Origin of the sequence: Paenibacillus foliorum (genome assembly GCF_013141765.1) — a bacterium.
GTDB lineage: Bacteria > Bacillota > Bacilli > Paenibacillales > NBRC-103111 > Paenibacillus_S > Paenibacillus_S foliorum.
The window spans coordinates 1-57,671 of sequence record NZ_WHOD01000109.1 but is presented as its reverse complement, the minus strand read 5'-3'; the positions used below and the strand labels follow the sequence as shown (position 1 = coordinate 57,671).

The 57,671-nt window shown below is 45.5% G+C and carries 40 protein-coding genes and 1 riboswitch (1 of these 41 running past the window's edge); of the genes, 29 read left to right on the top strand and 11 right to left on the bottom strand.

The window, feature by feature from the left end:
- The 9 genes from GC093_RS29120 to GC093_RS29080 form a co-directional block, all read left to right on the top strand.
- Window positions 1-3,820 carry the 3' portion of an S-layer homology domain-containing protein gene (locus GC093_RS29120; protein ID WP_246315674.1) on the top strand. 3,791 nt of this gene lie to the left of the window's left edge, so 3,820 of the gene's 7,611 nt are visible here — the last part of the coding sequence; its start codon lies beyond the left edge, outside the window; it ends in the stop codon at window positions 3,818-3,820.
- Between the two features lie 86 nt (window positions 3,821-3,906).
- A complete protein-coding gene (locus tag GC093_RS29115) occupies window positions 3,907-13,197 on the top strand; it encodes a chitobiase/beta-hexosaminidase C-terminal domain-containing protein (protein WP_171655450.1) in 9,291 nt (3,096 codons plus the stop codon).
- 31 nt (window positions 13,198-13,228) lie between these two features.
- Complete coding sequence (locus GC093_RS29110; RefSeq protein ID WP_171655449.1) at window positions 13,229-13,936, top strand: S1 family peptidase; 708 nt, start codon at window positions 13,229-13,231, stop codon at window positions 13,934-13,936.
- Between the two features lie 121 nt (window positions 13,937-14,057).
- Window positions 14,058-17,096, top strand: a complete 3,039-nt coding sequence (locus GC093_RS29105) for a hybrid sensor histidine kinase/response regulator (RefSeq protein ID WP_171655448.1) — start codon at window positions 14,058-14,060, stop codon at window positions 17,094-17,096.
- Entirely contained in the window at window positions 17,089-18,201 is a 1,113-nt protein-coding gene (locus GC093_RS29100) for a response regulator (protein WP_171655447.1), read from the top strand. The genes GC093_RS29105 and GC093_RS29100 overlap by 8 nt, the downstream gene beginning before the upstream one ends.
- Window positions 18,202-18,346: 145 nt before the next feature.
- Window positions 18,347-18,439, top strand: a riboswitch (cyclic di-GMP riboswitch).
- A 304-nt stretch (window positions 18,440-18,743) separates the two neighbouring features.
- Entirely contained in the window at window positions 18,744-20,111 is a 1,368-nt protein-coding gene (locus tag GC093_RS29095) for a UDPGP type 1 family protein (RefSeq protein ID WP_312886629.1), read from the top strand.
- The gene (locus GC093_RS29090) at window positions 20,108-20,254 is read left to right on the top strand and encodes a hypothetical protein (protein ID WP_171655445.1); all 147 of its coding nucleotides are present in this window, start codon (window positions 20,108-20,110) and stop codon (window positions 20,252-20,254) included. The genes GC093_RS29095 and GC093_RS29090 overlap by 4 nt, the downstream gene beginning before the upstream one ends.
- Window positions 20,255-20,278: 24 nt before the next feature.
- Complete coding sequence (locus GC093_RS29085; protein WP_171655444.1) at window positions 20,279-21,244, top strand: bile acid:sodium symporter family protein; 966 nt, start codon at window positions 20,279-20,281, stop codon at window positions 21,242-21,244.
- 365 nt (window positions 21,245-21,609) lie between these two features.
- Window positions 21,610-22,857 (top strand): DUF445 domain-containing protein, encoded by a 1,248-nt coding sequence (locus tag GC093_RS29080; RefSeq protein ID WP_171655443.1) that lies wholly within the window; start codon window positions 21,610-21,612, stop codon window positions 22,855-22,857.
- A 69-nt stretch (window positions 22,858-22,926) separates the two neighbouring features.
- Here the strand turns inward: GC093_RS29080 and GC093_RS29075 are convergent, their stop codons facing one another.
- Window positions 22,927-24,126, bottom strand: coding sequence for an ROK family transcriptional regulator (locus GC093_RS29075; RefSeq protein ID WP_171655626.1), 1,200 nt, complete (start codon window positions 24,124-24,126; stop codon window positions 22,927-22,929).
- 294 nt (window positions 24,127-24,420) lie between these two features.
- Between GC093_RS29075 and GC093_RS29070 the strand changes: the two genes are divergently transcribed.
- The 8 genes from GC093_RS29070 to GC093_RS29035 all read left to right on the top strand — a co-directional run bounded on the left by GC093_RS29070 (window position 24,421) and on the right by GC093_RS29035 (window position 32,923).
- Window positions 24,421-25,359 (top strand): sugar phosphate isomerase/epimerase family protein, encoded by a 939-nt coding sequence (locus GC093_RS29070; protein ID WP_171655442.1) that lies wholly within the window; start codon window positions 24,421-24,423, stop codon window positions 25,357-25,359.
- Between the two features lie 61 nt (window positions 25,360-25,420).
- On the top strand, window positions 25,421-26,218 hold the full coding sequence (locus GC093_RS29065) for a sugar phosphate isomerase/epimerase family protein (RefSeq protein WP_171655441.1): 798 nt from the start codon (window positions 25,421-25,423) through the stop codon (window positions 26,216-26,218).
- A gap of 48 nt (window positions 26,219-26,266) precedes the next feature.
- Window positions 26,267-27,232 (top strand): ABC transporter permease, encoded by a 966-nt coding sequence (locus GC093_RS29060; RefSeq protein WP_171655440.1) that lies wholly within the window; start codon window positions 26,267-26,269, stop codon window positions 27,230-27,232.
- 30 nt (window positions 27,233-27,262) lie between these two features.
- On the top strand, window positions 27,263-28,144 hold the full coding sequence (locus tag GC093_RS29055) for a carbohydrate ABC transporter permease (RefSeq protein WP_171655439.1): 882 nt from the start codon (window positions 27,263-27,265) through the stop codon (window positions 28,142-28,144).
- 30 nt (window positions 28,145-28,174) lie between these two features.
- A complete protein-coding gene (locus tag GC093_RS29050; protein ID WP_246315611.1) occupies window positions 28,175-29,710 on the top strand; it encodes a type 2 periplasmic-binding domain-containing protein in 1,536 nt (511 codons plus the stop codon).
- Window positions 29,711-29,735: 25 nt separating this feature from the next.
- Window positions 29,736-30,770: a Gfo/Idh/MocA family protein gene (locus tag GC093_RS29045; protein WP_171655438.1), complete on the top strand. Its 1,035-nt coding sequence runs from the start codon at window positions 29,736-29,738 to the stop codon at window positions 30,768-30,770.
- A 68-nt stretch (window positions 30,771-30,838) separates the two neighbouring features.
- Entirely contained in the window at window positions 30,839-31,831 is a 993-nt protein-coding gene (locus GC093_RS29040; RefSeq protein WP_171655437.1) for a hydroxyacid dehydrogenase, read from the top strand.
- Window positions 31,832-31,891: 60 nt separating this feature from the next.
- Window positions 31,892-32,923: a zinc-dependent alcohol dehydrogenase gene (locus tag GC093_RS29035; protein ID WP_171655436.1), complete on the top strand. Its 1,032-nt coding sequence runs from the start codon at window positions 31,892-31,894 to the stop codon at window positions 32,921-32,923.
- A gap of 75 nt (window positions 32,924-32,998) precedes the next feature.
- Here the strand turns inward: GC093_RS29035 and GC093_RS29030 are convergent, their stop codons facing one another.
- Window positions 32,999-33,301 carry a 2Fe-2S iron-sulfur cluster binding domain-containing protein gene (locus tag GC093_RS29030; RefSeq protein ID WP_171655435.1) on the bottom strand — a complete coding sequence of 101 codons (303 nt, stop codon included), beginning with the start codon at window positions 33,299-33,301 and terminating at the stop codon, window positions 32,999-33,001.
- Between the two features lie 152 nt (window positions 33,302-33,453).
- On the opposite strand from GC093_RS29030, the gene GC093_RS29025 reads away from it, so the two are divergent.
- The 3 genes from GC093_RS29025 (at window position 33,454) to GC093_RS29015 (ending at window position 35,718) form a co-directional block, all read left to right on the top strand.
- Window positions 33,454-34,353: an aldo/keto reductase gene (locus GC093_RS29025; protein WP_171655434.1), complete on the top strand. Its 900-nt coding sequence runs from the start codon at window positions 33,454-33,456 to the stop codon at window positions 34,351-34,353.
- A gap of 136 nt (window positions 34,354-34,489) precedes the next feature.
- On the top strand, window positions 34,490-35,365 hold the full coding sequence (locus GC093_RS29020; protein WP_171655624.1) for an ROK family protein: 876 nt from the start codon (window positions 34,490-34,492) through the stop codon (window positions 35,363-35,365).
- A 59-nt stretch (window positions 35,366-35,424) separates the two neighbouring features.
- A complete protein-coding gene (locus GC093_RS29015; RefSeq protein ID WP_171655433.1) occupies window positions 35,425-35,718 on the top strand; it encodes a Dabb family protein in 294 nt (97 codons plus the stop codon).
- Window positions 35,719-35,945: 227 nt separating this feature from the next.
- On the opposite strand, the gene GC093_RS29010 is transcribed toward GC093_RS29015, so the two are convergent.
- Complete coding sequence (locus GC093_RS29010) at window positions 35,946-36,104, bottom strand: hypothetical protein (protein ID WP_171655432.1); 159 nt, start codon at window positions 36,102-36,104, stop codon at window positions 35,946-35,948.
- 613 nt (window positions 36,105-36,717) lie between these two features.
- Between GC093_RS29010 and GC093_RS29005 the strand changes: the two genes are divergently transcribed.
- Window positions 36,718-37,791 carry an Ldh family oxidoreductase gene (locus GC093_RS29005; RefSeq protein ID WP_171655431.1) on the top strand — a complete coding sequence of 358 codons (1,074 nt, stop codon included), beginning with the start codon at window positions 36,718-36,720 and terminating at the stop codon, window positions 37,789-37,791.
- A gap of 66 nt (window positions 37,792-37,857) precedes the next feature.
- Entirely contained in the window at window positions 37,858-39,177 is a 1,320-nt protein-coding gene (locus tag GC093_RS29000; RefSeq protein WP_246315602.1) for an aspartate aminotransferase type Ic, read from the top strand.
- 57 nt (window positions 39,178-39,234) lie between these two features.
- Here the strand turns inward: GC093_RS29000 and GC093_RS28995 are convergent, their stop codons facing one another.
- Window positions 39,235-41,226, bottom strand: coding sequence for a heparinase II/III domain-containing protein (locus GC093_RS28995; RefSeq protein WP_171655429.1), 1,992 nt, complete (start codon window positions 41,224-41,226; stop codon window positions 39,235-39,237).
- Between the two features lie 205 nt (window positions 41,227-41,431).
- On the opposite strand from GC093_RS28995, the gene GC093_RS28990 reads away from it, so the two are divergent.
- The 3 genes from GC093_RS28990 to GC093_RS28980 all read left to right on the top strand — a co-directional run bounded on the left by GC093_RS28990 (window position 41,432) and on the right by GC093_RS28980 (window position 43,946).
- The gene (locus GC093_RS28990) at window positions 41,432-41,857 is read left to right on the top strand and encodes a MarR family winged helix-turn-helix transcriptional regulator (protein ID WP_171655428.1); all 426 of its coding nucleotides are present in this window, start codon (window positions 41,432-41,434) and stop codon (window positions 41,855-41,857) included.
- A 65-nt stretch (window positions 41,858-41,922) separates the two neighbouring features.
- Complete coding sequence (locus GC093_RS28985) at window positions 41,923-43,200, top strand: MFS transporter (RefSeq protein WP_171655623.1); 1,278 nt, start codon at window positions 41,923-41,925, stop codon at window positions 43,198-43,200.
- Between the two features lie 113 nt (window positions 43,201-43,313).
- Window positions 43,314-43,946: an SGNH/GDSL hydrolase family protein gene (locus GC093_RS28980; protein ID WP_171655427.1), complete on the top strand. Its 633-nt coding sequence runs from the start codon at window positions 43,314-43,316 to the stop codon at window positions 43,944-43,946.
- An 88-nt stretch (window positions 43,947-44,034) separates the two neighbouring features.
- Here GC093_RS28980 and GC093_RS28975 read toward each other — a convergent pair whose 3' ends face one another.
- Together GC093_RS28975 and GC093_RS28970 are read right to left on the bottom strand one after the other, a co-directional pair.
- Window positions 44,035-44,886, bottom strand: a complete 852-nt coding sequence (locus GC093_RS28975; protein ID WP_171655426.1) for a sugar phosphate isomerase/epimerase family protein — start codon at window positions 44,884-44,886, stop codon at window positions 44,035-44,037.
- 23 nt (window positions 44,887-44,909) lie between these two features.
- A complete protein-coding gene (locus GC093_RS28970; protein WP_171655425.1) occupies window positions 44,910-45,986 on the bottom strand; it encodes a Gfo/Idh/MocA family protein in 1,077 nt (358 codons plus the stop codon).
- A 143-nt stretch (window positions 45,987-46,129) separates the two neighbouring features.
- On the opposite strand from GC093_RS28970, the gene GC093_RS28965 reads away from it, so the two are divergent.
- The gene (locus tag GC093_RS28965; RefSeq protein ID WP_171655424.1) at window positions 46,130-47,047 is read left to right on the top strand and encodes a helix-turn-helix domain-containing protein; all 918 of its coding nucleotides are present in this window, start codon (window positions 46,130-46,132) and stop codon (window positions 47,045-47,047) included.
- 58 nt (window positions 47,048-47,105) lie between these two features.
- Here GC093_RS28965 and GC093_RS28960 read toward each other — a convergent pair whose 3' ends face one another.
- The gene (locus GC093_RS28960) at window positions 47,106-48,710 is read right to left on the bottom strand and encodes an LTA synthase family protein (RefSeq protein WP_171655423.1); all 1,605 of its coding nucleotides are present in this window, start codon (window positions 48,708-48,710) and stop codon (window positions 47,106-47,108) included.
- 84 nt (window positions 48,711-48,794) lie between these two features.
- On the bottom strand, window positions 48,795-49,142 hold the full coding sequence (locus GC093_RS28955; RefSeq protein WP_171655422.1) for a response regulator: 348 nt from the start codon (window positions 49,140-49,142) through the stop codon (window positions 48,795-48,797).
- 492 nt (window positions 49,143-49,634) lie between these two features.
- On the opposite strand from GC093_RS28955, the gene GC093_RS28950 reads away from it, so the two are divergent.
- Together GC093_RS28950 and GC093_RS28945 are read left to right on the top strand one after the other, a co-directional pair.
- Window positions 49,635-51,386, top strand: coding sequence for an ABC transporter ATP-binding protein (locus tag GC093_RS28950; protein ID WP_171655421.1), 1,752 nt, complete (start codon window positions 49,635-49,637; stop codon window positions 51,384-51,386).
- Window positions 51,383-53,341, top strand: a complete 1,959-nt coding sequence (locus GC093_RS28945; protein WP_171655420.1) for an ABC transporter ATP-binding protein — start codon at window positions 51,383-51,385, stop codon at window positions 53,339-53,341. The genes GC093_RS28950 and GC093_RS28945 overlap by 4 nt, the downstream gene beginning before the upstream one ends.
- Before the next feature lie 183 nt (window positions 53,342-53,524).
- On the opposite strand, the gene GC093_RS28940 is transcribed toward GC093_RS28945, so the two are convergent.
- The 3 genes from GC093_RS28940 to GC093_RS28930 all read right to left on the bottom strand — a co-directional run bounded on the left by GC093_RS28940 (window position 53,525) and on the right by GC093_RS28930 (window position 56,750).
- Window positions 53,525-55,042: an MDR family MFS transporter gene (locus GC093_RS28940; protein WP_171655419.1), complete on the bottom strand. Its 1,518-nt coding sequence runs from the start codon at window positions 55,040-55,042 to the stop codon at window positions 53,525-53,527.
- A 15-nt stretch (window positions 55,043-55,057) separates the two neighbouring features.
- A complete protein-coding gene (locus GC093_RS28935; RefSeq protein ID WP_171655418.1) occupies window positions 55,058-55,651 on the bottom strand; it encodes a TetR/AcrR family transcriptional regulator in 594 nt (197 codons plus the stop codon).
- Window positions 55,652-55,907: 256 nt separating this feature from the next.
- On the bottom strand, window positions 55,908-56,750 hold the full coding sequence (locus tag GC093_RS28930; protein WP_171655417.1) for a helix-turn-helix transcriptional regulator: 843 nt from the start codon (window positions 56,748-56,750) through the stop codon (window positions 55,908-55,910).
- A gap of 209 nt (window positions 56,751-56,959) precedes the next feature.
- On the opposite strand from GC093_RS28930, the gene GC093_RS28925 reads away from it, so the two are divergent.
- Entirely contained in the window at window positions 56,960-57,331 is a 372-nt protein-coding gene (locus tag GC093_RS28925) for a hypothetical protein (RefSeq protein ID WP_171655416.1), read from the top strand.
- The last annotated feature ends 340 nt before the right edge of the window (window positions 57,332-57,671 follow it).

Below are 57,671 nucleotides of genomic sequence, written 5' to 3'. Positions count from 1 at the left end.
GCCCGAAGGATTTATCCATCTGCTCGTTCAAGATCCGGAACGAGGGCCGAGGCTGCTTGTCATCGGGCAAGGTGTTCAGACCTTGGCCACATCCAGGATAGATACAGAATCAGAAAAGCATGAGATTAACTACCGCAAAATAACAGAAGACATCAGCCATCTGGATACGGATAGCATGAATGCGGGAATCGGCGGCATTACCGTAAAGAATAGTGGACGTGTGCACGAAATCCCTATGAATGGGGTTAGCGGTAACGCCATTATCGAAATGGAATATGTGGAAGAGCAAATGCCTAACTTTACTTTGAAGGATGCTCAAGGAAAGGTGTATCCGATTGTATTTGATAACACAAACACCAATCCTGCTGCAAATGCCTTTACTCAATATATTGCAGCTGGTAACTCTAAGGATGGTGTAGATGTAAGAAAAGCTTATATCATCCTGCCTCAAGATAAATTGAAAAATGGCGGAACCTGGACTTTGACAGCTGAATCAGGTGTTGATACCAGACTGCTTAATGTACCGGTCGCTCCTGGACTTAAAGACATTAAGTTAAATAAAAATAGTGCAGATTCTAACAAGTTTACGGCAGCATGGAGCGTAGAAAACGCGCAACAGGGAGATACAATTAACCTGTATCTGACTAAAGACGCTGTAGATGGCGCGACGACTAAAGTGACGAATAAAAAAGGAGAAATACAAGAGGTATTGCAGCCTGGCGAGCCTGGCCTTCTGATCGCCAAGGATTTGCCGGTCAATAAAAATGGCGGCATTACCGGCTCGACTACTAATGGAAGTGAGATCATAGATGTTACTCAAGTAGGGCTATTGGGTGACAAGGAAGATATCCGCGGCTTGCTGCAGCAAGGGGAATACTACCTGCGTGCCGAGCTGAAGTCTAACGTTGCTTTTGGAACCAAGACATCGGTTGAGAAATTCGAAATTATAGACCCATTGGCACCAACCGAAGTAAGCGAGGTAGCGATAGAGCCTGCGGGCAATGGATACTTCGATCTTTCCTTCAAGCCTGCGCCTGTAAAAAATGGACAACAAGATTATGAGCAAAGCTATAGAATTGAGGCTTTGCAGGAAAGCAACGGGAAGCTGAACAAGTATCTGAGCTTTGCGGAAATGCTGCTTACGAAGGATGAACTGGACAAATATCTGAATAAGGCAACAGGTAAATATGAGGGTATTCCAGTAGGCGGTTGGAAAGCATTGTCTACTTCCGACAAAATTGATGTTACGAAATTAGAGGGAACCGTGATGGATTTGAAGGATGTTCATTATACGGGACTTGAGGTTGGGCAAAAGTATGTAATCGGAGTGTCGGCAGCCAACAAGCCAACCAAGGCTGCAGACAAAAACGAGAATTACCATTTCTCAGGAACAACTAACAGCACCAATGAGCTTCTACCGATTCCGGTCAAACCTATTTTGAAAGCAGAAACGACAAGCAATCAGCTGAAAGCATCTGAGCATTTCATTGAGCTTGTGACTAATCAGACAACGCAAAGCTTCAATTTTGTGACTGACCAGCAGGATATTGAGGTAGAAGCTTTCTACTCCGATAAATCAATCGGCAAAACGACTACCGTAAATAATAGCCAAGGCAGCCGGGGCACTATTACCTTCGATCAGTTTAAGACAGACGGAACATATGCGATTGAGCTGATTGCCAAGAACAAGAAAACGAAAGACGTCTCGGTGACGATGCTTTACTTGACCGTAGATACCAGTGCGCCTGTCTTGTATTTGGATGAGCCGGTTAACGGGGCGAGAGCCAAGAATGGACAAGTAATGGTATCGGGTACAACGTCCAAGGACACGATTCTTACAGTCAATGGTACTCCGCTAGTTGTGCAAACTAACGGAAAGTTTAGTGGGAAGGTGAGTGTGAAAGCTGGTGAGCCTACCGTGGAGCTAGCCATTGTAGCCAGAGATGGTGCAGGCAATGAGAACAAAGCTTCTGTATTTGTTACGAATGATGCTTATAAAGTGCCTGTGGCCCTTATTTTGAAAACAATGCCTACTTTGAAACCAGGCGGAAGCCAAGAAATTGCAGCCTTCGTGCGAGTTCCTGACGGGAAAGATGCATCGGGCAAGCCTAAATTCAGAGAAGAGGAAGTAAAAGGCGAAGACAAGAAACGGTTAAGTTATTCGGTAACGATGGGAGAAGCCGTTAACGTTGAAGAAAATGGGACTGTTTCTGGTTTAACCGTTGGCGCCAGCCTTATAGAAGGTACCTATACCATTTCAGAAGGTGTATCGCTTCAATCTATGGTAGTTGCATCAGTAGCGCTGCCTACGGCAGACGGATTGGAAGCTATTACGGCCTATACGAGCACGATTGAAAAAAATAGCAGCGCGACAAAGGTAACGGTCAACTCTGCGGGTGACTTGGCAGGACAGCAGCTAGTTTACAGGGTTTATCCTAGAACAATGACAATCGTCGAAACCCTGAAATACAAGCAAAACTTGAGCAACTGGAGCATTCTGCCACCAAGTGGAGTTGTTCCCGCAAGTTCAGGCGATATTGTAGTTGTAGCAAAAAGAACTATGGGTGAGAATCTGGCTACGGCCGTGTCCGGCAAACTCCCCGCGAATGTATGGTCTTCCTCAGGCGGATCAGGTGGTGGAGGCGGAGGATTCGGTGGTATCCAGACCAGTCCGTTGACCATTAATAATCTTACGATTAACGCAGAGCGTAAAGACGATCAAGTTGAAGTCTTTATTAAAGCCAAGGATGTTGAATCGGCTAAAGAAATTAGTATTGCTTCCCAGGACAATACCGTTAAAGGATTTACGTTACACCTGGATAGCGGAGCTGTGTTGCAAGCAATCAGCAAGCAGCAAACGATCAATATACAATTGCCGTTGGCTAAGCTGGTTCTGACTCCGAACATGCTGGCCGGTATGGAACAAGAGCTGGTGATCAAGGTTAGTTCAAACGGTGAGGCTTCTATAAGTGGACTATCCAATATTGCTGCAGATGTGAGCGGCAACTTGCTTGGATCAGGACAAGGTGCTGCTATCGAGATGAATATTCCTGAGGCCAACTGGAGCCCCTATGTGAAAACTCGAGTAGCAGTACCTGAAGGGTTACAGGGTGAGTATATTAGCGCAGTTGTATTGCAAGGAACGGATGGGAATTGGACAACCGTCCCTTGGAGGCTGGTTAATGAAAACGGTGCGGCTTATGTCGAGGTTAGCCTGACTGGAAATGGTAACCTGGCCTTTATTCGTAATACAAGAGAATTTAATGACGTGAGTGATAGCTACTGGGGTAAGCAAAGCATCTCTGAAGCAGCATCCAGGCTGTTTGCATTAGGGAAAGATGCGGACCGGTTCGAACCGGATAGCCGAATTTCCAGAGCCGAGTATCCTACTCTGCTGCTTCGCGTAGCTGGGCTGATGAATAAAAATGCGAACAATAGTTTCTCGGATATCGCTAAGGAAGACTGGTATAACCGAAGCGTATCCATTGCCGCGAAGCTCGGAATTGTAAACGGTTTGGAGGATGGAACCTTCGCTCCTCAAGCAACGTTGTCTAGAGTAGAGGCGATGACGATGGCGGGACGATTACTGAACGCGCTCGGACTTGGCGAGGACATTAAGGATGAGGAAGTAAACAGCATACTCAGTACGTTTAAAGACCGGAGCTTGATTCCAGACTGGGCTAAAAAGCCGGTCGCGTTGAGTATCAAGAATGGCATTATTCAGGGTGAGGACGATCGAATTAATCCTCAGGATGCACTGACACGGGCACAAGCAGCAGCAATTGCAGTAAGGCTTGACCGTTGGTTAAGCGGTAAATAATCATCGAGGAGGTACCCACACAATTCTTATGTTTTGTGTGGGTAGATCCCGTTTAAGTGATCTAAATCAATTGAGGCGGTGCAAACATGGCTCCAAAGCAAAAAGCAATCGGCGGAATTGCATTTATTGCATTAATAATTGCAGTGTTTACATTTTCACTAGTTTTCATGGCTAGTGCCAGCAGTGATAAATGGACGGATCACGCGGATACATTATGGTATGACCCGGTATACAATACATTCAAAATCGATACTCCTGCTAAGCTGGCGGGGGTTGCGAAGCTGGTCAATTCAGGCCGTTCAGCCGATGGGACGCAGAAATATGATTTTAGCGGCAAAGTGTTGGAGATTGACCGGAACCTGGATTTGGCAGATTACCAATGGGTGCCTATTGGAACTAGGGCTACACCTTTTAAAGGAACCTTAATTGCGAAGGGTGGACAATCCTTTAAGATTTCTGGAATGAAGGTTTCAGGAAATATGAACTATGCGGGACTTGTAGGGTACATGGATGGCGGTACGGTAGGCGGCTTTGAGTTTACGGATACCGGAAGTATTGATGTGGCTACCGTAAGCAACAGCGTGTACAGTAATGTGTACGGGGACAACGGCGTTTATGCTGGCTCTGCTGTTGGTAAAATGGTCAATAATAGTACGGTATATAATATAACCAATCAACTGAATGTGAAGGTCAGCACTACTATTACTAATGTTTTTGCCGGAGGTGTTGTAGGGTCGGGTGAAGGAACTCTTGCCAATTCCAATAACTATAAACCGGTTACGGCTTCAGGCATGGATGTGCATGCGGGTGGAATTATTGGTTACGGCGACGATGATGGACTTAAAATCAAGAAGGTCTTGAATAATGGTTCTATAGATGCAAGCGGAAGCGGGAAGTTACATGCCGGGGGTATCGCAGGCTTCGCTTTTGGATTCATTAAGATGGATGAAGATGCAACACCGATAAGCAACGCAGCTTCCATTAAGGTAACAGGTGGAAGCAGCGGTTATGCAGGTGGCATAGTGGGTAGAGCCGGTGCGGATATCACTTTCTCCAACAGCACAGCCAATGCTGGCGCAGTAAGCATAGATTCTCAGCAAGCTAACGGCACTTATGCCGGTGGGTTGGTGGGTGCGATTACAGCTGAGCAGACCACACCACTATTCTCCATAGTGTTTACAAATTCGGCAGCTATCACTAATAAAGGCGGAACGAATGTACATACAGGAGGGATTGCAGGGTTTGTAGGCAGCACTTTTAAGTGGGATAAGAGTTTTACTAACAGCGTAAATGTTACAGCAACAGGAACACAACAATTATATAGCGGCGGATTAATAGGAAAGGTTTCCGGCGATATATTTTTTAACAACTCAGCCAAAAATACGGGAGCTATTTCAGTATCCGGCGGAGCTGGACCACAAAAACCGGACGAAGTTTACACAGGCGGAATCATCGGTTTTGCAAGCAAACGTGTATTATTTGAAAGTACTTCTAATCGAGCCTATGAAAATAGCGGAGAAATCAGCGTAAATGGTGGCAACGGCTTATATACGGGTGGTATCATATCCAATCGAGCCTATGCTAGAACATCTGGAGCAGTCAGCAATAATGTGTATAGCTCAGCAAAAATCGGAGTCAATGGACTAGCCAAACTATATACGGGCGGTTTTATCGGAATGGTTCCGGATGAGGGCGTCGATAAACTGATATCAGGTGCCGTGTTTGCCAATGAGATTGTTGTTGCAGGCGCAGCCTCGGATCCTAGTCACACTATTAGTACCGGAGGCATTGTCGGTTATTATGTTGACCGAAGCGGTAGTGGCAGTATAGACCAAACAGGCTTCAAGGGGACGATTTCTGCAACAGGCGGAGCTGATACGTATACCGGAGGTATTGCTGGGTATATGGACGGAGGCACGATCTCACTACCGTGTGCTGGAAGTATAGGAGATAAGCCTGACGCAAGATGCAGCGGAAATATGGAAACCTCATTAACTAAGATCACAGCGGACGGAACGATTGGCGGGGTGGCTGGATATTCAAAGGGATCCATAACGGGGCCACAGGTTAAGTTTATAACACTGACTAACAAGCTGATAGGTGGATTCACTGGCGGAGTAGCAGGTAAAGCTCAAGGTGTAATATCCAACGCAACCGTTGGGGTTGTGAGCTATACGGACGGTTATAGTGTAAAACTGGAATCGACTGCAGACAGCGTTACAGCTGGAGGCATCGTCGGACATAATGAGAATGCGCTGCTTGTCACGGCAAGCACGGTTGCTAATCTTGGTTTGGTCAACGAACAAGGAAGAAATGGATACACGCTGGGTGGTGTAGCGGGATTACTTACAGCCGAAGCGATAATAGGTGAAACAGGAACACCGATTAAAGTGAGCAAGATAGCAATTGATGTTAATTCTGCTAACAGCCAGATTGGTGGAGCTATTGGGGTCAATCATTCACCTAAGGTTTATGTGCAGGCAGAAAACCTGACTATCAATATAGCGGCTGCTCAAGCTAAGGTCGGCGGTATTTCAGGAATTCAGGAAGTAGCCAAAGGAAGCATACCAAGTGATGCTGGTAATAATACTGCGGCGCATCCACTTATTGCAAAGGAAGTTATCATAACGGCACAAGGAAGCGATGCCCGAATCGGCGGCTTGTTTGGTGTGAATCAGGGAGACACGCCAAGAGGCTTCGCCCATAATGTGAGCATCACTACAGAAGGACCTTCGAATCAAATCGGAGGCATAGCGGGTAGAAATATCGGTTCCATTACAAGCAATGAAGCCAGAAATATTATTATTGCCTCCAAGGGGACTGGCGCAGAGGTTGGGGGAATTGCTGGTCGATCCGAAGCAGCAGACAGCACAGTGGCTCCTGCTTTGATCGTTAATTCATCGGTATATGCAGAAGAGGAGCCCCTCATTACTGCGACTGGAGCGAATTCTTTTATCGGCGGTATTGCCGGTTTGGCTAAGAGTACAGAGATTACAAATCCTGTAATTCGCGCTGAAGCACCCGATTATGCCATGCTGGCTGTGAAGGCTGAGCATGTAATAGCTGGAGGTATTGCCGGTCAAATCGAGCAAGGTAAAATTATTGGCGATGCAGCCATGACCAACATCGAGAATTTATTGGTTTCCATATCGACGGATGCTCCTAATGCTTATGTCGGCGGAATTAGCGGATACAATCTCAAATCGAGATTGGAAAAAATCGTCGCTACTAATGTAAATCTGATCATTAATGGCGAGAAAGCTATTGTAGGAGGTATGGCAGCCTACAATCAAAGTACAGCAACAGGCATTCTTGTGAATAATTATATGGCTCAGCTTAATCTTAAAGTGAATGCCACGGCAGCAGCTTCAACTGTAGGCGGGTTCGTTGGTGTTAATGATAAGCAGAGCAGCGATCCAAGTACAGCTCCAGGCATAGCGGTCAGTACAATTCAGAACAGCCGATATGTAGGATCGATTCAAGTACTCTCACCATCAACGGTAACGGGGGGGATGGCTGGTGAGAACAGAAGCTTGATTGCTAACAATAGCATCACGGATAAGATTCCTGTTGCATCCAAAGGGAACGGCAGCACGCTCGGCGGTCTGGTCGGTCTGAATACGGAATCAGGGACGCTTTATTACACATACAGCAATTCGAACCTAACGATTGAAGGAGAGAATACACTAGCTGGAGGGCTCGCCGGTTACAATAAAGGCCAGATCATTACATCCTATGTGGATATTGATCTTACAAGCCATGCCTATGGAACAGACGGAAACTCTGTATTCCTCGGCGGCTTGATTGGAAGAAACAGCGGTATCATCGAGAAGTCTTATTCAGCTTCCAAGGTTACAGCTAGTGGTGCCTATACGAATGTCGGGGGATTGGTTGGCGATCATGTAGACGGATCCATCACCGATTCTTATGCAGCTAAAGAGATTACAGCAAGTGCAGAGGGATCTTATGCTGGAGGACTTCTGGGCAGAATTGCTAACGGTAAAGTAACTACCAGCTATTCGGCAGGTCAGGTTACAGCGGAGAACGGCGCTTATGCCGGTGGTTTTGCTGGACGCTATGACAATCCAAGCAAGGAACTGCTTTACAAGAACTATTATGTAAAAGATGAGAACGAGCAAATTAATACGGATTTGCCGGATTTCGCAGAAGGAGACCATCGTTGGCTACTTGTGCACGTGCGGTTGAGTACGATATTATCTTCCACACTTAAAGAAAGAGATATTTTCCCTGGCTTGTCGGGATGGGATTTTACTCAAGCTTGGAAGTACGGTTCGCTGAATGCCGACTATAAATATCCGGAATTACACCGTAGTGCCAACACGGGTGGAGATGGTGGAAGCGGCAGTGATGTGAATGCCAACATCAACTGGTACATGAGAGATAAAGGTGCCATTAATTTCGATATTAAAACAGAAGCAGAACTTGCAGGACTTGCTGCGATTGTTAATGGAGCAGTCACAGGCGTGGATAAGTTTGCTTTTGAAGGCAGAACGATTCGTGTGCAGAACCCGATTCATATTCAATCCAATCAGTGGGTGCCTATCGGTAATAATGAAACGAGTTCTTTCCTAGGGACGTTCGAAGGAAACAATTATTTAATCGATGGACTCAAGCTGCTGCCGGATCAATCTTATTCAGGCTTGTTCGGAGTTATTGGACAAGGGGCAAAGGTTCAGCATATGCGGTTGGAGCCTTTATCCGTAGCGGGTAATCAATACACTGGGGTCTTAGCAGGATTCAATAAAGGGACGGTTTCTCAAATTGATGTTAAGCTGCTGAATGCCGGGACTATTATTGGTAATACCGTTGGTGGAATTATCGGTAAAAACACCGGTGTTGTGGAAAAGCTTTCTATGACATTGGACGGTAACAGCCGTGTAGAAGCCGTAGGAAATAACGCTGTTGCGGGCGGTATCATTGGTGACAATACGTTTGCTCTTACTCCTCAGATTTTTGATCTGAAAACACCAAGCGGCAGCATCGGCAGCTCAGCGGCCAACGCTACTATCGGTGGTGTCATTGGAAGGCAAACGGGAGATTTTACAGGGTCACGTGCAACGATAACAGCTGCGTACCCCATTTCAGCTACTGGGGCCAACAGTATTGTAGGTGGTTTGATTGGAAATCATGTGTCCGGTAAAGCGAATGATTTGACCGTTACTTTCGCAGATGGAACATTGCAAGCGTTGGGCTTGGGTTCAACTCTGGGTGGGGTAATCGGTCAATCCGATGTAGGAAATCCAATCAGCAATGTCAACGTAACAGCCAGTCAGGCAGGCCAGCATATGACGGGGAATGGCATTATCGGTGGTATTGTGGGGGTTAAAACAGGTAAGGGTACAAATGTTTTTGATATGGAAAATGTAAAAACGGACAAGGTTGTTTTGTCTTCTCTTGATGGCAGTACCAATGCGGTCATTGGAGGTATTGCAGGGAAGCTCTCCCAGACAGCGGTCCACCAGGCAGCTTTCACGGCCTCAATTAGAGGCAAAGGTGACAGAGTCACAGCTGGTGGTATTGTCGGCTACAGCATGGATTCAATTCTTTATCAAGCGGATGTGCTGTCAGACATTTCTTCTAGCTCGAGAGCAAGAGAAAGCGCCGTTGGCGGGATTGCCGGTATTATGCAGTCAAGCAATGTGGATGCCGGTCTTGATTTTGGTAATCTGATTCCTTTTTACAGGGGCATTTATGATGCAGTCGTTCACTCTAAAGCTATCGAAGCTAAAGGAGTGGATAACGTACCTGATCTTTATGTAGGTGGATTGGTCGGCAAAAATTTAGCAGCCTCCATCTATAACTCAAGATCAACCTCCGATCTTTCGGTCAATGGGGCCAAAATTGCTTCTGTCGGAGGCGTAGCGGGCTACAGCGATGGAATCATCGTCAGCTCATCAGCCAGCAGCGATATCAACGCGGATGCAAGCACGATTTATGACGTGGGCGGCGTTGTGGGCTGGACAGCAGGGGGAGCTATCCATTATTCGAATATGAGCTCCCTGGACGGTCAAAAAATTACCGTGGGCAGTGCTATTACGAAGTCGGGTGTCATGCCGGCTACACGTGTCGGAGGGTTTGTAGGCAATGGAGATAATACGAACATCACTCACTCCTTTGCTAATATCCCTGTAATCGTCGTTTGCACGAATCAGGAAAATACCATTTATGCAGGCGGTTTTGCCGGATTGCTTGGTGATTTAAGCTCAGGCAGCGGAATCATTCAACAAGTGTATGCCAAAGGGAGTATAGATGTTAAAGGAATTACAGGCTCTTATGCAGGCGGTTTTGCTGGGTCTATAGACCACTACAGCATTACAGATGCATACGCTACAGGCAATATAACGAACACAGGCTTTGATACAAGCAGCGGCGGCTTCGCGGGAGCTGTGGAGAGACGAGGAATCGTCAAAAATGCTTTTGCAGCTCAGGATAAAGTTGCAACCATTGGGGTTAACCACGCAACACGTTCTTATGGCGGCGGCTTTGCAGGATATAACGACGGTACTTTGGATGGTGTGTTTGCCAATGTAGCTGAGCTATCCATGAGTGTTAGCGGTGCTAATGCTTATAAAGGATCGTTAGTCGGTTATAACTTCAGAGACGGCAAGATTGTTCAATCTTCCTATGTGGGAGATTTGAATGCTGTCGGATATAATCTGGGCGGCAACCCAGGAGTTGTTCAAGCGGATAATTCGAGTTCCTACGCTTTCGGGAATTGGAATTTTGAGACTGATCCATCCTTCTTAAGCGGCAATGGATCTTCGGAAATTATAATTTACAATGCCAAGCAACTGACAGGCGCCATTACACTTTATAATAATACAGGACTTGATTATTACCGTTTGTTTAACAGAACGGCGACGCAAAAACCGGCTATGGAGAAGTTTACACTTGGAGCGGATTTAGACCTAACGGGCAGCCTGTGGACTCCGATTATGAGCTTCAGAGGAGAGTTCGATGGAAAGGACAAGAAAATAAAGGGCCTTAAGCTTGTGGCAGCAGGCTCAGATTTGAATGGGTTTGTGTCAGAAAACTATGGAAAAATCAGAAATTTGATATTTGATGAGGCTGATATCACAGCAGGCTCTAAAACGGGTATTGCAGCTGGGATCAACCATGTGGGAGCTGCTATAAGCGACATCATTATCCGTGGAAAAGTCAAAGGTAATGACTATGTCGGCGGAGCAGTCGGAGACAACAAAGGAACGGTTTCCAACGTGACTGTGGAAGCAGCAGGCGTGGAAGGCGCTAATTATGTCGGCGGCGTGAGTGGAGTCAATAGCGGTTCTATTACAGGTGCTGCTTTCAAAGGAACCATCACAGGTTCAGGCAGCTACATCGGCGGGATTGCAGGCTCTAACGAAGGACAATTGAGCAAGACTTACTCCAGAGGAACCGTTCGTGCAACGACACCGGGTCTTACCCTTGCAGTAGGAGGAATAGCTGGTGAGAACAAGGGCAGTGGATCTATTACTCAGTCCTTCTCCTATTCGGATATCGACGCGGCTTCGAGCCATGTAATGGCTGGCGGTATTGCAGGTAGTAACGAAGGAGCCATCAGCAATAGCTATTCATCCGCCCTTGTTAAAGCGGAAGGTACGGTTGAGGCCGAAGCAGGAGGTATTGTTGGTTATGCTGCCAGTGGTGCCATCGATTATTCTTTGAATTATGGAGAAGTTATTGCTGGGGTTGAAGGAAAAATTATGCCTGGTAAAGCTTACTTCGGAGGAATAGCTGGTCAAAAGGAAGATGCAGCAGTTGTTTCGCATACAGCTTTTAACAAGCAGATGTTGAAAAGCAATACTGCTTATTACGATGCTTCCGGTAAACGAGTCTCTGGAGATGATAAGGAAGCAGCAGGTTTGCTGGCAACTGATCTGACAAAGGGGACTCTGCCAGCAAGCTTCGATCCATCCCTATGGAAGGCAGAGCAGAGCTTCTATCCTCAATTGACTGCATTCAATAGAGCAGCTGGTTCTAAGCTTAGCGCAGCGGCTGTAATTTTAAACAAAAATGATCTTGTTAACTTCATTCGCAACAGTTTTGAATTAACCAAGGATGGAGCTTTACTCTGGACTGCGAATCCGAACGAGGCTTTGATCACCAATGAGTCCGGGTCAGTGAAGGGGACTCTGAAATCGACAGGAAGCGCTGCTTTGACAGCAGCATTCAATGGCGAGAGTAGGGTAATCACGGTCAATGCTCCAGCCTTGAAGTTCAAAGAAACCGCGATAAAGCCTAAGGTTGGATCCGGAATAGTGATGACTTTCTATAATCAGGTTTCGGTTGTTTTAAACACAGATGAGCCGAATGGCAAAATTTATTATACGTTGGATGGCAGTCTGCCGGATTCGAACGCTGTGTTGTATTCTGGCCCTATCGTGCTGAAGAGTACTACGAACCTTAAAGCAGTTACCATCGTTGAAGAGAAGGAGACCAGCGAGGTATTTTCAGGTGTCTGGACTCGAATGACCGAAAGCGGCGGAGGTGGCGGAGGTGGCTTCGCTCAGCCAATCGTGCAGCTGCCGACAATTTCAGCTCAGATCGGCCAATCAACTGTGAATAGTAATAGTGACAGCCCGACCTCAACAACCGTAGCAATTAACAGTAAATTAAAGCTGACGGCACCGGCAGGCCAGATTATTTATTACACGACCGACGGAAGCACTCCTACGACGAGCAGCGCTCAATATATAGGAGAAATTATCATTACAGGCAATATGACAATCAAGATAATTACCGATAAGGATGATCGGGTAGTGACGATGAATTATCAGGCTGAGAATGCCAAATATGATCTGAAAAGCGAAGCAGGTCAGATCAAATATATTTCCGGCTATGAAGACGGACAGTTTAAGCCGGATATAGCTCTGACCCGATATGATCTCATCCACATTCTTTCTCCGCTGCTGAACATGGAGGAAGTGAGCGTACAAAATCGATTTAAAGATGTAAAGTCAGGAATTGAAGATTTGGTGGCATTTTTTACTTCAGCTGGCATTGTGGATGGTTATCCGGATGGAACCTTCAGTGGTGAGAAAGGCTTGACGAGAGCCGAGTTTGTTGTGCTGATGTCCAGAGTATTAAAGCTGGATATAACAAGCAATGGTGAAACAAGTCTGTCGGATGTAAGAGGCCATTGGTCAGAGAAGTATGTCAATGCCTTTACGAAAGCCGGCTATGTACAGGGTTTCCCAGATGGCACCTTCGAGCCGGACAGCCAAATTTCAAGAGCACAGGCGATAGTAGTCATCAACAGAATCACGGGTACACAAAAACAAAATCTTCCATCGAAATTCAGCGATTTAACTCCTGATCACTGGGCTTTCGATGAAATCATGCCGGTTGTTAAGTAAGAAGTAATGGCGTGGAAAGGCGGTTTGGTGCTTGAAGGGAAAACTAATTCATTTATGTGCAATTGCAATGATTTCGTTATTGTCTGGCATACTCTTTTTTGTCAATGTTAGTCTCAATGCCAAAGCGGATGCGCCCGTTGTTCACAATGCGGAGGAAATCTACGAGATATCCAATGACGCGGTATTCTACATCCGGGCACTAAAAAGCGATGGTACTCTAATAGCCACCGGCACAGGCGTGCTGCTGTCCCCTAGCGGGACAGCAGCTTCTGCTTATCATGTGATAAAAGAGGCAGAGCGGATTGAGGCGACATTTAATGACGGACGAGCAGTTGATTCCATTGAGGTGCTTAATTATGACGAACTAACAGATATAGTAATTCTTAAGTTTCCTGATCCACAAACACTAATGGTGAATGGAGGGGGATACCATTTTATACCAATTAAAGAAGCTGCAGTAAAACATGGAGAGAAGATTTTTGCTATTGGCTATCCTCTGAAAAACACTCCAATTATTACAGAGGGAATTATTAATACTCCCAAGGCTGAGATCAACGGAAGAAACCGGATTCTAACATCGGCACAGATTGTAAGCGGGATGTCGGGGGGACCGGTTATAGATCCATCCGGGCAATTGGTGGGGGTCATTTCGGGCTCTATGCGGACCATGAATAATATTCATCTTGTTATTGATACCGGAGATATTCTCAGCGTACTGCAGACACCTCCAGTGAAGTAAGGTTAAGGCTGATGTTGTTGGAAAAGAACATTATATCTGCATAAAAAAGTGAATGAGAGGCTAGCCAAGATCTGCTATGATAAATAAAGCAAATAGAAAATTTTTGTTAGAGGCAGAGACGATGAGCAAACCTGTGGCAACGATGTTAGGTATGATAGGTGTATTTTCTATAATCGTAGGGATCTTTATATATCAGTGGCTTAATCCGTCTGTGAATTATCCGGTAGCACATGATGGAATACTGGATGCACGTGAATGGAATTTTTCGAATGATGCCGTCATTCCGCTAAAAGGCGAATGGGAGTTTTATGAAGGAAAGCTGCTGAATCCCACTGATTTTAAAGAAAGTCCACAGCTTATTGCAAAAAGACAATTATTGAATGTACCTGGAGGGTGGAAGGGTTTACTGGAGACAGACGGGAGAGACGGCTATGGCGTTGGGACCTATCGTCTGCTCGTACAAGTAGACAAGACGGATATTTATAGCCTGAGGTCCAAAAAAATACGGATGTCCAGTCATATCTTTATCAATGGGCATGATCTGGGCGGCAATGGGAAGCCGGCACTGTATGGTAATGATTTTGTAGCCAGCAATTTGCCTTTCTTAGGAACCGATAAGGCGGATGCTGGCTTCATTGAAATTATCATCCAGGTTGCAAGCTTGAACTATCTAGTAGGAGGATTGGTCCAGGCTCCTGAGTTCGGGTCCTATCGAGCGGTTGCTGATCGGATAGATAACTCCCAGCTGGCAGATATGGTTCAAATATCAACGATGATGCTGTTCTTCCTATATTATGGCGGTATGTTCCGGCAGTGGCGTAAAGAGCGGCATCTTATGCATTTCAGTTTATTTTGTCTGGCAACAGGGCTGTTTTTCAGCATTGACAACGAAATATTGTTAGCAAGGTTAATTCCGTCCATTTCCTTCATATGGATACAAAAAATCATTTTTATTTCTACCTATTTTTCCTTTTTATTTTTTGCGTTGTACATATTTAGCTATTTAGGTGAACGTAATAATGTTTTGCTTCGCTGGCTGCTGCGATTTATCTATTTGTATCTCGTAATTATTGTGTTCATTCCCAATGATTATTTGGCGAATACCTTTTTACTGAACATCCTTTTGCAATTGATCACTTTTATTTATATTTTTTATGTGCTGATTCGCAAACGCAGTAAAGGTGTGCCGGGGACCAGCTTTCTGGCTTTGGGTGTATTTTTCCTGATTGCCAGCTGGATTATTGCTCAGCTCCGCTATGAGCTGGCGCTCGACAATCCGTATTATATGATTGTTACACCGCTGCTGCTCGTATTTTCGCAAGCTTTTCTAATGTCTAACCGCATTCAGCAGGCTTTTTATAAGAATGAAAGACTATCCAAGCAACTGCTGGTTTACGATCGACAAAAGGATGAATTTTTGGCAAAAACCTCACATGAGCTGCGTACGCCTTTGCATGGCCTCATTAATTTATCGCAGTCGCTGCTGGATGACCGAAAAACCGAGCTAAGTCCGCAGCACAAGGAAAATATCAGGCTTATGAACTTGGTTGGTCGACGTCTGGCGGGGCTTATTCACGATATTCTGGATATGTCAAGAATTAAGCATGGGCATATGCTCATTCATACAACTGCTGTAGATTTACGGATGAGTGTTAGCTTTGTGCTCGAGACGCTTTCCATCACGCCGATCAATAAGCAGGTTATTATCATCAATGAACTCACAGCTGGGCTGCCTCTCATTTATGCGGATGAAAACCGATTGAAGCAAATTTTATACAACTTATTAGAAAATGGGATGAAGTTTACTGAGCAAGGCTCTATCCGTATAAGTGCTGAAATAAGAGGCAAAGAACTCGCAGTTTCAATCACCGATACAGGCCGAGGGATACCAGCAGGACAGCTCGACCGTATATTTCAGCCGTTTGAGCAGCATACGGAGATAGGGGTCCAGTCGCCAAGCGGGATAGGACTTGGACTCAGCATAACCAAGCAGCTTGTGGAGCTGCAGAACGGAAAGCTGGAGGTGGAATCAGAAGTAGGCAGGGGAACGTGCTTCACCTTTACGCTGCCGATCGCCCCAGGCGAGGTGTCGGAGGACAAGACGACCTATGATACGGATTATGTAGAGAGCTATGCCTTTGCTACGCAATCTCAGACTGGAGAGCCAGCGGAGTTTTCCATTCTCTTAGTGGATGACGAGCCTTCCAATATCAAAATATTGATGGATGCAATCTCATCTCTTCAATATGACTATACAGCCGTATACAGCGGCAAGGAAGCTATTGAGCAGCTGCGTCGTTCTCCTAAGCCTGATTTGGTTCTGCTAGATTTGATGATGCCCGGAGTTTCAGGTGTAGATGTCTGCAAAGAAATCCGCAAAATGCACGGCCTGGCTGAGCTTCCTGTACTTATGCTTACAGCCTCCGGTCAAACGGGGGATATGATTGCAGCCTTCGCAGCAGGAACTAATGATATTTTGCAGAAGCCGTTTGAGTTAGCTGAACTAAAGGCCAGGGTACAATCGCTGTTATCCATGAAACGATCCTCGGAGAACGCGGTGCGCAGGGAGATGGACTTTTTGCAAGCGCAAATTACACCTCATTTCCTGTACAACAGCTTGAATGCCCTGGTTGGGCTTAGCTACAAAAATACGGATAAGCTAAGAGAAACCATTCATCACCTGACGACCTATTTGAGAGCCAAGTTTACCTTCACCTTTCAAAGCCAGCTTGTATCGTTTGAAAGAGAGCTGGAGCTGGTGAAGGCTTACTTAGCGATTGAACAGCTGCGATTTGGCAGCAGGCTTCAGGTTCGTTATTCAATCGAAGAGGGCTTCCACTGCATGCTGCCGCCGTTGACACTTCAGCCCCTCGTAGAAAATGCGGTGCGCCACGGGATTGGACCGAAGCCTTCAGGAGGTACGGTGGAGATTCGGGCCTGCCGTGTACCAGGAGGGGTAGATATTACTGTTGAGGATGACGGAATTGGTATGGATGAAGATATGCTCTTGAAGCTGAGTAAGGATCAGGCAAGTGGAGTCGGTACCGGAAATGTAAACCGCCGTTTGAAGATGCTGTACGCCCAAACCTTGGAGATTCAAAGTGAGCTCCATCAAGGAACACGTATAAAGTTTCATATACCGGAGGAACGTGATGCTTAAAGCCGTATTGATAGATGATGAAGAGATCGCTTTGGATGTGCTGGAAATTGTGCTGCTGGAAGTAGGCAATGTATCCGTTGAGCGTAAATTCCTTCAAGTGGACGAAGCGTTTGCTTATTTGGAGGATTCGGAGGTAGACCTGATCTTTCTGGATATTGAAATGCCGGGTATGAACGGGTTAATCGCAGCGGAGCGATTGTCCTTGAGATACCCCCGCAGTCAGATCATATTTGTAACCGCTTATAATGAGTATGCAGTGGAAGCCTTTGAGGTCAACGCATTTGGGTATCTGTTAAAGCCTGTTTCCAAGGAGCGTCTTGCCAAGACACTAGAGAGATATCAGCTTCGTTACAGCGATTCGGATAATGATCATGGAACGGATGCGATGTATTCTCCTGCTGCTGCGGCGGTAGCGCATAACGAAGGAGCTGCTGAGTCGTTCCTGCATTTGAATGTTCTTGGAAGTATGGAATTGTATGATTCCGACCATGCTCTAGTAACCTGGAGGACGAAGAAAACGAAGGAAATGTTCGCATATTTATGGCATCATGATGGCAATCCTATGCAGCGTCATCGTATATTGGAGGATTTATGGCCCGATCATACGATCGACCGGGGACAGGCATTGTTTCACACGACATTATACCATCTTCGGAATACACTAAAAAACGCAGGGTTTCAGGATGCGGTTATGTTTGGAGATGAGAGGTATTGGATGCGTATTGATAAGATTGTCAGCGATGCGGCGCAGTTGAAGGCGTTAATGCACTTGGAGGAAGGAGTATCCCTGGTAGGGGAATTGGTAAAGCTTTACCGAGGTGATTACTTAGAGACGGAGAATTATGCTTGGGCAGCGGCCAAACAATATGATGTTCGAGCTTCCTATCTGCAGACTCTGGAACAGCTGCTTTCCCAAGTAGGAAGGTTAGACAGGGAGTCAATTTTGCGGAAGCTTATTGCGTTAGAGCCTTATATCGAAGCCCATTACAAGCTGCTGCTGCAAGATTTGAAGGATGCTGGAGAAGGAGCTGCGGCTCGGAAATTGTATGAGCTTATGGTGGACAGATTCAAAAATGAGCTTGGGGTTGAAATTTCGATAGAATAAGCTGTTTTTACCTATATAAAAAGCAGGAGTAGTCAGGCTATCATAGTGCTTTTGACATACTCCTATGCGCAAATATTACTTCGGCAGACCGATGCACGAATTTTAGTATCTGTTAAACTATTTGTATATTACATCACATAAGTCTATACGAAAAAGACAAAATTGCTGCATAGCGATGTCGCAAAGCTAAAGGGGCTTTATTGGTATAATCAAACCAATAGGATAGCCAGCTGCCGAAATATTGTGCCTCCGTCGATTTATGTGATAAGAGGAGGGAGTATAATCAGAAAGTATTGGCATTCATTTTGGTTGAGTTTTAATCAGGTTATACTTGATGATTGTATATGTGAGAATGAGAGAGCAAAGATATACAGCAAGATCAGACATCATCAGCTGAAGCTTAAAGTATAAGACCAAATAAAAAAAGCGCCCTTCGAGGTGCTTTTTTCTTGTTTGATTCGGTTCGGAATAGTCGCATCCGTCCCTATATCGATCAATTTCATCGTATATGGTAAACTGAGATACAATAAATATCTAGGTGAGTGGGCGATTATATGGTATCCAAATGGGAACAAGCGAGAGCATTAGTCGTACAATATGACCAAGAACAGCTGCTTCATTTTTATCCGCAACTAACCGCAGCATCGCAGGCGAAACTGGTTGACAGTATACTAAAATTGGATTTTAACTCAATTAACCATATGTTGAACAACCGGCCTTCGGCGCCAGATCCAGTGGGTGATGTAAGTGCCATACAAGCTTGGGATTGGGATGCTTTTGACCGTCAGGAGCAGGAGGAATTTACGCTAAAGGGCTGGGAGCTGCTTCGACAGGGAAAGGTTGGAGCCTTGGTTGTAGCGGGCGGACAAGGGAGCAGATTGGGTCACCAAGGGCCTAAAGGCACCTTCGATATCGGATTACCTTCACATAAATCCTTGTTTCAGCTGCAAGCGGAACGTCTGATCAACCTGTCTAAAAGGGCAGGGTTTACGATTCCATGGTATGTTATGACAAGTCCGGATAACCATGAGGATACGTTAAGATTCTTTACTGAAAATCATTATTTTGGCTATTCTCAAGCGGATTGCTTCTTTTTTGAACAGGGTGTTATGCCTGCTATAGACGAACGCGGTAAAATATTAATGGCTGCCGAAGATGAGATAAGCTTGGCACCAAGCGGCAATGGAGATTGCTTTGCTGCTATGAAGCGTTCCGGAGCCTTGGATGATTTAAAGAAGCGCGGCGTGGAGTGGTTGTTCTATTATAATGTCGACAATGTATTAATCAAGGTGGCCGATCCGGTATTTATAGGGGTTGCAGCCCATTTTAATAACCCAGTAGCTACTAAAGTCATTGAGAAGGTTGAACCTGAGGAGAAGGTCGGAGTCGTCTGCTTGAAGAATGGACACCCGGCGGTTGTGGAGTACACAGAGCTGCCCGGTTCCCTTATGTTTGAACAAGATGAGCTAGGAAGGCTGAAGTACCGTCTGGCTAACCTATCCATTCAATTATTTCGTGTTGACTTTATTGAGCAGCATGCACAAACCGAAATTCCATATCACATAGCGCACAAAAAAATCCCTTTTATGAACAGCCAGGGAGTTCTAACGGCTCCAGACCAACCGAATGCATATAAATTGGAACGACATCATTTTGATTTTTTTCCTTTGGCTGATGACCTGACCGTACTTTTGATGAAGCGTGATGCGGAGTTTGCTCCTGTGAAAAATAAAGAAGGCGTGGATAGTCCGGCTACCGCAAGGCAAATGCTGTTCGAATTGCATCGCAGCTGGCTTCTTGCAGCAGGTGTTCCCTCTGAGAAGCTAGCAAGCCGGGAGATTGAAATATCTCCGCTAGTTTCTTACGCTGGGGAAGGGTTAGATTCAGATCAAGGTGATTACAATGAATGAATCTTAATGCAGCAATAAATTTTTTTTGCATACCTTATAGAAAAATCGATGGCAAATATGGTTTGCTTTTGCTGGAAATCGCAATATTAGTTCTTTTATGCCAAAACATTTATGCTAGAATAGGTGGAGAACTTCAACTCTAATACGAATAAAGAGGGCCACCATCTATGCTTAACCGACTGAATAAAGTTTTGGAAAAAGTGATGCCGCTGCTTACTCCAATCGGTGTCATTGTAGGCTTATTATGTGCATCATGGCTGTCTTCCTACAGCTTTCTTGCGCCCTGGATTTTCGCAGCGATGACCTTTGCGGGGAGTCTGGGCTCCAACTTCAAGGATTTGGGCAAGGTAATCATGCATCCACTTCCGCTCATTATCATTTTTATTATTTTACATGTGGTGATGCCGCTGATTGGATGGGGAGCAGGTCAATTATTTTTCCCTGGCGATGATCTGACACAGACGGGCTTCATTCTGCTGTTTGTAATTCCAACCGGAGTTATTAGCTTGGTGTGGGTAACGATATACCGGGGTAATATTGCACTTACCTTGGCATTAATATTACTTGATACGATGCTGTCTCCATTTATTGTACCCTATAGCTTGACTTTATTTGTCGGCGCCAAGGTACAAATGAATACATGGGACATTATGCAAGGGCTGCTTTATATGGTTGTTATTCCATCATTAATAGGCATGGCACTGAACCAACTTACTAAAGGGAAAATCAAGACCCAGTGGGGCCCGAATTTAGCGCCATTTTCTAAAATTGGATTATTTATTGTAGTATCGCTTAATAGCTCTGTAATAGCTCCTTATCTTAAGCAAATGAATAAGCAGCTCATAGTTATTATAGTGGTTGCATTTCTGTGTGCTACTTTAGGCTATGTGCTAGGGTGGTTCGTAGCGAAGGTAATGGGTTGGAATCGTGAGCTTACGATTGCTTTAACGTTCAACTCAGGTATGCGGAATTTAAGCGCAGGTGCGGTATTGGCTATCGCCTTCTTTCCGGCACCGGTTGCGCTGCCTGTAATTGCGGGGATGCTGTTCCAACAAATTCTTGCGGCACTGTTCGGTTATAGATTAGGCAAAAGCTTGGGTATGAACGGTCAGACATCAACAAAAGCAGCCTAAACACAGGAAGTATTCATCGGCTTAGTTAGATGCCGTGAATACTTTTTTGTTGACCGCTGTGGTCTTTCTGTCTATTATTAAGTCTGTTTGGTCATTCTAGTAAAGATTGTTCAAAAAGTCCGCATTTGATCGCGAAGTTTCTCAGGAAGCTAATTCGACATCGAATCTTGCATTCAGAATTGAAGCCCGGTGCTCATAAACGGTTATGCCTAAACTCCGTTACTCCTTCTTCAAAGCTTACGAAGCGAGTTTTCTACGAAAACTTGTACTTCTCGGTGCTGAAAAGTTGACTTTTTGAACTCTCATTAGTAGATATATAGGTAGGGATTAAGCTACAGAGATCTTTTGCAGAGGGGACAATTATAATGACGGGGAAATCCAAACATACGGCAACGGTGTCGCTCGGAATCATGGCGGCGGGGTTTGTAGGGACGTTGTTTGTGGACGGACCTTGGGTTCGTTTTTTACAAAGTGGATTTGAAGCAGGGCTCGTGGGAGGGTTGGCGGATTGGTTTGCAGTTACCGCGTTATTCCGGCATCCGCTTGGTATTCCTATACCCCATACGGCTCTTTTACCTAAAAATCGGGATAAAGTTTCTCGAGCATTTATTTCTACGATCCAGGATGACCTTTTGAGCAAGAAGAGCATTATGGACAAGCTGGCTCAGGTTCCCATTATTATAAGACTTTTGCGCGGCGCTCAACAGCAATTGGCTACAGACGGCGCTAAAGCAGGGATAGCGAAAATAAGTGAGTTTGCCATACAGCAAATTCCTTTGGAGAAGCTGGCTGCTTATGGGGAGAAAGAAATAATTCGGCTGTTAGGTACGTTGGATCTGCGCAGCTTGATTGATAAAACGCTCGGACAAGCCTACGCAAGAGGTTATGATGAGAAAGCGTTTGATTTTGTGCTGGATTTGGCGGAGAAGCTGGTCAGCAAGAATGAAATTCGCGACCGAATGGGTATTATGGCTGTGCAAGCATTGGCCCATCTGAAAACAAACGGACTCATGCAGTTTGCCTTGAATGCGTTCGTTGGATTTTTTAATGAAGAAAAGCTTGGCGGCTTAATTCAGCAGTTTATGCTTACAGGGATTGAAGGCTTGAGGTCTAAGGATAATGCTAACCGCAAAGCGGTGATGGAAGCACTAAGAGATTGGTTGAATAAGCCTGAGCATCAGGAGAATATTGCGTTGGAGCTAGAGAAATGGAAGGAGCAGATTGCAACCGAATGGAAGCTTGGGGATAAGCTGCTTGAGCTGCTGCAACGGCTGCAGACGCAAGCTCTTGAGTGGGTACGTGAAGAACAGTTTGCTGAGACCCATGTCATTCCGTTCTTATCACGTATGATCGAGCGGGTTGAAGAGAATGAAGAGCTGTTAAATCGAATGGAACTAGGATTGAGAGAGCAAATTGCCCGATTGATTGAAGCTAATCATCACAAAATAGGGACGTTGATCAAAGAAAACATCGACCGCTTTGACGATGCGACGCTTATTGAGCTGATGGAAGATAAAATTGGCGGAGATTTACAGTGGATTCGTGTGAACGGTGCGATTTGCGGATTTTTGATTGGAATCATATTGGCCGGTGTACATGCGTTAGTTCAGTAACAACTATAAATAGCCCAAGCATCCCTTTTTATGGAGCTTGGGTTATTTTGTTAATAACGCAAATTTTGTTTACTGCACCATATTAAAAGAAAAATGTCTATCCAGTGCAAAGTTGATAGCGCCGAGCGCCCCACCAATTTCCGCTAATGTTGCCGTGTTAACCGTAATTCCTGCTGATAGGGCCATCATGGAGCGCTGCTGCATAACTTTTGTCGCGGTTTGTACATAGGTGCTGCATATACCGGGTATGGCCCCTCCTAATATTATGGCTTCCGGGTTAAGTAAATTGACGAGATTCGCCAATGCAATACCCAGATAGGTTGCAGCATGATTAACGACACGAATTGCTAGCGCATCGCCTTGATCCGCAGCCAGACAAACATCTTTTGCACGCAGAAGCTGGAGGTCAAGCCCAGGCCTTCTTAAAGTGCTTTCTTCCTGACCTGCACGAAGTAGCCTTCGGGCTTCCTGCTCCATTGCGGAAGCCGTTGAATACAGGTGCAGACAGCCATTATTTCCGCACGGGCACACAGGGCCGTCCGGTTCTACCGTAATATGGCCGAGCTCTCCAGCACCGCCGAACGAACCGGATACGAGCTGACGATCGTTAAAAATACCAGCGGCAATCCCTGAGCCTACCCCGACATAAATCATATGATTATAGTCTTTCCCTGAACCGAATCGGCATTCTGCAAGACCCCGTGCACGGTGCCTGTTAATTGCCACAGTTGGCCAACCAAGCCCTTTACTTACCATTTCCTCAATATCCACATTGGACCAGCCCAAGTCTGATGCACTCTTAATAATGCCAAGCCTCGTATCCACAAGTCCGGGCACACCCAGACCAAACATTTGGATAACCTCTTTATCGAATTCTTGAACAAACTTGGAAGTGTGGTCAACCAGCTCTTGAACTGCTTCCTCAGGTCGTGAGGAGCTGACGGGTATTTTGGTCTTGTGAAGCACATTGCCTAGTAAATCGAATACGCCGAGCGTCCATGCCTGATTATCCAAATCGGCACCCATAATAGCATGGGATCCGGGAACCAACTCTAGTGAAATGGCGGGACGCCCTCCTGTGGAAGGAGCTTTTTCCGTTTCTTTCACGAGATTCCACTCAATAAGCTCGGAAATCGTTGATGAAATAGTGGCTCGACTGAGCTCGGTAATTTTGGTCAGTTGAATCCGGGGCATGGAGCCGTGCATGCGCAATGCTTGGATGATGCTGGTTTTACTGCCCTTTTGATCGCTTTTGTTAGGAATTATCATAAGTTTCACCGTCGCATATCATTCTGTAATTAAATCGATTATACCTGAAACTCAAGATGAATGGTAAATATTTCGATTTCTTCAATCAAATAGCAGGCAGCCACTACTCTATATAAGTAATATATCTAATTTAATAAAAAACAAAACAAAGATCAAGTTTAATATACAAATAAAACTGCTTTTTTTACTTAAAACTTTATTTTTTTAAATACTTAATTTATATATTGACATAAGTCCCTGATTTACATTATGATAACCTCATAGAAATGAAAGCGCTATTACGGAGGGGATAGAATGAAAGCAACGATTGTATTAGGTGGAAATATGTATGATGACTCAACAATTGAGCATTTTTTGAAGGATGCAGCCGCTATCGGTTATGAAGGTGTTGAGATTCGTGGTGTTGGAGAATTGAAGGACGGTCACATTCCACAGGAGCGGGTAGAGCAAATTAAAGGCTTGCTTGATGGCTATAAACTTACACCGACTAATCTTTCTTTGTTTGCAGGCGGGTTTGCTTGTAATACTGAGGAGGAGAATGAGGCAGAGCTTCAAAAATGGGAGCGTTATCTGAACTTTGCTTCAACAATTGGATGCGGCATGATGAGACTGAATCCGGGCTTCCAGCATTCTGACGAGGTTTCTAAAGAGGATTTTGCAAGAGCTGTGAAATGGTTTCAAAAATGTGCTGATCTGGCAAATGAACGAAATATTAAGGCTGTTATTGAAATGCACCATGGGACGCTGTGTGACAATGAGGATTCATCCATCGCATTTGTAGAAGCGGTTGGACGCAGCAACGTGGGATTGATACTCGATCCAGTCAACTTATATCAAGTGCCGACAGAGTATGGAATTCAAACGATAAAGCGGTTAAAGCCATACCTCTACAATGTTCATATCAAAGATATCGTGGAATTAAAAGGGGATCAATATCCTTGGGCTTTCGAGTACAGTGATTATGTACCGCACATCGGAAGATACCATCGGGTTATAGCAAAAAAGAACAACAATGAGGAACGCTACTACTGTCACCGTCTCATCAATCAGGGAGGTATTGACTGGTATGAGGTATTCCGGGGGCTAGAACAAATCGAGTATAGTGGACTGCTCACCATTGAAAGTGTAAGCAAGCCGGGCTCCGATCTTCCTGTACACACGGCGTTAGCGCAGCAATGCTACAATGATTTGCAGCACTTACTTAGTACAGTGAAGCCTAATGTCAACGTTTAAGAAAAGCTTCTGATCGAAGCCTTTCGAGGAAGATATAAAAGTTCAATAGGGGAGTGCTGGTATGAAGAACCTGGAAAAGCAAGTTTCTTATTCGCTCTTTGTCAAGCATTGGAAAGACAAGTCAGCTCATGACTTGGCCCGCTTTGTAAGCGGTATCGGATTTGATGGCGTTGAGCTGCCCGTCCGTGCGGGATTTCAGGTTGAGCCTGAAACCGTCGGAAAATCTTTGCCGGAATTCGCCAAGCAGCTAGATGAACATGGGGTCAAAATATACAGCGTTGCCGCTTCAACCGATGAATCAGTATTCGCCGCATGTGCGGAGGCTGGGGTACCGGTGATACGGATCATGGTCAATATAGATCAGGACGGCTATAAAGCTACGGAAGAGCGGACCAAGCGTAAGCTGGAGCAGCTTATCCCACTTTGTGAGAGATACGGCGTGAAGGTTGGCGTTCAGCAGCATTACGGGAACTATATCATTGATTCCAATGGAATTATGAACTTGATGAGTGATCTAAGCCCCGAGCATGTGGGTGTGGTTTGGGACGCAGCACATGATGCTTTTGCCGGACAGCAGCCCGAATACGGATTGGATATCGTATGGTCTCATCTTGCTATGGTCAACTTGAAAAACGGATTTTTTATCCGCAGTAATGGACCTGAGGCTGAAACAGCCGAGTGGAAGCGCCATTTTACTACCGGAAGGCATGGTATGGCGCATTGGCCAAGGATTGCTGGCTATGTGAAAGAAAGAAACTATTCCGGTGTAGTATGCTTGACAGCGGAATACACGGATCTGGATAACAAGGACCGCTACATTGCTGAGGATCTGGCTTACGCGAAGTCGTTATTTAAGTAATAAGCTTACACATTTCAATGGATCTTTTATAAAGGGAGGTGCAGCACCATGGCAGTTCAAAGCGAATTGCAATTGGGCAGTCTCGCAAAAACCGCACCGCAAAGCAGATGGAAGCATGTGATGCACGGACTTAAACGAGACAAATTTCTTTATTTATTGATTGCTCCCGGCCTATTGTTTTTTCTAGTATTCAAATATGTTCCCATGTGGGGAGTCGTCATTGCTTTTCAAGACTACTCGCCGTACATGGGTGTAATGAAAAGTAATTGGGTGGGTTTTGAGCATTTCACGCGTTTTTTTTCAAACCCGGACTTCTTCCTATTATTTAGAAATACGATGGCTATCAGCTTGCTGAGTTTGGTGTTCTTTTTCCCTCTACCGATCGTGCTCTCCCTTTTATTGAACGAATTACGCAATGAAATATACAAAAAGTGGATTCAGTCGATCGTGTATATGCCTCACTTTCTTTCATGGGTTATTATCGCGGGAATTACCTTTTTGCTGCTGTCTCAGTCGTCTGGGATTGTGAATAAGATGCTGGTCAGTCTTGGGTTTGCCAAATATGATTTTTTGACGAATGAGAACAATTTCTGGGCTCTACTTACTATACAGAATGTATGGAAGGAAGCCGGATGGGGAACAATCATTTTCCTTGCAGCCATCGCCGGGGTCGATCCTCAGCAGTATGAAGCGGCAAAAATGGATGGTGCCAATCGCTTACGGCAAGCCTGGCATGTAACGCTGCCCGCGATCCGAAGTGTCATTATCGTATTGCTCATTTTGAAGCTGGGTCATATTATGGATGTTGGGTTTGAGCAGGTGTTCTTGATGATGAATGGAGCCGTGTCCAATGTCGCAGATGTGTTTGAAACCTACGTTTATCGCCTGGGTATTCAGCAGGGGCAATTCAGCTTTAGTACAGCCGTTGGTTTGTTCAAATCAGTAGTCGGATTAATATTGGTTGTTGCAGCCAATAAGCTGTCCAAACGCTTTGGTGAAGAAGGCGTGTATTAATCGCTAAATATCGGTAACGAGGTGAGGATAATGAAACGAAGCATAGGGGACCGAATATTTGATACAGCTAATATAATTGTGCTGGGCATCGTAGCGATCATTACGCTTTATCCACTGTATTATGTATTTGTTGTATCTTTTACGGACCCGGCAGAGTATATCAGGAAGCAAGGATATATCTTATTTCCACAAAAATGGACTTTGGATTCTTACAGATACTTGTTGTCTACATCGGCCTTCCGAAACGCCACCATGATCAGCGGAATTCTAGCTACCCTCGGAACGGCGTTAAGCTTGGTAGTTACAGCTGCACTCGCATACGGCTTGTCTCGTAAGCGATTGCAAGGCAGAAGAATCATCATGCTGCTAATTCTTATTACGCTTTTGTTTAGTCCGGGTTTGATTCCGCCTTACTTGCTGATTCGCGATTTGGGACTGATCAATAGTATCTGGTCATTGATTTTGCCAGTGCTGACAAGCGGCTGGTATGTCATCTTGATGAAGAGTTTCTTTGACAGCATTCCAGTTGAGCTGGAGGAATCCGCTGTTATCGACGGATCAACCGATATCGGAGTGTTCTTCCGAATCGTCCTTCCGTTGTCGCTTCCTGCATTGGCGGCATTCGGATTATTTTATGCAGTCGCTTACTGGAACACTTTCTTTAGTGCGGTATTATACATCAATGATCATGCTAAATGGCCTCTTCAGCTCGTGCTGCGCAATATGCTGATCGACTCCTCGACCCAAGCAGGGGGATCGGCTGCAGCAGAGATGATGGCTGGACAAAATATCCCTACCGAAACTTTAAAAATGGCTGCTGTCGTAATTGCGACGATTCCAATCCTATGTGTTTATCCGTTCCTGCAAAAGCATTTTGCCAAAGGTGTAATGCTCGGTTCGGTGAAAGGATAATCTTTTTAAAAATGAATTAGGAGGGTTAGTATGAAAGAAAAAGAGAAGTTCATTAAACGTAAAGCGGTGCCAGCATCACTCTCATTCATTATGGTAGCATCGATCTTGTCAGCTTGCTCAGGCGGCGCAGCACCAGGAACAGATAAAGGTGCAGCAGGTGCTGTAAAAGATGAAAAACCGACAGAAATCAGTATCTTCACAGAGTTCAGTACTCCCGAGCCCCCGGCGGCTGACAATCCGGTTACGAAGGAATTCGAGAAACGCACGAATACCAAACTGAATATTACCTGGGCATCTCCTAACGCTTGGGAAGAGAAGCAGAATGTTATGTTGGCATCGGGTGACCTTCCTGACCTGATGAAGATCAAGGATATGAAACAAACTCAAGCCATTACTATGATTAAACAAGGCGCTTTCTGGGATTTGACTCCTTATTTGAAGGACTATAAGAACTTAGCGGCTTATCCGAAAGAAATTATGGACAGCGTAAAAGTGGATGGCAAGCAATTCATCCTGCCCTCCGTACGCCCGCTTCATGGAAGCAGCTTTTTCAATATCCGCCAAGATTGGTTGGATAACGTAGGACTGAAGATGCCGCAAACGATGGATGAATTCTATATCGCTATGAAGGCATTTGTTGAAAAAGACCCAGACAAGAACGGCAAGGCTGACACGTACGGATATAACGGCAAGAACTGGGAAAAAGTTATCGATATTTTCAACAATAGTAACGGTAAGTGGAAAGACGTAAGCGGTAAGCTGGTTGACACTGATTTGGAGCAAGGAACAAGAGACGGGCTTATTTATCTGAATAAAATGTACAAGGATAAAATATTGCCTGAAGATTTCACCATTATGAAAACTACAGACTATGAAAATATGGCAAAAGCCGGTAAAGTCGGCGTCCAAATGGATACGACAGAAGGCGTATACCGTGCTACAGAAGGTGCACAGAAGCTTGATCCGAAAGCCGATTTCGTAGCCATGACTTTTCTTCAAAGCCCTGCTGGTAAAATGGTTCACACAGGGAGCGGATTTGCCGGACTTTACTTGATTCCGAAAAAGGTCCCTGAAGCCAAAATGAAGAAAATCCTGGCTCTGATGGATTACGGCGCATCCGAGGAAGGCTTTGAATTGGCCTGCTACGGTCTTAAGGACATCCATTTCAAGGTGGTAGATGGCTTTAAAACAGCGACAGAACAAGCAATCAAAGAGAGTGTATCGCAAAGCTCGTTCGGTAAAATTTTCGAAAGATATGATCCGTACCTGTGGGCATATCGTGTTGGAATGCCGAAGGCAATGTTCGAACGCAACAAGAAAATCGTTGATGAACGTGGCAAATATGGAGTGCCTGATGTATCGATCGGTCTGTTGTCTGATATTGATTTGAAATTAGGACCGGATTTCAAGAAGAAAATGGACGATATGAAAGTTAAAGTCATGATGGGTAAAGAACCGATCGAGTCATGGGATGCTATGGTTAAGTCCTACAAAGCAGATGCCAATTACATGAAGATGATCGATGAATTTAACAAGGCTTATCAGGATAAAAAAAGCATTAAATAAATAGAGAGAAGGAGTCGAGAGGCCCATGCTGCAAAAATTGCGATTGGCCGTTGTCGGATTGGGACGCGTATCAAAGTCTCATCTTCCGGCAGTACGGGAGTTGGCACATAAAGTTGAATTGGTTGCACTGGTAACCCGAGATGAAGATAAGCTGCGGCAAGAGGCTGAACAGTGGGAAGGCGTAAAAACTTACACATCCTATGATGACGCGGTCAACGATCCGGACATCGATGCTTTCCTGCTGCTACTGCCGCATGATATTCACGCGGAATATTCGAATAAGGTACTTCGTGCTGGTAAGCATGTATTGGTAGAAAAGCCTATGGCGATGAATGTTCAGGAAGCTGAAGAAATGGCGTTAGCTTCCGAGGAGAACGGCGCCACATTAATGATCGGCCAGAGCCGTCGTTTCTTTAGCCCTGTAATGGAGTCCATCAAGCGGGTCAGAGCGAATGAAATCGGCGGGCTGATCAATATTAATGCGCTGCTGCTTGCACATATGGATAAGCCTGCGACCGATTGGTGGAAGGACGAATCCAAAATCGGCGGATTTATCATTCCGCTGTGGGGCAGCCATATTTTGGACTATATCGTGTGGGCATACGATAAAATGCCGCTTTCGGTTTATGCGCAAGGACATTCCAACAATCCTAATTGGAGTGGAGAGGATGAGGTCGCCATCTCGCTTAATTTTGGCGAGGGTCAAATGGCTAACGTTCTCATGTCATTCAATGCAGGAGCACGCCCGACTGATGAAGAAGGACTAACAGGCAAACGGATATGGTCAACACAGAACAGTATCTACGAACGTTACCTGATCGGCACGAATGGCATGATGCAATTGAAGGATGAATACGAGCTGTTGATGAATGGCGAAAAACAGGATGAATGCGACAGAACAAACTCTAATTTTACTTGGCAGCTCGAAGAATTTGCGGACGCTATCCGTGAAGGAAGAGAGCCCCTTGCTTCGGGACGAGAAATCATTCGCGTGATGAAGGTTATAGACGCTTGTTTCGAATCCATGCGAACGCATCAGGTTGTGCCCATTCAGTCTTAAAGATAGCTTTAACAAATGCTTACCAAGTCAGTTTCACTAAAACGAAACTCTTAGGAGGAACTATACCCATGAAGAAGAAAGCATTGGTGCTCTCACCGGAATCACGTTTGAAAGAGGTCTGTTCCGACAAATGTCGGACACTCTTGAATGAACATTTCGATGTATCCTGGAATGAAACGGGCAAGGATTACACGAAGGAAGAGCTGGCCGAAATGGTTAGTGACGCCGAAGTGATTATTACGAGCTGGGGTTCTCCTAGTCTTAGCGAAGAAGCATTGGAGAAAGCGGTCAAGCTTCATTCAATAGGCCATGCGGCCGGAACGGTGAAGAATTTAGTTCCTAAGCAAATCTTTTCACGTGGTGTTAGGGTATTCTCTGCGGCTCCCCGTATCGCGTTAAGCGTGGGAGAATACTGCCTTGCGGCACTGCTTGCATCCCTTCGCCATCTGCCTACTCTGGATGCCTCATTGCGGGCAGGCCAATGGAGAGAGCTTGGTCTTAAAGGCAGAGAGCTTACCGGCAGCACAATCGGTATCATTTCCGCTAGCTCCACAGCCCGGGCTTTCATCAAACTGTTAGCGCCGTTTCAAGTCAACGTACTTGTTTACGATCCGTATTTGTCCGAGGAAGCGGCAGCTGCATTGAACGTTACGAGAGCATCCCTAGAGGAAGTTATGAGCTGTCCCATTATTTCGGTACATGCACCTAAGCTTCCCGCTACGGAAAGAATGCTAACCCGTGAATTGTTGGCGCTCATTCCTAATGGCGCTGTTTTTATCAATTCTTCACGCGGTCCTGTTGTGGATGAGCAAGCCTTTATGGACGAGCTTAACAGCGGACGTTTCTTCGCAGCGCTCGACGTGTTCGAGAAAGAGCCGCTTGTAGCGGACAGCCCGATTCGTTCCTTGCCGAATGTACTCATCACCCCGCATGTTGCCGGAGCATCGGTACAAGGCCATCTTTCGTTGATGGAGGAAGTGGTGAAGGACATTATACGGGGCTTAAATGAAGAAAAGACAACCTATGAAGTCAGCGAGAGAATGTGGGAAGTTATGGCATAGAAATTCCGGATACGGATAAATAACGCAGCTTTGGAGCTAAGTGGAAGGAGATTTGAACATATGGTAAGAAAAATGTCAGTACCGCCTATGGAATTGGTGGACTACGAGGGTCCCGGTACGCAGATGTGTGCTGTTATGGATGCAATTGGAGAGATTAGTGTCAGAAGGGCTTTGATTCCTGAGCCCAAGGATGGAGAGGTACGCGTCAAGGTTAAGTGGGTCGGCATTTGCGGCAGTGATGTTGAAGTGTTCCGAGGCGCACGCGAGCCTGAATTTATTTCGTACCCAACCAGACTTGGACATGAAGTAGCCGGAGTCATCGATAAAATCGGACCTAACGTGATTGGTGTCAAGGAAGGCGATCATGTAGCACTGAGGTATGTATGGGGTGCATTTGCAGAATATGTGTGCTGCACTCCCTTCTCACTGAAGGTACTGCCTAAAGACCTTCCATTAATCGAAGGCTCGTTAATTGAGGTGCTTCCCGGAATCATCCATGCAGCCGAATTGGGCGATATATCTCCCAATAAGAATGTATTAATCACAGGGCAGGGCGTCAGCGGTTTAGTGATGACCCAAGTGGTAAATATGTTCAGTCCGAGAAATTTAATTGTTACAGACCTGTTTGATGAAAAGCTGGCACTAGCCCGGAAATATGGAGCTACCCATACTTATAAACTTCCTAATGAGCATGCAAATACAATGGATATTGTCGGAGCCGATTTCCCTGATGGCTTTGACGTAGTTATTCCTTGCTTGCTGGAAGGAGCGGGAATGGTGGATGCCATTAACGCTGCGGCTCAAAACGGGCGTATAGTTATGTACGGCTGCATCGGCACCTGCCACAAACCGGTTGATTTCTTCAAGGTTCATAAAAAAAGGCTGGATATTTTGTCTACGGAGCCTAAACGTGACATCGATAATCGACGTTTCTTCGATGAAGGTCTGCGTCTTGTTCTGGACGGACTAGTCAACACAGAGGAAATGATAACTCATGTTGTTCCTCTAGCAGAGGTTGCACGAGCATTCCAATTGAGGAATGAGCATAAAGGAGATACCATTCACGTTATGATCGACTGCGAAGCGAAATAGTCAGTAACAAAACCGTCCATCAGGGCGGTTTTTGTTGTTGTGCGATTACTATGAAACGAGAGTGTTACACCTAGTCTAAAACTCCAGCTTTTTAAAATAACATAAACAAGCCAAACGGTACCCTAAGGACATCGCTGTACGACCGACAGCTAGAGCTCTTTGCTCATTTTTAGTCGGCTCTGCCAGAAGTTCGGCATTCTCCACAATTTTGATCGTACAGCTGCGGCAAGCTCCCTTAGTGCAAAGAAATGGAATTCCCTCTTTTTTCGGCTCGGTGAATGATTCATTTACTATTTGCAGGACTGTCATTCCCGGCTGGTATACGACAGTGAACATTTTATCGCTGTTATGAACCGCTTGGATCGTTATGGTATTCACTTAGTCATTGTCTCCTATATGTTTGAGATATCTGTATTATAGCAAACTATGGTTATCTGTTTAATGGCTGAATTCTCCAATTACAGGGAAGATGTCTGAAGAAACGGTTATAATAGAGTCAATGCTTTTTAATATGGAAGGAGTGCGGGAATATGGCAATAATCAATAGATATGAGATTGAGCAAATACGAAGTGCGATCTCTAAGCAACCTGTATTACTTGCTGACGGAACTCCATTGCCAAGATTGGGTCAAGGCACTTGGAACATCGGCGATGATCCTTCTAAAAGGGATGAAGAGATCCGTACATTAAGATTAGGTGTGGAGCTTGGGATGAATTTAATCGATACCGCTGAAATGTATGGTGAAGGTAATTCGGAGCAATTGGTCGGAGAAGCAATTAAAGGAATCAGAGATGAAGTATTTATTGTATCCAAGGTATATCCTCATAACGCAGGCTTAACCCGCATTGCCACAAGCTGTGAAGCGAGCTTGAGGCGGTTGCGGACAGATCGTTTGGATCTGTACCTGCTGCATTGGAGAGGAAACGTCCCGCTAAGTGAGACCATCGAAGGAATGGAGAAATTAGTTCAAGAGGGGAAAATTGCAAGATGGGGTGTATCCAACCTCGACACCGCCGATATGAAGGAGCTGCTTAGATATGATAAAGGTGCTCGGTGTGTAACTGATCAAGTGCTATATCATCTTGCCTCACGGGGGATCGAGTATGATTTGCTGCCTTTACTAAGAGAGCATAGAATGCCGATAATGGCTTATTGCCCCCTAGCTCAAGCCGGTTCATTAAGAAGAGGGCTTGTTGAAAATAAAGCACTCCAAAATATTGCTAATAAGTATAACGTCACTCCGTATCAGCTGCTATTGGCTTGGTGTACCCACGAGGGAGATGTTATTGCGATACCAAAAGCATCGTCTGAAGAGCATGTGGTTGATAATGCTCAAGCTATCTTTATTGATTTATCCGAAGAGGATATCCGAAGCTTGGATGCTGAATATGCGAAACCGTCAAGAAAAATGCCGCTTGATATGGTGTGATAAGGAGAGGCAGCTCCTTCTTTGAAATTTGCCGCTCCAATTAATATGATTTATGCTAAAATATATGAGACCAAATGCGCTATCTTTTTAATAAGCCAAGTTGGATTTATTGTTATGGGAAGGCGGGTACTTCTTAATGAAGCTAGGAGCTATTGAAGCAGGAGGAACGAAATTCGTCTGCGGTATCGGCAATGAGCATGGCGAAATTACGGATCGGATAAGTTTTCCGACAACAACACCTGAGGAAACGATGGGACAGGTGATTCAGTATTTTAAGGAAAAGGACGTTGAGGCGATAGGTATCGGCTCTTTCGGTCCGGTAGATTTGAACAAATCCAGCAGTACATACGGTTATATTACTACAACTCCCAAACCTTACTGGAATCAATACCCTGTTCTAGGTGAACTTCAAAAGCATGTGAATGTTCCAATAGGATTTGATACAGACGTGAATGCAGCGGCTTTGGGAGAAGTCGAGTGGGGAGCAGCCCGTGGCCTATCCAGCTGTGTGTATGTAACAATTGGAACCGGAATTGGAGCCGGAGCTATTGTAGAAGGAAAGCTGCTGCATGGTTTGCTCCATCCGGAGATGGGGCATGCTTTGATTAAACGGCATCCTGAGGACCCTTTTGAAGGCAAATGTCCTTATCATCATGATTGCTTGGAAGGAATGGCTGCAGGCCCGGCTATCGAAATGCGATGGGGGAAAAAAGGGCATGAGCTTGAACAGAACGATAAAGTGTGGGAGATAGAGGCTTATTATTTGGCTCAAGCGGTTACAAATTTTATCTATATTCTTTCTCCTGAAAAAATTATATTGGGTGGCGGCGTTATGAAGCAAAAGCAGCTGTTCCCTTTGATTCGCAATAATGTAGCGCAAATGTTGAATGGCTATGTACAGAAGCGGGAGCTGGCTGAGGCAATAGATGATTACATCGTGCCTCCGGGTCTCGGAGATAATGCAGGACTTAGCGGTGCATTGGTGCTTGCAAAGCGGGAGCTGCAACAGTAAGCTATAGCAAGGCAGAATGACATAAAAATAATTTCTAAATTAGGAAAAGAGGACACACCATGATTGATCATATCGTACTTGTAAAATTCAGTGATACTACAACGCCAGAGCAGTTGCAGGAAGTAGTGGATCGATTCAAAGCAATAAGAAGCCACCTGACAGGAATTGTTGACCTTCAAGCGGGACTTAATTTCTCAGACAAAAATCAAGGCTACCAAGTGATTTTATCCGTACGTTTCGAAGATAGAGCAGCGCTTGCTGCATATGGCCCGAATCCTCAGCATCAGGCTGTGGGAGCTTTTATTAGGGAAGTTGGCAGATTGGATAGTATCGTGGTTGATATAGAGATCTAATCTGAATCGAATATGGAAAGAGGCCGACTGTCAATGTACACGGTAACCCGAAAGGTAGACACTTTATAAAAAAGTGCACGTCTTCCCCGGTTACAAGTTCATTGCAGTCGGCCTTTTTTTTGATAGATTAGTTCCTGAATCTACGAACTACACGATGTAGTTTGAAATGATTATAGGAGCATTAACTATCTTATTATATATTAAAACGAACTTAGCGCTTGACGAATTCATTCGATTTTCGGCTCCATACCCAGCTCTGCGCTTGACAAGACCTTACGAATGGCAATAACAGTACACAAGACAATATTCGAATCCATTGCCTCCCCAAAACCTGCATCTATACAGCCTTTGGCCGTTTTATCGGGAGTCTTCGTGAATTCATGCAAATGTGCATCTCTTTTTTCATTCTCAGCTGAAACCGGAGCATTTTCAAGAACATTGCTGTACTTTCGCAGTTATTTCCTCTCAACAGCAAATTTTGGTGAAAAAGAAACTGCATGTTTGCAGGATATTGTGCAAGCTGATGATCGGAGGTGGGGCAAACGCTGATTTTGAGGTTGAGCCCTTATTATAGCCTCGTTTTATCCAAGCTTGCATGAAGCAAGGCGTATGGGTCAATCCAAGGGTTGGTCTAATTGTTTCAAAAGTCAGTTGCTGCTAGTGAGACCCCGCTACAAGAAACGGACGAAATGGTGATAATCAAGACAGCAATGGATGAAATTCACAGATGAGCCTAGTATACTGAAGATGCGGCTGTATGGCTTGATTCTGCAGCTTTGGAAAGGATTTTTCATTCAATGGTCCTGAGGTATTTTTGTGCTTTAGACGATGATTAGATTTGTAATAAGCTTAAAGAACTCGATAAGCAGACGGACAACCATTACGTTCTATTGTAGTGGTGCAGCTTCAAGGTTTGTCGGCTTCCGGAACGGAAGTTGTCAAAGGAGCTGGGCGAGTACAAACGAATGCAATCCTAAATATTAAATAGGGGGATAATGAATGATGAATAATGCACAGCAAAAAGCTAATCCTCAAAAGCTGGAGCAGCTAGTTTCGCTGGCGCTTCAAAAAGTAGGGGTATCCCGGGCGGAGGCAGATTTGACTGCAAACATATTAGTCGATGCTGACCTGCGTGGAATTGATTCACATGGCGTCATCAATTTGTATAGTTATTACATTAAAGGCATTCAAACCGGTCGGATCAATAACAAGCCGGAGATTAAAATAGTTCCGGGCAGCCCTACTACAGCATCCGTTGATGGTGATAACGGTCTTGGGTTTGTCATCAGTCATAAGGCGATGAGTGAAACGATAAGAATGGCGAAAGAAATGGGTACGGGGTGGACAACTGTATATAACAGCAATCACTGCGGTGCCGGAGCCTATTATACATTAATGGCAGCACGGGAGAATATGATCGGCATTCTTTTTTCCACAGGAGGATCCACGGTAGCAGGGCCTGGCGGCAAGGAGCGAATGATTGGCAACAATGTAATAGCCTTCGCAGCGCCAGGGGATAAGCACGGACCTTTTGTTCTGGATATGGCGCCAACCATGGCTATAGCTAACAAGCTGCATATGCTCCAATGGGAGGGCAAGAGTATGCCGGAAGGCTGGGCTGTAGATTCGGAAGGACGGCCTATTACAGATCCCAACGTTTATTTTGCGGAAAAAGGAGCGGTTCTTCCATTAGGCAGCACGGCTTCGCATGGTGTACATAAGGGCTTTGGTTTGCTGCTGGTTGCGGATATTTTAACCGGTCTCCTATCAGGAGATGGAGGTAGTATGTTCCGTAGAAAAGGCGCGGAAAGTCATGCCTTCTGTGCCTTGAGAATCGATGCTTTCCCTACGGGTGGCGGGTTTGGACAGCTAATGGATGAAATGATCGGGAAGCTGCATGCAGCCCCTACTGTAGAGGGTGCGGATAGCATGAAGTATCCGGGTGAGAAAGAAAATGTAACTTATCGGGAGAGAAGTGCGAACGGCATTCCTCTGAAGGAGAATGTAGTAAAGGATCTCCGCGAGATGTGCGGGGAGCTGGAGCTGTCTATGGACAGCATTTGGGTAAATTAAAGTAGCTTATTTTATTGATGAAATTATTGGTGATAAATGTTATTGTACAGTTAATAAAATTTTTTTATGAGTATATGGGAGGCTGACCGGATGGGTGCCATTAATTACAGTGCTTTAAGCTCTGCCGAATTAAACGGACTTTATTTGGAATTGCAGGGGAGATTCGACGAGTATAAGAACCGGAAGCTGAGCTTGGACATGTCCAGAGGCAAGCCTTGTTCGGAGCAGCTTGATCTTTCTCTAGGAATGCTGGATGCAATTGGCTCCAATGACAGCTTGAAAACTAAGGATGGATCGGATAGCCGCAACTATGGAGGGCTTGACGGAATCGCCGAGGCGAAGGAGCTGTTCGCGAAGATACTTGAGGTTAGTATGAATGAGATTATTATCGGAGGCAATTCAAGCTTAGCTCTCATGCATGACACTATTTCCAGAGCAATGGTTCACGGCCTATATAGCAGTAAGGCTCCTTGGGGCAAGCTGCCCGTGGTCAAATTTCTGTGCCCAAGTCCTGGTTACGATAGGCATTTTGCTATATGCGAGCTGTTCGGTATTGAGATGATACCTGTGGAAATGCTGCCGGACGGACCGAATATGGATCAGGTTGAGAGGTTTGTCAGGGAAGATGCTGGTGTCAGAGGAATATGGTGCGTACCTAAATATAGCAACCCTGACGGTATTACGTATTCGGATGAGGTTGTGGACCGGCTAGCTTCCATGGAAACCAAAGCGGAGGATTTCACCATTTTTTGGGATGATGCTTATACGGTGCACCATTTAACAGATAATCCCGATCGCTTGAAAAATATGTTAGCCGCCTGTAAAGCGGCAGGAAACCCGGACCGTGTGCTCATATTCAGCTCAACGTCGAAGATTAGCTTTTCCGGTTCCGGAATCTCTGTGATGGCAGGCAGTGAAAACAACTTGAATTATTTCCGCAAGCAGCTCGCTGTTCAGTCTATCGGACCGGATAAGATCAACCAGCTTCGCCATGTTCGATTCTTTAAGGATACCGATCATATTAAAGCCCATATGGAAAAACATGCAGCGATCATTAAACCGAAATTTGATACGGTATTTAGCATACTCGAAGCTGGTTTATCCGGGAGGCAGATTGCCGAATGGAACAAGCCGAACGGTGGGTATTTCATTAGCTTAAACACATTAGACGGTTGTGCTCGGGAGGTTGTATCCATGGCATCCGAAGCTGGCGTCACCTTGACCAAGGCAGGAGCTACATTCCCTTACGGCAAAGACCCGCGGAACCGGAATATTCGGATAGCTCCTACGTTTCCCACTCCAGCCGAGCTGAAAACAGCGATTGAAATTTTATGCCTCTGTGTGCAATTGGTCAGCATCCGGAAGCTTCTAGCAGATAAGGGATAGCGGAATCATAAATTCTCATCAATAAAAGAAGCAAGCCCAACAATAGGGCTTGCTTCTTTACAATGTCGTCGATAAACGGAGAGTGTTCCCATTGGGGAGCTGCAAGGACCAGCCGGGCTCCTTCATTTTCTCCAAATGAAGGACAGGTTCTCCTTCACGGTAAGCATGAAATATACTTACGAACGTCGTTTCGGTAACCTGCTTGCGGCGGCGAATCAAAGTGCTTCTCCTTTTCACATTCGACAAAGCTGGAGATTCAGCCAGAAAAATTTCTTCACCTTCTACAGGATCGAGCAGGTGTAGGGCAAGCCTGTCGGATGCTTGGGCTTCACGATCCCATTGCCATTGCATTACGTTCAGGGAACCGGATAAATCAAGAAGCTGAATGTCCTTAAAGTAATTGTAACCGTCCAGAGAGCCTAAGCTGCCACTTTCTAATTGACGGGCAACACTTATACCGTTCTGATCAATGAGCGGCATTCCTTGTGTATGTACAATCCAATCCAGATCCTCGGGCTGAGCACACCGGACATGAAATACATCGAAGAGCAGCGAGTCAGCCATTACTATTTTACGCTGCATGAATACTCCTGGATAGGTACCCTCCACATCAGCATTCGATTCCATTAAAACAGTTCCTTCAACCCGTGTATTTCGTAACGTTCCTTCTGTGCTTGCCTGGGATCTGGTGCCTATGGTTACCGTATTATGCGCTGCCGTATGTTTGAAATAACCAAAGTGCATCGGATTGCCATAGGGCATCGTTCCTGCATCAGTCAACCAAGGATGTCCATTAGCATAAAACAGTATATTGAGCTTATCTTGATGGCCGTGCTCACCGCCATGCTCGCCATAATCGATCATCGCCATTTGACTATGTTCTTTGGAAGATGTTTGCCAGCTAGAGAAGATCATGCCTGAACGTTTCAAGTCTACAAACTCCAGTGTATGCTTCGTTAGTTTCTTCAAGTCTTCTTCAATGGGTTCTCCGAAGAGAAGGCTGTACAAATTGTTCCGCTTACTATTCAATACCAGTCGTTTACCAATGCCGAAATGAACGAGGGAGAATTCGTAGAGATGAGTATATCGTTCCAGCTGGACCTCTCCCGAATCATGAACAGCAGGCAAAGTGCCATCGGGAAACATGCAATCAAGCGGAACCTGAAACATCATTTGGAACCGGGGATGCTCATAAAGCTTCATCCCAAAAGAAAGTCCGGCAAGAGCAATCATCACCTGTGCTTCCAAGGTGTAGAAATGATATCCCCATGATCCCTCGTACCAAAATCCATCATCGGCCAAGCTGTTTTCCATTTGAAACAGGAATCCGTTCTCAGGATCGTCTATCACTTCGTCCATAAGAGCGCTGTCTTCCAGCGCAGCCGCAACGAGAGCCTTGGCCGCGTTATGATAGGTCTGCCAATTGGACTTTTTCTTAGGATTATTGGCTATTACTTGAAGAGCCGGACGGAGTAGTCTGGATTCAATCTCATCCTGTTCCTTGGAGTTAAGTCCATCATTGAGTTTGAGTATGGCAAAGGCTTGAGCAATTGGGGCTAGCCAGCTGGCTTCGGATAAAGTCTGGCACTGTACTTTCCCCGATGAAATATCTGTGCCGCCAAGTTTATCGTGAAGAGGATATTGGTCGTAATGATGTGCATAGTGAAGCAATATATGACGAGCGGTATCTGCCCAAGCAGGATCACCCTCGATTCCGAATAATACGGCAGCATCACGGCAGCGGATGCTGTTGAACCAGTGCTCGTTGGCAATGGCCACTTCGTCCCAAGGGGAGCCGCTCCAAACCGTGCCGCAGGAAGGGCATTGATGATGATGCCTGTCCTGAAGCACAAGCCTTGCGCCATCATGAGGACAGTTGTAATTATGGCTCCAGCCTCCGCCCATGAGAGAGATGTCGGCCGGCACATTGTTGATAAATTCATTGTTCGGTTCCCGAAATCGCCGGAAAGCTTCAGCGGCCCAGTCGTATTGCTTTTTTTTAGTTCGAATATGCTCAAAAAAAGCTGGGGTCCAGATGAGATGGCTCATAATGCGCTTCGCTCCTTAAAGGAATTTGCAGCATCCCTAATGTATTTCGGGAGTCGCTCAAGCCCATTGTACTTGGAGCTAATGAAGAAGTCTATGTATAAAATCGAGGTGGCTTGTGTTAAATGACGATTCTGATTGACATGAAGTGAGTTCCGCTTTATATTAGTTGTACATACAAAATACAAAAAGGGTGAGGTAATATAGTATGGATGAGAGCTACCTGCATAATTGTTTGTTTTTCACAACGAACCGCTTGAGTCGGGCCATTACGAAGATGGCTGAAGAAGAATTTGCATCGACCGGTTTAACCCCTATGTATGGTTATATTATCCGGCTTGTGACCGCAACACCCGGAATTTCACAAAAAGAATTATCCGAAAAGCTGTATATTGCAGCTTCCACGATTACTCGATTTATTGATAAATTAGAAGGTAAGCAATTGGTAGAACGGAAGGTGCAAGGGAAGACTGTACTCATTTATCCAACTCCTAAGGGGAAAGAGCTGGAAGAGGCGATTCGCAACGCTTCAAAAAGCTTGCATCGCAGATATGAGGCTATTCTAGGTACGGAAGCTTCTAAGCAGCTGTCGATAGATATTGAGATGACAAGCGAGCAACTGGAGAAAAAGTAATTTTTCTCTAGTTATACATTTGTGTGTACAAGCAAAATATAAAAGATGAATGGAGTAAACAGCAGATGCAAACGAGTATGAAATCATCTCGAATTTATTATGGATGGGTAGTTGTGCTCATCGCTTTTGTTACCTTGCTCGTATCCGCTGGAATCCGTTCCATGCCGAGCATATTGATGCTGCCTTTTGAAAAAGAGTTTGGATGGAATCGCGGATCCATATCCGGCGTTATTTCAACGGGAATATTTTTATACGGGTTAATGGGCCCTTTTTCCGCTGCGCTGTTGGAGAGATTCGGGATCCGAAGAATGATGGTTACCTCGTTGGCGGTGTTGGCTATAAGTCTTTCGATCACTCCTCTGATGAGTTCTTTATGGCAGTTTGAAATTCTGTGGGGTGTTGTTTCTGGACTTGCGACGGGAATGATGGCTAACGTGCTAGGCGTAACGATTACCAATCACTGGTTTGTTGAGAAAAGAGGGCTTGTGATTGGAATGCTTACAGCCAGTGCTGCCACAGGACAGCTGCTGTTCCTGCCATTGCTAGCCCAAATTACAGTAGAAGCAGGCTGGAGAACCTCCGTATATTCGGCAGTTGGTATCCTGGTTCTGCTGATTGTTATTGTGGCTATTTGGATGCGGAATGATCCTTATGATGTTGGGGTTGCCCCCTATGGCACCAAGGAGCTCGTTAAGCCTAATAAGTTTAAGGGCAACCTGTTCCTCACACCGCTGCTTGCACTTCGTTCAGCATCAAGGAACAAAACCTTTTGGCTGCTGGCCGGTACATTTTTCTTCTGCGGCTTCTCTACAAACGGCTTAATAGGCACTCACCTTATTCCAGCCTGTGGAGATTATGGCATTCCTGAAGTAATGGCAGCCGGTTTGTTGGCATTGATGGGGTTGTTCGATCTATTTGGTACTACGCTCTCAGGATGGTTATCAGACCGGTTTGACAGTCGCTGGCTGCTTTTTTGGTATTACGGGCTTCGTGGTCTATCCTTGCTTTTCTTACCGTTTGCTCTGGACTCCAGTCCCATGATGCTCTTGATGTTCGCTGTATTTTACGGTCTTGATTGGATCGCTACGGTACCGCCTACTGTCAAGCTTGCAACGAAAGAGTTCGGCAAAGAAAAATCAGGCATGATCTTCGGTTGGATTGTTGTAGCCCATCAAGTCGGTGCTTCGACTGCTGCTTATGGAGCAGGTTTACTGAGAGAGCTGATGGGTACCTATACGGTACCGTTTATCGCTGCGGGTTTTGTATGCTTGTTTGCTGCTTTGATGGCCATTCGGATTTCAAGAAACAGCGGGGTGGGTGTACAGCCGATTCAGCAGTCCTAAACTTGAGTAAATCGGATATAGTTTTTTACTGAAACCGCTCTCTGGGCTTTCACATTATGATAAAATGGAAAAGGTTGTGAATAGCTTATACATATTTTGGGAGGGTAACTAGTATGCAAGCTTGGATTCAAGAAGGCGACGTTGTATTATTTCAAGGAGACAGCATAACGGATGCAGGACGTATACGTGACAAAGGGGATGACCTTGGTAAGGGGTATGCCCTGATGGCTGCTGCACAATTCTCCGCCTTATATCCGGAGAAGCAAGCGAGCTTCATCAACCGCGGCATTAGCGGTAACAGGGTTAAAGACTTGCAAAAACGCTGGCAGGATGATTGCCTTGATTTGAAGCCGAACGTTATTTCCATTTATATAGGGATCAACGACACATGGAGAAGATTTGACCGGAACGATCCGACATCTACGGAACAATTTGAAGAGGTATACCGTGACATACTTACGCAATCCGTGAAGCTTGATGCCAAGCTGGTGATTATCGAGCCGTTTGTTCTCCCGGTTCCAGAAGACCGCAAACAGTGGAGAGAGGACTTGGATCCGAAAATTACGGTGGTTCGCGAGCTTGCTCGGGAATTCGGGGCTCGCTTGGTTTGCTTGGATGGACTGTTTGCTCAAGCGTCTGCACGTGCGGCAGCTTCGTTCTGGGCGCCGGATGGCGTACATCCATCTCCGGCGGGGCATGCTCTGATCGCCAAAGCGTGGCTTCAGGCAGTCGGCGCCGTGGAATAACGGCTAGGAATCAATATAAACGACCATCTCATATGAGAGATGGTCGTTTTTGGCATGTGCATATGCTAAAGACATGGATATGAAATGCTTACTCCAAGCCAGCGGAAGTGTACACCTTGCGGAAAGCATCGCGAGAACGCTGCAGCAGCTCCTCGGTTGGCTGCTCAAGCGGCTTAGGAGTTAGGATCTCTTGTGCGACTACGCCGGTATAGCCTATCTGCTTCAGCGCACGTAGGAAGCCTGCTAAATCGATCACCCCTTCGCCAGGGAACAGGCGGTCGTTATCCAGCACGTCCGCTATGGGTACATCAGGAGCATCGTTGATATGCACGAGGACGATCTGGGCTGCCTTCAGGCGGAGTATATCCTCGACACCGAGCTCATTAGTATACCAATGATAGCTGTCGAACAGCAGCCCAACATTGCTTTCACCGATGGCATCGATCCAATCCAGCGTTTCCCGTAGTCCCCAAATGAATGGATTTTTCCATTTGGTTCGAAGATGATGCGGCCCTACAAATTCGAGGCCGAATTGGATACCGTATGGCGCCAATATTTGTGCGCAGGTGCGCAAACGGCGAGTAGCCAATGCTGTAAAGTGCGCTGCATCCTGATCTGTGGAAGGCAGCACGTAAGTGCAGCAGACGGTGCATCCTACTGCTGCTGCGGCCTCAGCGTCTTTGGCAAGTCGTGCAAGGCCGCTAACGAATTCTTCCTCTGTATCGCGCCACTGGACGGATAAACCGATAGTGCCTATTTGCACGCCGTTCTCTTGTAGAAAATCACGGACGGCTTCTATTCCTTTAGCTGTAATCCATTCTTCCAGCTCTTGACCACCAGCCGCAATAGCAGCAAAACCGTGTGCGGCAGCAGCTGTAACAAACTGTTCTATGCTGCCTACATTGCCTCCAAGCCCTGCTCTTGTAAGACCTTTTAACATAGTAAGTTCAGACCTCCTTATTATTAAATATTCCAATCCAAAATAACTTCATGTCCCGTACGGGAGGACTCATAAATGGCATCTAAAATCAAATTGTTAGTGAATCCGGCTAAAGCCGATGTAGTTGGCTGTTTGCCTTCGCGGATGCATTCGATAAAGTGACGGCTTACGCGTATGCGTCCGCCTTCATCATTAGCTGGTGGTGTCAACGATACCTCTGTTGCGCGTTGGAAGGTTTCGGTCAACAGCTTGCCTTGATTACCGCGGATTGAAGCGCCTCCCTCAGAGCCCATCAAATGAATGAAATGCTGGCTGTCTGTGTCCATATGGACAGCCCAGCTAACTTCCAAGGAGAGGGTGCTGCCATCATCCATTTTAATTAATGCGGTAGCTAAGTCTTCAACATCGAATCGACCGTTCCAATTCGGAGTGCCCCATGTGCCTATACCGCGTTTTTTTGGCCCGAATTCGGCATACGTAGAGCCATATACGGACACAGGCTTGCGGTCGCCAAGGAAAAAGAAACCAAGATCCAGCATATGTACGCCAATATCAATCAAGGGGCCGCCTCCGGACTCGTCTCGTTGAGTAAACCAAGTGCCCCAGCCTGGAATACCCTTGCGGCGGAACCAGCCTACCTTAGCATTATAAATATGTCCTAGCGCGCCATTATCGATTTGTTCTTTTACTTGCAGGGGAAGCCATTCCCAACGCATTTGGTGAGGAATCATAAGGACCTTACCGCTTTCACGCTGTGCGCGTACAATGTCACGAGCTGACGATACATCTATCGCCATAGGTTTTTCCAGCAACACATGCTTGCCTGCTTGCAAGGCTTTTACAGCTATTGGGGCGTGATACTGGTTAGGAACACCGATGATGACAGCATCGATTTCGGGATCGGCGATCAATTCATCCGCGGATGGGTATACCTTGGGAATACCGTGCTCAGCAGCACGCTTTTCTGCAAGCGGTAAGTAGGAATCTGTTGTTGCAACGATTACCGTATCATCGGGCAGCTGTTTAAAGATGTTCATGTGAACGTTTCCGATGTTGCCTGCGCCGATGATGCCAAGTCTGATTTTATTCGTAGTGCTCATGGTATGCATAGCCTCCTGAAAATAAATGATTTAAGGTTTGTTGCAGTATTTGATATTATAGTAGAATGTAAGCGTATAAAATACATGCCATTTTTTATGGAGGATATCCCATTTTTTCAGCTGGTAAGGGGAGTTAATAAAATATGACTGTCGTTCCTAAGTATTTAACTCATTATCCTAATATGGATTCGGAGCTGCCCTTTCATATCAAAGTCAACCACCTGGTCAATGGCTTTGAATCGCACAGGCATGATTATTTGGAATTTTCCTATGTTATTGAAGGTCACGGCTCTGAAACGATAAATGGGGTCAAGCATTTGATGCTGCCCGGAACGTTCACTCTTGTGATGCCGTACCAATTTCACGAAATTCATTCAGATCCAGGCACGCCGCTTCAGCTTTTCAATTGCAATTTCGGCATTCATTTGTACAGCCCCTCTGAGCAGTTACCTGGCATAGAATGGAATTTGGCCGAGGCTAATCTTCCGTCCTTTGTACAAGTCGATGATTCTGAAGAACAACGGAGGTTTCAAACGTTATTAGGGGAACTGCGAACCGAATATTCAGGTACGGAGCCATGGAGGCATTCCTTGATCAAAGCTAAGCTGACTGAGGTGTTGGTACGCTTCGACAGACTTAGAAGGAGTAAGCAGTCTGACCGGCAGGAAATAGCGGTAGCCCATGCTTATGATAGAAAGAAGCCGAGAGGCAGTGTATGGAAGGTTATTCAATATATTCATAGTCATTATAGGGATGATTTGACATTAACCGGATTGGCCGAACGGTTTGGGTTTAGTGTGCCTTACTTAAGTGAGCTGTTCAAAAGAGCAGTCGGACAAAATTTTGTAACCTTTGTCCATGAGGTGAGAATCCGTCAAGCCTGCGGCCTGCTGATTTCTACTGAAATGAGCGTGCTTGAAATTGCAATGGAGACCGGCTATGGTTCATATAACACATTTGCTCGCATATTTCGGGAAAGTAAAGGAATGACCCCAGCAGCCTTTCGTAAGAGCCACGTGCTCCAGCCATCGGAATTGGATTTAAGTATAACGACTAAATAATATCCAACATAAAAAAACAGCCCCGAAGGACCCGATATCGGTTAGCCGATACCATCGTTCAGGGCTGTTTACTTGTTTTACTTGTAATGTAGAGATCAACTGATTTGGATTGTGCAAGCACATTTTCCTTCTCGTCAACAACCCGCACCTGCAGTTCAAGCTTACCTGGCTTCCTTAGCAGGTCCTTGGGGATGACGGCGGATAAGCTTTCTTCTGTGTGCCAAGTTGTTTCGAGCGGCTTACCGTTCGCGAATACTACGCTTCCTATGCCGAAACGGCCGCCCCTAATTGTAATTGTTTTTTTCAATAGATCGGCTATCAATTTCTCCCCGGTTTGCATTTGCAGAAGCACCTCTGGCGAGACGGACTGAATGACGGGATCTCCATATCCCATTGTATAGGTTTCAGCTAAGGGTGCTTTCATTTCACCCATTTCATCAGAGCCGTTGTAATCGGAATCACTTGAGCTTGTTCCTGTTAAAATACTTTTTTGCCATCGCTCATACTCGGTTAGATCCGATTCGCGTATATGCATAGCTTCATAATAGGATTTTGGCGGTATAATAGGGATTTGCTTGGACAGCCTGGACAAAAAATCGGTGTAGTCGCTGCCCTTCAGCTTCGCCAATTGAAGTATATAGGGGCTTAAGAAGGAGGGACTCATATATAAATTGTCCTTTCCTTCAGGCAAGTAGTTATTCCAGACTAGCAGCGGGACATTATGCATTTTTTGCAAAAAATCCGAATCATCTTCACCCTTAATATATTTAGTTTCTTTGTAAACATAATAATCTTTCTCTAAATACGGCATGTGATCTCCGAAAAAGACTATGATCGTCGGTTCCTTAACCTGACTGTAATGCTCTACCATCTCCTGAAGCATTGAGTCGGCTCCAATTGCCCCCTGCACATAGGTTTCCAATATGTCGAGAGCCTCGTCGGCCACATTTCCTTTTATACTAATGGTGTTTCGTTTGAACTTGTTCGACCAGTAGTGGTAATGATTTTCCATTGTGTTTGCAAAAATAAAGTCAGGGCCTTGGCTGCGCTCCGTTTCCTCAAAGATGCGCTTAGCTACGGCATGATCGCCTATGTAAGGGCCCACGAATTCATTTGGATTGAAAAATTCCAAGCTAATGTAACGGGTGAAACCAAAACGGCGATACACATTGGAGCTGTCAAAATACCAGTTATGAAAAGGTGTTATGGCTGTAGGTGTGTACCCCTGACGGGATAATATACTGGCAAGTGAATCAACATCATGCTTGATAACCGTTTCGTAAGCAATGGAGTCTTCCGGTAGAAATCGCATGGAATTGCCAGTCAGTACCTCAAGCTCGACATTAGCGGTACCTCCGCCAAACTGAGGAGATAGCATTTTACCATTCGTATATTTATTTTGAAGCGCATGGAAGGTAGGGATGGGGTCACGGCTAAACTTGAGCCCTTCAATCTGAGTAGGGTCCCAAAAAGCTTCGCTAAGCACGACAATCACATTAGGCTTGCGGTCAAGCTCTTCCTTGTTCCAATCCGCTATGGGTGGTTGAAGCATTACAGGAAGAATGGGTGGCAATCCAGAGTCAGCAGTTTGGAGAATCAGGAATACCAAGCTGGAAGCAATCAAAGCAGTTATACGAATTAAATGGTATTTATTGAACCACATAAAGGAACACGGCTCCCATTCCTGAAGGATAGATCTTATTATAGCACGGAGTCGTATAAGCAATACAAGCATTTGTAAACACAATCATTGGAAATGTTTTAAGTAATCATCGATATCAAAGGGCTTGTCGAATACAACATGAGCTCCACAGGAAATAGCCATTTCGACATCAGCGGAATGAATGTCAGATGAATAAACAATAATTCTCGTATTTGGATTTGTGCTTTTAATTTGTTTGAGCAGCTCGAAGCAATCCATGGAAGGAAGCCTCATGTCAAGTGAGATGATATCAGGGAGTAAGGAATGAAAGGTTGACAACACATCGGGTCCATTAGAGACCTCGACTACAACCTCATGACCGACGGAGGTTAGGACGGTTCTTAATAAATAGCGAATCGGCTTGTATTGCTCGGCAACCATAACTTTTGCCATTTTTACTTCATTATCTCCTTCCTGAATGTTCATCTTATATAACTGATTTGACTGATTTAAGTGGGCTATTGAATTGCTTGTGGAATTGAGTCGCAAAGGATTATGAATGACTGTAGGAAAGGAGTATGACAAAAAGGAAAATAAAGGATAAATTTGGTTCTTTATGTCTATTCTTAGCTGCGATTTGAAATATCATATTGTGAACAGTGTAAATCAAATCTCCTAATATTTCACTATAAACTTTGTTGATTGACTAAATTTAGGTAAATTGTCTCATGCAATCACCTTGAAAAAGTGAAGAATTTTAGCGATTTTTGTCATAATGAGTCGAAAATGATTGTATGAACGTTGATATTGCTATCATTAAATAAGTATATCCAATAATTCCATTGACGCGGCTTGCAGCATCCACTAAAGTTACTTTCATACGCTTTTTTTCAAGACATAGAGCCTTTGGAATAAAACAACATGGATTTTTAGAGAGGTGGAACCATGAACCGTAAAATACCGCTTAATGAATATACAAGGCTGCTGTCTAATTATTTGCGGCCTCAACGCAAAAGCATTATATGGCTGTCTGTATTATTAATTTCAGGCATCGCCATGCAATTGATTAACCCGCAAATTATTCGTTACTTTATTGATACAGCTAAAACGCAGGATAGCAATGAGCCCTTGTTATATGCAGCTGGACTGTTTATTGCGGTTTCATTAGTTCATCAAGGCTTAACGGTGCTTGCAACTTACATAGGAGAAAACGTGGGCTGGGTCGCGACGAACAGGCTGAGAGGCGATGTGGCGGCACATTGTATGAAGCTGGATATGTCTTTTCACAAATCGCATACATCGGGTGCAATCATCGAGAAGGTCGATGGAGACATTAATAATCTGGCTAACTTCTTCTCGAACTTTGTAGTTTCTTTGTTAAGCAATCTTCTTCTAGTTGTTGGGATGCTCGTTTTGTTGTTTCGCGAAGGGTGGCTTGTTGGTATCAGCATGACGCTGTTCGTAATCTTTGCCATCTACGCGATCCAATACATACGTCAGTTTGCGGTACCGCATTGGGGCAATATGAGAGCAATGAGCTCACGCTTCTATGGCTTTCTTGGCGAGCATTTGGAAGGGACTGAAGATACACGTGCGAACGGGGCATCTGGATATGTTATGCACCGATTTTATTCATTAATCCGTGAATGGCTTCCACTTCGTATCAAAGCGTTCCTTGGCTGGGCATCTATGTGGATTACGACTCTGGTAGTGTTTACGATCGGAAGCGCGGTGGCGTTTGCAATAAGTGCTGTACTATGGAAGCAGGGAGCTATCACTCTTGGAACCGTGTACATGATCTTCTATTATACGGAATTGATGGCAAAACCGATTGAGAAGATCCGCACGGAGATGGAAGATTTGCAGAAGGCAGATGCCAGTATCATAAGGATAAGGGAGCTGCTGCAGACAGAATCGGCAATAAGAGATGGAGCCGGTGCACCGCTTCCTGCCGGCCCGCTGTCCGTTCAATTTAACCGAGTGGAATTCGGCTACGAAGATGAGCTGACTACATTGAAAGATATTGATTTTCGGCTAGAACGCGGTAAGGTGCTTGGAGTGCTGGGGAGAACCGGAAGCGGGAAAACGACTCTTGCACGGATGCTGCTGCGTTTTTATGATCCGCGTCGGGGAGGCATCTGTCTGGAGGGTGTCGACATTCGGGAGACGACCTTGCAGGAGCTAAGGAGCCGTGTAGGGCTGGTCACGCAAAATATAGAAATCTTCCAAGGCACAGTCCGAGATAATTTGACCTTCTTTCAAGATGATATTCCGGATCAGCAAATTATCGATGTGCTTGAGGAGCTGGGGCTAGGGGAATGGTTTCATTCTATGCCAATGGGGTTGGATAGCCGTTTGGAATCGGGAGGCGGCGGATTATCCGCAGGAGAAGCGCAGCTAGTATCATTTGCCCGTGTGTTTTTATCCGATCCCGGTTTGATTATTTTGGATGAAGCCTCCTCTCGATTGGACCCGGCAACCGAACAGAAGCTGGAGAAGGCCATTAGCCGCCTGTTGGTTAATCGCACCTGTATTGTGATTGCTCATAGGCTAGCAACCATACAAAGGGCCGACAGCATTCTTATTCTTGAACAGGGAGAGATTGTTGAATTCGGGGATAGAGCCCGCCTGGCGGCAGATAATCACTCCCGCTACAGCTATATGCTTCAGGTTGGAATGGAGGAAATGCTGGCATGAGCACATTTGCATTCTTACTGAAATTAACCCGTTACCGCATAGGCTTATATGCTCTTAATGCGATCGCATGGTCGCTTATTTACTTGGCTCCGATAGCGCCGGGTTGGATAACGAAGCAATTTTTCGATACGCTTTCGGGTAACGCTGCATATGAGTTTAGTGTGGGGACATTAATCGCGCTGCTTATTGCTTCTGCCCTTGGGCGTGTAGTCATGATACTGTTCGGTTTTATTACAGACGTTAACTTTCGCTTCCGAATCGGCTCTCTCTTACGCAGAAATATGCTGAATCATATTCTCAAGGAGCCGGGGGCTAAGGCGATTCCTTGCTCACCAGGAGAAGCTATTAGTAATTTTCGTGATGATGTGGATCAGGTGGAGGAGACGGTTAGCTGGTCTGTGGACTCATTTGGGATGACAATCTTTGCGGCTGTTTCCTTTTATATCCTATATGGAATTAATGCGACGATGACCGTATGGGTGTTTCTGCCGCTTGTAGTAGTTGTCACAGTTGCTCAGGCATCTACCACATGGCTGCAAAAGTATCGCGCCGCCAGTCGAGAGGCAACTAGCCAAGTAACCGGAGCGATCAGTGAGATGTTCAACAGCGTGCAATCCATTCAGGTTGCTGGAGCAGAGGACCGGGTTATCGACCGGTTCAGGAAGCTGAATGATAACCGTCGTCAAGCGATGCTGAAGGATAAGCTGCTGACGCATTCACTAGACTCGGTGTTCTCCAATACAGTTAATATCGGGACAGGGTTTATATTGCTGCTCGCCGCACAATCGATGCGGGAGGGAAGCTTTACGGTTGGGGATTTCGCTTTGTTTGTTTACTATTTGACATTCGTTACGCAGTTCATTCAAAACTTTGGCAAGTTTCTAACCTATTTTAAACAAAGCACGGTTGCTAAAAAACGGTTGGTTTCATTGATGCAAGGAACGGATGAAACCAAATTAACGGAGCCTCATCCTTTATATTTACGTAAGGATGCACAAGTGCCTGATGCATATGGAGTTTTTGAAAAGCAAAGAGGAGACAAGTCTTTAATTGGCAAGGTGGATAAGGGTGCCAGTGCCGATGCCGAGACAGTTACTGATGTTGAGATTAAGACAAAGGGCAAGGTTCATAAATCAACGACTGCTGCGGGGGAGCGGGCTAAATACAAGGGGCCATTAGCGAAGAATGACGGATTTGATGAACGGTCTGAGTCAGTGGCTCCTGATGGAAGCCTCAGCTTATTAGAGGTACAGGAGCTGTCCTACCGCTATCCTGAAACCGGACGGGGTATCGATAAAATAAACCTAAGCATCCCAGAAGGCTCTTTCACTGTAATTACAGGGAGGATTGGGTCCGGTAAAACAACCTTGGTTCGCACGCTGCTGGGGCTCCTTCCAATGGATGAAGGTGATATTCATTGGAAGGGCAAGAGGGTCGAGCAGCCTGGAGATTTCTTCATCCCGCCGCACAGCGCGTATACCCCGCAGGTGCCACGATTGTACAGCGACACGCTGCAAAATAACATCCTGCTGGGTCTTAGCGAGGAGGATGCACGGCTTGAAGCAGCGGTATATGCCGCCGTGCTGGAGCCGGACATTGCCATGCTGCAGCATGGCATGGACACGGTCATCGGACCGCGCGGAGTGAAGCTGTCCGGCGGCCAAGCACAGCGAACAGCCGCGGCGCGTATGTTCGTGCGCAATGCGAAGCTGCTCGTGTTTGATGACCTGTCCAGCGCACTGGACGTCGAGACCGAGCGCAAGCTATGGGAGCGCCTGTATGAGCATCGTCAGGCGACCTGCCTTGTGATCTCGCATCGCAAGGCTGCGCTGGCGCATGCTGACCACATCATCGTGCTGAAGGATGGCCGTATAGAGGCTGAGGGCAGGCTTGAAGAATTGCTGCAAACGAGTGAAGAGCTGCGGCATATGTGGAATAGCGATGACAACAAATGAGACAATGATAGGATGTCTGCTGCAATGTAGTAAAAGCCAGTCCCAACCACTTTTTGCAGAGTGGTTGGGACTGGCTTTTTGCCGATTTCCGATTAAGCACGGAAGAGTCTAATCTACAAAATCTAACGTCATATCATAACATTGAGATATTCAATGAAATATAGCTATCTATTAATATTGTACTTATGCCGTCTCATTGGGTATGCTCGAATGCGATACTTCTTGCTGAGAGGTCAGCACTTCTTTCTTCATGAACCAACAGATAATAAATGCTGCTAGGGCAAAGAGAGTTCCTATTATGAACATCTGCTGGAACGCTCCGGCGAATACGGTCTTGATCTGGATCAGCAAGTCTACAGGCAGCCCTTCCGGTAGACCACCGTTCATGATATACTCCGATGTTCCCGTAGGGAATTGATCGGATAATCCATCAATTCCGTTATGAATGTTGCGGGAGAGCAGGCTGCCGAAGATGCTAAATCCGAGCGTGGCTCCGAGCGATTGAAATAGCTGTACGGTTGCCACCCCAACACCGGTATGCTCCTTATCTACTGTTTCCTGTACGATAAGGTTGTCGCTGCCGAACAATACACCGATACCTAACCCCAGTATGAAAAATGCAATTATTACGTAGAGGACAGTTGTGCTCACATCGATCCTGGAAAGTACTAGATAACCAGCAACGGGCAAGATAAAGGAGGAAACAAACAGGTGTTTATAAGCAATCTTCGTAATCAAGAAACCGCATAATATGCTAGCTGGGATCGCTCCAGCCATGAAGGCCAGCATTAGATAGCCGGATGCTGTTGGGGTCATGCCCATCACGTTCTGAGCAAAGAAGGGAAAGCCCGACATGCCTCCCATAACGCCGAGCATCGTTACGAAGACGATAAGCGACAAAACAACAACCGAGCGATTCTGGAACAGCTGAAGCGGTATCATCGGATCCGCAGCCTTCGACTCTATGCGGATGAAAAGGGCAATAAGGAGGGCCGATAATATGAGCAATCCAATAATGGCAGGAGAGGACCATGAATAGCCGGCTACATCTATCAGGACTGGCGCGAAGAGCAATGCCAGCATTGAGAGGACAAGTGTGCAAGCACCTGCCCAGTCAATCTGTTTCTTCTCAGAGCTTACGGTTTCGCGCAGACCATTGGCGACGAAGAAGGCTGCAACCAGCCCTACCGGGATATTGATCAGAAATATCCAATGCCAGCTCACATAGCTGACGAAATATCCGCCAACTGTCGGTCCTAGCAGCTGCGGTAGAATCAGCATGGGACCAATCAAGCTCTGAACCTTCGCCCGTTGTTCGAGAGGGAATGAGTCTCCGATAATAATCATGGCCAGCGGCATCAGCCCTCCGGCCCCGATTCCTTGAATGCCTCTACCGATCAGCAATGTCGTCATGGAATCCGCTAAACCGCAGATGATGGACCCTATCATGAATAGTGCGACACAGATCAGGTAAATCCGTTTGCGGCCATAGAGATCCGCCAGCTTACCGAAGATCGGCATGAAGATTGTGATCGACAGCATATAAATTCCCGCTACCCAGCCGAAAAGCGCAAGCCCGTGAAGATCACGGATAATGGTCGGTAAAGCTGTCGACACAGCTGTTTGATCGAGCTCAGAGAAGACGAGGCCAAGCAGCAAGCCTATCAGGATTAAGGTTTTGTTCGAGGTTTCTTTTTTCATTAAAAAACCCACTTTCTACATAGGATTAGTCTTAACAATTAACCGCATCATGAAATCGGCATCAGGCAGCGAATAGCCTTCTATTTCCATCGTTTGTATATTCATCAGGCCAACGACAGATGTTAAATACCACATGGCCAGCTTTCGCGGGTTACCCTCGATAAACTGTCCTGCATGCTGCCCCGCATCGATAATGGCAGTCAATGTATCGATCATCACAGCGGAATCGTAGGTCTTCAGCAGCTCGGCAACTTCCTTCGGCAGCTCATCCGCCGATATCACCTGCTGCATCAGAATGAAGTGATAGTTATCCTCCTGCAAAATTTCATTTGTCAAGGTACGCACTTTATCAATGGGCAGCCCGGACATACTCTTAATAAGAGCAAAGGCTTCGTTAGAGCCCTCAATAGCCACTTTTATAAGTTCTGTTAGGATCTCATCTTTAGACTTAAAATAACGGTACGAGAGGCCGACGCTGATCTGAGCTTCTTTGGCGATCATGTCCATCTTGGTGCCTATCAAGCCGCACTGTGCAAATACTTTGAGCGCAGCTCGTTTGATCTGTTCTTTTCGATCATCCCGAAGATGATCTTTTGAATCGGTCATCATGATTGCAAAACTCCTTTCTTCAATCAGTAAATGAATGAATTATTCATTCATTTGTAATCCTTGATGTGATCATAATTGCACTGGGGATTTTTGTCAACTTATTTTGTGAAAATAGTTTTTGAAATGTATAGGCAATTAAAAAACCAGTCTAACACCATTTGTGTCAGACCGGTTTCGGTTTAAATAAGTTAATGCTATTTATAGGCAGAGCAATCCGTAATAAATCTCCAGCCGCGTTGTGTTACTTATAGTATGGCTAACTAACCGCAATAAGCAGCTGCTCCAGCTTCGCTTCTGTCTCTGTGTCAGGTATTGGCGTATACACACAGCAGCGGAGATCAGCACGAGCATAGACCTGAAAAGAAGTGAGCTCAAATCTCATGCTACCGGCATTAGGGTGGTTGATCTCACGGAGCGTCTTGGGTACGGCTGGAAGCTCACTGCGCTGCCACAGCTGCTTGAACATCGGATTGATCTGACCGCAATGCTCGATAAACTCGTCATACCATGGATCTCCGTGATACTGCCCTTGGTAGTTGCGAAATATCGTAAGAAAGTCCTTCGCAAAATCCTCCCAATTCACAACCATTTCCCTTACTTCCGGTTTCATGAAGGAAAGCCACACAATATTCCTGTCTTCTCTGCTGAAAGGACCTATATCTCCGAAAATAATGCTGGCTGCTTTATTCCATCCGATAATATCGCATCTCCGGTCCGCAATAAAGGCAGGACAGGGGCATAAATAATCAAGAATACGCTGCAGTGTTGGATCAATTACCGGCGGAGTCTCGCTAAAGATACTGGTGGCTTGTCTCAGAGCCATTGTAAATAAATAGCCGCGATCAGTCGTGTTCAATTGAAGAGCGGTAGCAATTCGTTCCAATACTAGAGCGGACACTTGGATGTTGCGTCCTTGCTCAAGCCATGTGTACCATGTAGTGCTCACTCCTGCAAGCTGAGCAACCTCTTCTCTGCGAAGTCCAGGTGTTCGTCTGCGTCCCCCTCCGGTGAAGCCGGCGGCATCAGGGGTCAGTTTGGTGCGTGCTGTTTTTAAAAATTGGCCTAGCGTATGTAGTCGATCCGCGTCAATTAACGTCAAGTTATGTCACTCCATTTTTAGTCGTAAGGATGATTATAAAAGATCCTGTTACAAAACACAACTATAATAGTATAAGAATAATTTTATAATAGGTTAATGTGGTGGTAGTCTCTATTAAATTTTTACATTAGGCTTAATAATGTATTCAGAATCTCCTTTTTGGGTAAAAAGATGTTGTATCCAAATTTCAGGTGAAGGAGAGATTAGAAATGACAAAACCCATTCAGGCGTACTTTCGGACAGAGAATGAAGCAGAGGATGTTAGAATTTTGCTGCAAAAGTATGACACAGAAATGCTGGAAATTGGAGAAATTGAAGAGAATGGTTTGACTAGCAACAGTGAGTTGGTTGTGCCGCTTGGTGCAGCTATATCGCCAGTAGGAACGGGCGGCGCGGGTGCGATAGCTTTTTCACAGAGCAATGAGGGGTATGATCCATTACTAGGTGCTTCAATAGATAATCAAGAAGATGAGCTTGACGATTTTCGTTATGTTTTATCTGTTAAGGTTAACGAAAGCGATTTTGGTAAAGTTGTTCAATTAATTCAAAACAACAATGGGCATGTATTGCGAACAGACTAGAATTAGTACTCTTAGTTCTGAATAAGTAAAAGGGAGCCTTGGGCTCTCTTTTTGGCATGGGTGAAAGTTTGAAATTTCCCCAGCGGTACAGTATTGGAGTAGGAGTACATATTCTATGGTTCAACCAGATACTTGGCCAAATTTCGGTGTGAACAGGGTATATGGGGGAATCAGCTAATTAGGAGGTACGAAGGGGATATGAGCAGGTACGAAGCAAGTAGGAAGCAGGTATGAAGGGGATATGAACAGGTACGAAGCAGGTACGAAGCAGGTACGAAGCAGGTATGAAGCAGGTATGAAGCAGGTACGAAGCAGGTACGAAGCAGGTACGAAGCAGGTA

What these genes read in the sequence shown, in the direction of transcription:
- GC093_RS29115 (WP_171655450.1), top strand. Translation starts at nt 3,907, where the DNA reads ATGGCTCCAAAGCAAAAAGCAATCGGCGGAATTGCATTTATTGCATTA.
- GC093_RS29105 (WP_171655448.1), top strand. Translation starts at nt 14,058, where the DNA reads ATGAGCAAACCTGTGGCAACGATGTTAGGTATGATAGGTGTATTTTCT.
- GC093_RS29100 (WP_171655447.1), top strand. Translation starts at nt 17,089, where the DNA reads ATGCTTAAAGCCGTATTGATAGATGATGAAGAGATCGCTTTGGATGTG.
- GC093_RS29090 (WP_171655445.1), top strand. Translation starts at nt 20,108, where the DNA reads ATGAATCTTAATGCAGCAATAAATTTTTTTTGCATACCTTATAGAAAA.
- GC093_RS29085 (WP_171655444.1), top strand. Translation starts at nt 20,279, where the DNA reads ATGCTTAACCGACTGAATAAAGTTTTGGAAAAAGTGATGCCGCTGCTT.
- GC093_RS29080 (WP_171655443.1), top strand. Translation starts at nt 21,610, where the DNA reads ATGACGGGGAAATCCAAACATACGGCAACGGTGTCGCTCGGAATCATG.
- GC093_RS29075 (WP_171655626.1), bottom strand. Translation starts at nt 24,126, where the DNA reads ATGATAATTCCTAACAAAAGCGATCAAAAGGGCAGTAAAACCAGCATC.
- GC093_RS29070 (WP_171655442.1), top strand. Translation starts at nt 24,421, where the DNA reads ATGAAAGCAACGATTGTATTAGGTGGAAATATGTATGATGACTCAACA.
- GC093_RS29065 (WP_171655441.1), top strand. Translation starts at nt 25,421, where the DNA reads ATGAAGAACCTGGAAAAGCAAGTTTCTTATTCGCTCTTTGTCAAGCAT.
- GC093_RS29060 (WP_171655440.1), top strand. Translation starts at nt 26,267, where the DNA reads ATGGCAGTTCAAAGCGAATTGCAATTGGGCAGTCTCGCAAAAACCGCA.
- GC093_RS29055 (WP_171655439.1), top strand. Translation starts at nt 27,263, where the DNA reads ATGAAACGAAGCATAGGGGACCGAATATTTGATACAGCTAATATAATT.
- GC093_RS29050 (WP_246315611.1), top strand. Translation starts at nt 28,175, where the DNA reads ATGAAAGAAAAAGAGAAGTTCATTAAACGTAAAGCGGTGCCAGCATCA.
- GC093_RS29045 (WP_171655438.1), top strand. Translation starts at nt 29,736, where the DNA reads ATGCTGCAAAAATTGCGATTGGCCGTTGTCGGATTGGGACGCGTATCA.
- GC093_RS29040 (WP_171655437.1), top strand. Translation starts at nt 30,839, where the DNA reads ATGAAGAAGAAAGCATTGGTGCTCTCACCGGAATCACGTTTGAAAGAG.
- GC093_RS29035 (WP_171655436.1), top strand. Translation starts at nt 31,892, where the DNA reads ATGGTAAGAAAAATGTCAGTACCGCCTATGGAATTGGTGGACTACGAG.
- GC093_RS29025 (WP_171655434.1), top strand. Translation starts at nt 33,454, where the DNA reads ATGGCAATAATCAATAGATATGAGATTGAGCAAATACGAAGTGCGATC.
- GC093_RS29020 (WP_171655624.1), top strand. Translation starts at nt 34,490, where the DNA reads ATGAAGCTAGGAGCTATTGAAGCAGGAGGAACGAAATTCGTCTGCGGT.
- GC093_RS29015 (WP_171655433.1), top strand. Translation starts at nt 35,425, where the DNA reads ATGATTGATCATATCGTACTTGTAAAATTCAGTGATACTACAACGCCA.
- GC093_RS29005 (WP_171655431.1), top strand. Translation starts at nt 36,718, where the DNA reads ATGATGAATAATGCACAGCAAAAAGCTAATCCTCAAAAGCTGGAGCAG.
- GC093_RS29000 (WP_246315602.1), top strand. Translation starts at nt 37,858, where the DNA reads ATGAGTATATGGGAGGCTGACCGGATGGGTGCCATTAATTACAGTGCT.
- GC093_RS28995 (WP_171655429.1), bottom strand. Translation starts at nt 41,226, where the DNA reads ATGAGCCATCTCATCTGGACCCCAGCTTTTTTTGAGCATATTCGAACT.
- GC093_RS28990 (WP_171655428.1), top strand. Translation starts at nt 41,432, where the DNA reads ATGGATGAGAGCTACCTGCATAATTGTTTGTTTTTCACAACGAACCGC.
- GC093_RS28985 (WP_171655623.1), top strand. Translation starts at nt 41,923, where the DNA reads ATGCAAACGAGTATGAAATCATCTCGAATTTATTATGGATGGGTAGTT.
- GC093_RS28980 (WP_171655427.1), top strand. Translation starts at nt 43,314, where the DNA reads ATGCAAGCTTGGATTCAAGAAGGCGACGTTGTATTATTTCAAGGAGAC.
- GC093_RS28975 (WP_171655426.1), bottom strand. Translation starts at nt 44,886, where the DNA reads ATGTTAAAAGGTCTTACAAGAGCAGGGCTTGGAGGCAATGTAGGCAGC.
- GC093_RS28970 (WP_171655425.1), bottom strand. Translation starts at nt 45,986, where the DNA reads ATGAGCACTACGAATAAAATCAGACTTGGCATCATCGGCGCAGGCAAC.
- GC093_RS28965 (WP_171655424.1), top strand. Translation starts at nt 46,130, where the DNA reads ATGACTGTCGTTCCTAAGTATTTAACTCATTATCCTAATATGGATTCG.
- GC093_RS28960 (WP_171655423.1), bottom strand. Translation starts at nt 48,710, where the DNA reads ATGTGGTTCAATAAATACCATTTAATTCGTATAACTGCTTTGATTGCT.
- GC093_RS28955 (WP_171655422.1), bottom strand. Translation starts at nt 49,142, where the DNA reads ATGGCAAAAGTTATGGTTGCCGAGCAATACAAGCCGATTCGCTATTTA.
- GC093_RS28950 (WP_171655421.1), top strand. Translation starts at nt 49,635, where the DNA reads ATGAACCGTAAAATACCGCTTAATGAATATACAAGGCTGCTGTCTAAT.
- GC093_RS28945 (WP_171655420.1), top strand. Translation starts at nt 51,383, where the DNA reads ATGAGCACATTTGCATTCTTACTGAAATTAACCCGTTACCGCATAGGC.
- GC093_RS28940 (WP_171655419.1), bottom strand. Translation starts at nt 55,042, where the DNA reads ATGAAAAAAGAAACCTCGAACAAAACCTTAATCCTGATAGGCTTGCTG.
- GC093_RS28935 (WP_171655418.1), bottom strand. Translation starts at nt 55,651, where the DNA reads ATGATGACCGATTCAAAAGATCATCTTCGGGATGATCGAAAAGAACAG.
- GC093_RS28925 (WP_171655416.1), top strand. Translation starts at nt 56,960, where the DNA reads ATGACAAAACCCATTCAGGCGTACTTTCGGACAGAGAATGAAGCAGAG.